The 57,671-nt window shown below is 35.2% G+C and carries 37 protein-coding genes, 4 tRNA genes, 5 rRNA genes and 2 pseudogenes (2 of these 48 only partly in view); 33 read left to right on the top strand and 15 right to left on the bottom strand.

Going from position 1 to position 57,671, the window contains the following annotated elements; genetic code table 11:
* The 10 genes and pseudogenes from ACPWTF_RS10140 to kynU form a co-directional block, all read left to right on the top strand.
* Positions 1-1,961: the 3' portion of a VIT domain-containing protein gene (locus tag ACPWTF_RS10140; RefSeq protein WP_427875343.1), read on the top strand. The gene continues 1,438 nt to the left of window position 1, outside the view; 1,961 of the gene's 3,399 nt are visible here — the last part of the coding sequence; its start codon lies beyond the left edge, outside the window; its stop codon occupies positions 1,959-1,961.
* A 140-nt stretch (positions 1,962-2,101) separates the two neighbouring features.
* Complete coding sequence (rsgA, locus tag ACPWTF_RS10135) at positions 2,102-3,079, top strand: ribosome small subunit-dependent GTPase A (protein WP_427875342.1); 978 nt, start codon at positions 2,102-2,104, stop codon at positions 3,077-3,079.
* A 144-nt stretch (positions 3,080-3,223) separates the two neighbouring features.
* A pseudogene (gene dtd / locus ACPWTF_RS10130) lies at positions 3,224-3,675 on the top strand (D-aminoacyl-tRNA deacylase).
* A gap of 65 nt (positions 3,676-3,740) precedes the next feature.
* The gene (locus ACPWTF_RS10125; protein ID WP_427875341.1) at positions 3,741-5,648 is read left to right on the top strand and encodes a DUF3857 domain-containing protein; all 1,908 of its coding nucleotides are present in this window, start codon (positions 3,741-3,743) and stop codon (positions 5,646-5,648) included.
* 32 nt (positions 5,649-5,680) lie between these two features.
* The gene (locus ACPWTF_RS10120) at positions 5,681-7,690 is read left to right on the top strand and encodes a DUF3857 domain-containing protein (protein ID WP_427875340.1); all 2,010 of its coding nucleotides are present in this window, start codon (positions 5,681-5,683) and stop codon (positions 7,688-7,690) included.
* A 2-nt stretch (positions 7,691-7,692) separates the two neighbouring features.
* Complete coding sequence (locus tag ACPWTF_RS10115) at positions 7,693-9,681, top strand: DUF3857 domain-containing protein (protein WP_427875339.1); 1,989 nt, start codon at positions 7,693-7,695, stop codon at positions 9,679-9,681.
* Between the two features lie 4 nt (positions 9,682-9,685).
* Positions 9,686-10,012 (top strand): nucleotide pyrophosphohydrolase, encoded by a 327-nt coding sequence (locus ACPWTF_RS10110; protein WP_095928239.1) that lies wholly within the window; start codon positions 9,686-9,688, stop codon positions 10,010-10,012.
* Positions 10,013-10,147: 135 nt separating this feature from the next.
* Complete coding sequence (locus ACPWTF_RS10105; RefSeq protein WP_427875338.1) at positions 10,148-11,377, top strand: 3-phosphoshikimate 1-carboxyvinyltransferase; 1,230 nt, start codon at positions 10,148-10,150, stop codon at positions 11,375-11,377.
* 387 nt (positions 11,378-11,764) lie between these two features.
* Positions 11,765-12,814, top strand: a complete 1,050-nt coding sequence (queA, locus tag ACPWTF_RS10100) for a tRNA preQ1(34) S-adenosylmethionine ribosyltransferase-isomerase QueA (protein WP_095928237.1) — start codon at positions 11,765-11,767, stop codon at positions 12,812-12,814.
* 412 nt (positions 12,815-13,226) lie between these two features.
* Positions 13,227-14,501, top strand: a complete 1,275-nt coding sequence (gene kynU / locus ACPWTF_RS10095) for a kynureninase (protein ID WP_427875337.1) — start codon at positions 13,227-13,229, stop codon at positions 14,499-14,501.
* 173 nt (positions 14,502-14,674) lie between these two features.
* Here kynU and ACPWTF_RS10090 read toward each other — a convergent pair.
* Positions 14,675-16,035, bottom strand: a protein-coding gene (locus ACPWTF_RS10090; RefSeq protein ID WP_427872395.1) for an IS3 family transposase whose coding sequence is annotated in 2 segments (ribosomal slippage) — positions 14,675-15,552 and positions 15,552-16,035 — 1,362 coding nt in all. Because the reading frame shifts where the segments join, the coding sequence is not laid out codon by codon here.
* A 295-nt stretch (positions 16,036-16,330) separates the two neighbouring features.
* Between ACPWTF_RS10090 and ACPWTF_RS10085 the strand changes: the two genes are divergently transcribed.
* Complete coding sequence (locus ACPWTF_RS10085) at positions 16,331-16,765, top strand: YMGG-like glycine zipper-containing protein (RefSeq protein WP_379801309.1); 435 nt, start codon at positions 16,331-16,333, stop codon at positions 16,763-16,765.
* Between the two features lie 83 nt (positions 16,766-16,848).
* Here ACPWTF_RS10085 and ACPWTF_RS10080 read toward each other — a convergent pair whose 3' ends face one another.
* The 3 genes from ACPWTF_RS10080 to ACPWTF_RS10070 all read right to left on the bottom strand — a co-directional run bounded on the left by ACPWTF_RS10080 (position 16,849) and on the right by ACPWTF_RS10070 (position 21,316).
* The gene (locus ACPWTF_RS10080; protein ID WP_427875336.1) at positions 16,849-17,421 is read right to left on the bottom strand and encodes a hypothetical protein; all 573 of its coding nucleotides are present in this window, start codon (positions 17,419-17,421) and stop codon (positions 16,849-16,851) included.
* Positions 17,422-17,590: 169 nt separating this feature from the next.
* Positions 17,591-19,387: a hypothetical protein gene (locus ACPWTF_RS10075; RefSeq protein WP_427875335.1), complete on the bottom strand. Its 1,797-nt coding sequence runs from the start codon at positions 19,385-19,387 to the stop codon at positions 17,591-17,593.
* A gap of 372 nt (positions 19,388-19,759) precedes the next feature.
* Positions 19,760-21,316, bottom strand: coding sequence for a hypothetical protein (locus ACPWTF_RS10070; RefSeq protein WP_427875334.1), 1,557 nt, complete (start codon positions 21,314-21,316; stop codon positions 19,760-19,762).
* A gap of 116 nt (positions 21,317-21,432) precedes the next feature.
* Here ACPWTF_RS10070 and ACPWTF_RS10065 point away from each other — a divergent pair, with 116 nt between their 5' ends.
* Positions 21,433-23,823, top strand: a complete 2,391-nt coding sequence (locus ACPWTF_RS10065; protein WP_427875333.1) for a penicillin acylase family protein — start codon at positions 21,433-21,435, stop codon at positions 23,821-23,823.
* A 344-nt stretch (positions 23,824-24,167) separates the two neighbouring features.
* Here ACPWTF_RS10065 and ACPWTF_RS10060 read toward each other — a convergent pair whose 3' ends face one another.
* From ACPWTF_RS10060 to ACPWTF_RS10025, 8 genes are all read right to left on the bottom strand, one after another.
* Complete coding sequence (locus tag ACPWTF_RS10060; RefSeq protein WP_250835036.1) at positions 24,168-24,611, bottom strand: hypothetical protein; 444 nt, start codon at positions 24,609-24,611, stop codon at positions 24,168-24,170.
* A 157-nt stretch (positions 24,612-24,768) separates the two neighbouring features.
* Entirely contained in the window at positions 24,769-26,217 is a 1,449-nt protein-coding gene (locus ACPWTF_RS10055; RefSeq protein WP_427875332.1) for a serine hydrolase, read from the bottom strand.
* A gap of 323 nt (positions 26,218-26,540) precedes the next feature.
* Positions 26,541-28,052 carry a serine hydrolase gene (locus tag ACPWTF_RS10050; RefSeq protein WP_427875331.1) on the bottom strand — a complete coding sequence of 504 codons (1,512 nt, stop codon included), beginning with the start codon at positions 28,050-28,052 and terminating at the stop codon, positions 26,541-26,543.
* Positions 28,053-28,130: 78 nt separating this feature from the next.
* Complete coding sequence (locus ACPWTF_RS10045; RefSeq protein ID WP_427875330.1) at positions 28,131-28,919, bottom strand: helix-turn-helix domain-containing protein; 789 nt, start codon at positions 28,917-28,919, stop codon at positions 28,131-28,133.
* 48 nt (positions 28,920-28,967) lie between these two features.
* Positions 28,968-29,654: a hypothetical protein gene (locus ACPWTF_RS10040; protein ID WP_427875329.1), complete on the bottom strand. Its 687-nt coding sequence runs from the start codon at positions 29,652-29,654 to the stop codon at positions 28,968-28,970.
* 93 nt (positions 29,655-29,747) lie between these two features.
* Complete coding sequence (locus ACPWTF_RS10035) at positions 29,748-30,578, bottom strand: alpha/beta fold hydrolase (RefSeq protein ID WP_427875328.1); 831 nt, start codon at positions 30,576-30,578, stop codon at positions 29,748-29,750.
* Positions 30,579-30,753: 175 nt separating this feature from the next.
* Complete coding sequence (locus ACPWTF_RS10030; protein WP_427875327.1) at positions 30,754-31,848, bottom strand: hypothetical protein; 1,095 nt, start codon at positions 31,846-31,848, stop codon at positions 30,754-30,756.
* 45 nt (positions 31,849-31,893) lie between these two features.
* Positions 31,894-32,499, bottom strand: a complete 606-nt coding sequence (locus tag ACPWTF_RS10025) for a GNAT family N-acetyltransferase (RefSeq protein ID WP_427875326.1) — start codon at positions 32,497-32,499, stop codon at positions 31,894-31,896.
* Positions 32,500-32,717: 218 nt separating this feature from the next.
* On the opposite strand from ACPWTF_RS10025, the gene ACPWTF_RS10020 reads away from it, so the two are divergent.
* Positions 32,718-34,061: an FAD-dependent oxidoreductase gene (locus ACPWTF_RS10020; protein ID WP_427875325.1), complete on the top strand. Its 1,344-nt coding sequence runs from the start codon at positions 32,718-32,720 to the stop codon at positions 34,059-34,061.
* Between the two features lie 107 nt (positions 34,062-34,168).
* On the opposite strand, the pseudogene ACPWTF_RS10015 reads toward ACPWTF_RS10020, so the two are convergent.
* Positions 34,169-35,685: pseudogene (locus tag ACPWTF_RS10015) on the bottom strand (helicase HerA-like domain-containing protein).
* Between the two features lie 381 nt (positions 35,686-36,066).
* Between ACPWTF_RS10015 and ACPWTF_RS10010 the strand changes: the two are divergent.
* The 8 genes from ACPWTF_RS10010 to ACPWTF_RS09975 all read left to right on the top strand — a co-directional run bounded on the left by ACPWTF_RS10010 (position 36,067) and on the right by ACPWTF_RS09975 (position 42,535).
* The gene (locus ACPWTF_RS10010) at positions 36,067-36,891 is read left to right on the top strand and encodes a MotA/TolQ/ExbB proton channel family protein (protein WP_008464979.1); all 825 of its coding nucleotides are present in this window, start codon (positions 36,067-36,069) and stop codon (positions 36,889-36,891) included.
* A 41-nt stretch (positions 36,892-36,932) separates the two neighbouring features.
* Complete coding sequence (locus ACPWTF_RS10005; RefSeq protein WP_095928222.1) at positions 36,933-37,544, top strand: ExbD/TolR family protein; 612 nt, start codon at positions 36,933-36,935, stop codon at positions 37,542-37,544.
* Between the two features lie 19 nt (positions 37,545-37,563).
* Positions 37,564-38,121: an ExbD/TolR family protein gene (locus ACPWTF_RS10000; protein WP_427875324.1), complete on the top strand. Its 558-nt coding sequence runs from the start codon at positions 37,564-37,566 to the stop codon at positions 38,119-38,121.
* A gap of 38 nt (positions 38,122-38,159) precedes the next feature.
* A complete protein-coding gene (locus ACPWTF_RS09995) occupies positions 38,160-38,960 on the top strand; it encodes an energy transducer TonB (protein ID WP_427875323.1) in 801 nt (266 codons plus the stop codon).
* Positions 38,960-39,187: a hypothetical protein gene (locus tag ACPWTF_RS09990; protein ID WP_095928219.1), complete on the top strand. Its 228-nt coding sequence runs from the start codon at positions 38,960-38,962 to the stop codon at positions 39,185-39,187. The genes ACPWTF_RS09995 and ACPWTF_RS09990 overlap by 1 nt, the downstream gene beginning before the upstream one ends.
* A 5-nt stretch (positions 39,188-39,192) precedes the next feature.
* A complete protein-coding gene (locus tag ACPWTF_RS09985) occupies positions 39,193-40,116 on the top strand; it encodes a PstS family phosphate ABC transporter substrate-binding protein (RefSeq protein WP_095928218.1) in 924 nt (307 codons plus the stop codon).
* Positions 40,117-40,132: 16 nt separating this feature from the next.
* Positions 40,133-41,800 carry a tetratricopeptide repeat protein gene (locus tag ACPWTF_RS09980; RefSeq protein WP_427875322.1) on the top strand — a complete coding sequence of 556 codons (1,668 nt, stop codon included), beginning with the start codon at positions 40,133-40,135 and terminating at the stop codon, positions 41,798-41,800.
* A 102-nt stretch (positions 41,801-41,902) separates the two neighbouring features.
* Positions 41,903-42,535: a 7-carboxy-7-deazaguanine synthase QueE gene (locus tag ACPWTF_RS09975; protein WP_248728404.1), complete on the top strand. Its 633-nt coding sequence runs from the start codon at positions 41,903-41,905 to the stop codon at positions 42,533-42,535.
* 76 nt (positions 42,536-42,611) lie between these two features.
* On the opposite strand, the gene ACPWTF_RS09970 is transcribed toward ACPWTF_RS09975, so the two are convergent.
* Both ACPWTF_RS09970 and ACPWTF_RS09965 read right to left on the bottom strand, forming a co-directional pair.
* Positions 42,612-43,157, bottom strand: coding sequence for a YfiT family bacillithiol transferase (locus tag ACPWTF_RS09970; RefSeq protein ID WP_427875321.1), 546 nt, complete (start codon positions 43,155-43,157; stop codon positions 42,612-42,614).
* Between the two features lie 20 nt (positions 43,158-43,177).
* Entirely contained in the window at positions 43,178-43,885 is a 708-nt protein-coding gene (locus ACPWTF_RS09965; RefSeq protein WP_427875320.1) for a class I SAM-dependent methyltransferase, read from the bottom strand.
* A 72-nt stretch (positions 43,886-43,957) separates the two neighbouring features.
* On the opposite strand from ACPWTF_RS09965, the gene ACPWTF_RS09960 reads away from it, so the two are divergent.
* From ACPWTF_RS09960 to ACPWTF_RS09905, 12 genes are all read left to right on the top strand, one after another.
* Entirely contained in the window at positions 43,958-44,452 is a 495-nt protein-coding gene (locus ACPWTF_RS09960; RefSeq protein WP_095928213.1) for a YkgJ family cysteine cluster protein, read from the top strand.
* Between the two features lie 102 nt (positions 44,453-44,554).
* Positions 44,555-45,790, top strand: coding sequence for an ABC transporter permease (locus tag ACPWTF_RS09955; RefSeq protein ID WP_427875318.1), 1,236 nt, complete (start codon positions 44,555-44,557; stop codon positions 45,788-45,790).
* A 514-nt stretch (positions 45,791-46,304) separates the two neighbouring features.
* Positions 46,305-46,559, top strand: coding sequence for a hypothetical protein (locus ACPWTF_RS09950; protein WP_427875317.1), 255 nt, complete (start codon positions 46,305-46,307; stop codon positions 46,557-46,559).
* Positions 46,560-46,804: 245 nt separating this feature from the next.
* A 16S ribosomal RNA gene (locus tag ACPWTF_RS09945) occupies positions 46,805-48,313 on the top strand.
* 126 nt (positions 48,314-48,439) lie between these two features.
* Positions 48,440-48,513: transfer RNA gene (locus tag ACPWTF_RS09940), tRNA-Ile, on the top strand.
* Positions 48,514-48,671: 158 nt separating this feature from the next.
* Positions 48,672-48,745, top strand: a tRNA-Ala gene (locus tag ACPWTF_RS09935).
* A 132-nt stretch (positions 48,746-48,877) separates the two neighbouring features.
* A 23S ribosomal RNA gene (locus ACPWTF_RS09930) occupies positions 48,878-51,760 on the top strand.
* A gap of 180 nt (positions 51,761-51,940) precedes the next feature.
* Positions 51,941-52,050: ribosomal RNA gene (rrf, locus tag ACPWTF_RS09925) — 5S ribosomal RNA — on the top strand.
* The 16S, 23S and 5S rRNA genes sit together here with 2 tRNA genes alongside, the layout of an rRNA operon.
* A 2,129-nt stretch (positions 52,051-54,179) precedes the next feature.
* A 16S ribosomal RNA gene (locus tag ACPWTF_RS09920) occupies positions 54,180-55,687 on the top strand.
* Positions 55,688-55,813: 126 nt separating this feature from the next.
* Positions 55,814-55,887, top strand: a tRNA-Ile gene (locus ACPWTF_RS09915).
* Between the two features lie 158 nt (positions 55,888-56,045).
* Positions 56,046-56,119: transfer RNA gene (locus tag ACPWTF_RS09910), tRNA-Ala, on the top strand.
* 132 nt (positions 56,120-56,251) lie between these two features.
* A 23S ribosomal RNA gene (locus ACPWTF_RS09905) occupies positions 56,252-57,671 on the top strand; it runs 1,464 nt beyond the window's last position.

The raw sequence follows: 57,671 nt of genomic DNA, 5'->3' as shown, positions 1-57,671 counted from the left end.
TAGAAAAGAAAATTATGCTTGATGTAGCGGTTCAAAATTCTAATGACGTAAATGTTGAAAAACTATGGGCGCAGAAAAAAATTGCCAATCTTGAATTGCAATACACTAAAAACGCAGATGAAATTGAGCTTTTTGGGAAGAAATTCGGAATTGTAACCAAAAACACATCATTGATTGTTCTCGAAAATGTTCGGGATTATATTATGTACGATATTTTGCCGCCAGCAGAATTACGTGCTGAATTTGATTTAATCAAAAAACAGGAACATGATGTTACATTGGCACAGCAAAAAAATAATTGGGAGAGTATTGAAAGTTATTTTGCCAGTATAAACGCTTGGTGGAAAAAAGACGTCAAATACGCAGGGCAGAAAATCGCATCTAAATATAAGTACAATAGACAAGTTCCACCGCCACCGCCACCTCCAAATGGTAGAAATAGAGCTAGAAATATGGAAAGAAGAGTAGCCTCTGAAACTATAAAAGGAGATCCTGATGCAGTACTGACAGTTGATGAGCCTATTGGAAAAGGGCCAGTTGCAACAGTAATTGAAGGAGATAATGCTGTATATAATACGCCTCCTCCGTCATCTGCGGTAAAAGTGGATCAGGTAAAATTTGTTTCGCCAGTTGTTGCAAAAGCAGAAGAGGTTACTGATGACGTACCAAAAATTGTTGAATTAAAAGATAAAAAAGTTGGTAGTGAATTAATTAAGGAAGATTCAGATTTTACTAAATTACAAGACACAATAGCTGTAGGATACGCAGCACAAAAAAAATCTGATGTTGTTGATGCTATAGGTGAAGGTACTTCAAAAAACAAAGATCTTTTGCAAGATTTAAATTTCAGTAGAGGTTATTTATCTGGAGATTCAAAAAAGCCTTTAATTATAGTTGATGGTCAGTTTTATGAAGGTGAATTAACCGATTTAAAATCAGAAGATATTGAAGCGGTGGATGTTTTGAAAGATGCCGCGAGAATTGCTACTTATGGCAGCAAAGGAGCAAATGGAGTTATTATTATAACAACAAAAAAGAAGTCTTCAAATAATGGAGTCGTTCAAACAAAAAGTTGGAATCCAGATCGATTATATTTAAAAGCGTTGGCATCGGCGCCAAAAGAGAAACAATACGATTTGTATCTTGATTTGAGAAAAGCGCAAGAGAGAAATCCAAGCTTTTATTTTGATGTGGCGCACTTTTTCTACAATCAAGGAGATGTTAAGAAAGCATTGCAAATCATCAGCAATATTGCCGATTTAGGTTTAGAAAATTATCAGCTTTATAAAACATTGACTTATACTTTGAGACAATGGAAAGATTATCAGGATGCCGTTTTTACTGCAAAACAAGTTGTAAAATGGAGATCTCACGAACCTCAGAGCTTAAGAGATTATGCTTTGGCGCTTGAAGATGCCGGAAAATATCAAGAAGCATTTGATGAATTGGTAAAATCGCTTGAAGTGAATTATTATGGAGAAATGAGCGGACAATACGAAGGTATTGAAGATATTGTTTTGATGGATGTTAATCGTTTAATGTCTGAGCATTCTGGTTTAAAAACGGGAAAACTAGACAAAAAATACCTTGCTAAAATGCCGGTTGATATCAGAATTATTATGAACTGGAACCAAATGGATATTGATTTAGATTTACATGTAATTGAGCCAACAAATGAAGAATGTTATTACAGCCATACTTCAACACAAATTGGAGGAAGATTTTCAAAAGATTTCACAGAAGGTTACGGCCCAGAGCAATATATCATCAGAAATGCGGTGAAAGGGAAATATCAAATCAAGACTAATTATTTTGGGGAAAGCGAATTAACCGAAAGTGGTCCAGCAACAATTATGGTTGAAATTTATACCACAAAAGCGGGCAAAGTATCGAGAACTTTAAAAACAATTCAGCTAGGAAAAGTAAAAGAGAATGAAACTTTAGCCGAAATAGTTTGGTAAAGTCTGCAAATTAAGGATATGTCTTTCAAATTTAAAAGGCGAAATTGCGTTGTTCCATTCTAAAAACGTAATTTTGCCTTTTATTTTTTAGGTTTTAAAGCGTAATCTAAAATCTAAAATTTACAATCTAAAATTAAAGAATGACAGGAACCGTATACAAATCTACAGGAAGCTGGTACACCGTAAAATCTCAAAATGGAGATTTTGTGGAATGCCGTATGAAAGGGAAATTCAGAATAAAAGCTATTAAAAGTACCAATCCTATTGCTGTAGGTGATATTGTTGATTATGAGTTGGATGAAACTTCAGATGCCATAACAGGAACAATTCATACTATTCACGAAAGAAAAAACTATATCGTTCGTAAATCGGTTAACTTATCAAAACAGATTCACATTATTGCTTCTAATATCGATCAGGTTTTTTTATTGATCACAATTGATAATCCGCCAACAACGACAAGTTTTATTGATCGTTTTTTGGTTACTGCAGAAGCATATGGAATCGAAGCCATTCTTGTTTTTAATAAAATTGATACTTTAACAGAGCAGACTTTAGACGATCAGCTTTATCTGCAGCATATTTATGCTGAAATTGGATATAAATGTCTTCGTATTTCTTCGACAGAAAACAAAGGTGTTGACAAGCTAAAAGAAATGATGATTGGTAAAGTAAGTATGTTTTCTGGACATTCTGGTGTTGGAAAATCAACTTTGGTTAACGCACTAGAACCGAGTCTTCATTTAAAAACTTCGGTAATTTCAGAACAAAGCAAGCAAGGGCAACACACCACAACTTTTGCCGAAATGTATGATTTGTCTTTTGATGCTCGAATTATTGATACGCCGGGAATTAAAGGTTTCGGAATTGTTGACATGGAGCCTTCGGAAATCAGTGGTTATTTTCCGGAATTCTTCAAACTGAAAGATCAATGTAAGTTTAACAACTGTTTACACAAAGAAGAACCGCATTGTGCTATAAAAGCAGCGTTAGAAAAAGATGAAATCGCATGGTCACGATATAATAGTTACCTTAAAATTCTTGAAGGTGACGAAGAGCATTACCGCACCGATACGTATGGTGAAGACCGTGCTGCGAGTGATGAAACACGTAAGTAATTAAAATTCCAATTTTAAAATTCCAAATTCCAAAGCAGAATACGAGAATGATTTTATTGTAGAGATGCACTGCAGTGCATCTAACGTATTGATTTTAAAATCTTTTTAATCCGTGTAATCTGTGGCTAAAAATAAAAATAAAGAATGAGAGTAGTTATCCAAAGAGTTTCCCAAGCATCAGTAACTGTTGAAAATCAAATAACAGCCGACATTCAAAAAGGTTTATTGGTTTTAGTCGGAATAGAAGATGCCGATACACAAGAAGATATTGATTGGTTGGCTGGGAAAATCATTAAAATGAGAATTTTTGGAGACGAAAATGATGTTATGAATTGTTCGGTGCAGGATATTGACGGCGATATTATTGTTGTAAGTCAGTTTACACTTCATGCATCCACTAAGAAAGGAAACCGTCCTTCTTATATAAAAGCCTCAAAACCAGATTTTGCAATTCCGACGTATGAGAATTTTGTTCAAGCAATAGAAAAAGAGTTGGGCAAGAAAGTGCAAACAGGAATTTTTGGCGCCGATATGAAAGTCAGTCTTCTCAATGACTGGCCGTTACCATTGTAATGGATAGCAAAAACAGAGAGTAAAAATATTATTAAACATTTGTTAAGGATTTCTGAAAAAAATATATATTTGACGAAAATCCCTACTAATGAAAAACCTTTTTTTTGCTTTATCTTTATTCTTAACAACCCTTAATTCATTCGCCCAAAAGAGCAATTATCCTATTCTTTCTATTCCAGATAGTTTAAAACAGAACGCCAATGCTGTTCTCCGTTTAGACCAAATGGATATTGTTATTGCTTCGCAAAGAAGTATGAATATTAAGACCCAAAGAGTGGTTTCTGTTTTAAATGAAAAAGGTTTAAATAATATTGATGCATTCTGTCATTACGATAAAACAACTTCAATAAAAAATATCGAAGCTGTAGTTTATGATGCATTGGGGAATGAAATTAAAAAAATCAAAAGAAAAGATTTTAAAGATCAGAGCGCTGTAGGTGGAAGTACTCTTTTTTCCGATAATCGAGTGCTTTATTTAAATTATACACCCATTTCATATCCTTTTACAATTGCTTACACCAGCGAAGTCGAAACTTCGAATACTGCATTTATACCAAAATGGTATTTTATTGGAAGTTATTATTTGAGCGTAGAAAAATGCGTTTTGAATGTAACTTTCCCGAAAGGATTGGGCTTTAAGAAAAAAGAGTTCCAATTTGATAACTTCAACATAACCAAAACAGCCGATACAGATACAAATCTGAGTTATACAGCAACAAATATCACGGCTCAGAAACAAGAAGATCTTAGCCCTTCTCCTTCAGATCTTTTTCCTAAAGTCATGATGGGATTAGAAAACTTTCACTTAGAAGGAGTGGACGGAAATGCTACTACTTGGGAAGCATTTGGAAAATGGTATGAAGATAAAATCTTAACCGGTACGACTGTTTTGACAGAAGAGACCAAAGCAAAAATTAAAGCATTGGTTGGAGATGAAAAAGATCCTATCAAGAAAGCTAAAATCATTTACGATTATGTACAAAAAAAATCGCGATATGTAAACATTGCAATTGGCATTGGCGGTTGGAAACCCATGTTAGCCAACGATGTTGATCGTTTAGGATATGGAGATTGCAAAGCATTGTCAAACTATACAAAAGCACTTTTACAGGTTGTAGATGTCCCATCTTATAATACTATTTTATATGGCGATCGTTACAAAGAAAATATTCAATCTGATTTTGTTTCGATGCAAGGGAATCATATGATTTTGGCGATTCCTAATAAAGATAATTATATCTGGTTAGAATGTACGAGTCAAGACGATCCGTTTGGATATCAAGGAACTTTTACTGACGATCGCGATGTTTTGGTTGTAAAACCTGAAGGAGGCCAAATTGTAAGAACTAAAATCTATGATGATAAAGGAAACACGCAAGTAGGTAAAGGAGTTTACACAATTGATCCAACTGGGAATTTTTCTGGCACTTTAAAAATAGCCTCTCAAGGAAGTGTGTATGCTTCTAAATCTCGAGTAGAAACCATGCAACCAAATGAAAAAGAGGAACATTACAAAGAGTATTGGGATAATATCAACAACTTGAAACTAGGTAAAATTACTTTTACGAATGATAAAGAAAATATTCGTTTTACCGAGGATGTTCAGATAAGCGCTGTAAATTATGGAGCTATTACGGCTAACAAAATGATTTTTGTGGTCGATGCTTTCAATCAATATACAGGAAGTGTAAAACGAATTAGAAACCGAAAAAATCCTTTTCAAATTCAACGTGGTTTTTTAGATACCGATGAAATTGAAATCAATCTTCCAGAAGGTTTCAGTATCGAATTCCTGCCTTCCAATTATGAACTAAAAGGCAAATTTGGTGAATACAAAACCGAAATCATTAAAAAAGACAATAATAAACTGACTTATAAAAGATCGATGTTTTTAAATAAAGGAAAATATTCGAACAAAGAATATGACGAGTATCGCCTATTTATGGAACAAGTCTCGAGAAACGATAACGCCAAAATAATATTAACCAAAAACTAACAAGTGTAACCAAAGTAAACCAAAAATTACCAATGAAAATTATTAAATTATTTAGTCTCACTGTGCTTTTATTGATCGCTTCAAAAGCGATGTCGCAGGAATTTAAATTAGGAAAAGTATCCATTGCAGAATTAGAACAAAAGTCGCATCCGAAAGATTCGGCAGCGATAGCCGCTATTTTGTATAAAAAAGGAACAGCAAGAATTGAATATGATGCTAATGATGGTTTTGTTACAGTGACAGATGTAGAAACCAGAATTAAAATTTACAAGAAAGAAGGCCTAGATTGGGCTAATCAGGATGTGTGGTACTATAATTATCCTAGTCTGAGAGAGAAAGTGTCTTTTTCAGATGCTGTAACTTACAACATAGTTGGAGGTAAAATTGAAAAAACGAAGCTTAAAAGTGATGGCGTTTTTGAAGAAGTATTAAATAAATATAAAAGCTTAAAAAAAATAACAATGCCTAATGTAAAAGAAGGTTCTGTTATTGAATTTAAATATAGTATTAAATGTCCACAGGAAATAATAAGAGATTGGGATTTTCAAACGAGTATTCCAGTGAACTATTCTGAATTTTCAACATTCATTCCCGAATATTACACTTTCAGTCCAAGACAAAAAGGTTATTTTTTTCCAAAGGCAACAACAGCAAGGGTTGCCAAAAGTATCACTTTTAATAGCAAGGAAAGATCGGGTGGACGTGTGACATCGACTAATTTCTCTACTGATTACTTAACTTATATGGAAGATCAGGTTACGTACAAAGCGGTAGATTTTCCAGCAATGAAAGATGAGGCATATGTTAACAATATTGATAATTACACATCGTCTGTTGCTCACGAATTGTCAATGACTAAATTTCCAAATCAGGTGCTTAAAGAATATTCTGCAGATTGGGCTTCGGTTGTAAGAACAATTTATGATTATGATGATTTTGGTCCTGAACTTAATAAAACAGGCTATTTTGAAGATGATTTGAAAAAAATACTTTCAGGAATTAATACACCGGAGGAGAAAATCTTAGTGATTTTAAATCACGTAAAATCAAACGTAAAATGGAATAAATATTACGGTTACGGCTGTGATAATGGAGTTAAAAAGGCGTACAAAGAAAAAACGGGAAATATTGCCGATATAAATTTAATGCTTACAGCGATGCTTCGTTATTCAGGATTAACAGCAAATCCAGTTTTGGTAAGTACACGTTCAAACGGAATAGCGTTGTTTCCTAACAGAACGGCATTCAATTATGTAATTGCTGCAGTAGAAACTCCAAACGGATATGTTTTACTAGATGCGTCAGAAAAATTTACGGTTCCGAATGTTTTGCCATTAAGAGTTTTAAATTGGTCAGGAAGATTGATTAGAAAAGACGGTTCATCAGAAGAAATTAATTTAATGCCAGAAAAAACTTCTGTTGATAATGTTTTTATGAATTACAGTATCGATAGCGCTGGAAAAGTTACAGGAAAAACAAGAAGACAATACATGGATTATAACGCCATGATTACGCGTGGCAATATTGAAGGTTTAAAAGAAGAAGAATATTTAGAAAAGCTCGAAAACAAGAATAAAAAAATAGAAATTAGCGATTATTCAAAAACAAACGAAAAGGATATCCTTCTTCCAATTATAGAAACTTATTCTTTTACTGGAAACGATTTGTGCGAAGTTATTGGAGGTAAAATTTATTTGAATCCAATGTTGTTTTTTGCAACAAATAATAATCCGTTTAAGCAGGAAACAAGAGAATATCCAGTAGATTTTAGTTTTCCATTTACAGATAAGTACAGTATTAATATTGAAATTCCAGAAGGCTTTGTGGTTGAAACATTGCCAGCCCCAGCTGCTGTAACAATGGAAGATAATTTGGGCGTTTTTAAATTTAACATTGCGGCAAACGACAATAAACTTCAGTTGTCTATTTTGCATCAAATAAATGAAGCTATCGTATCTGCTGAAAAATATGAGATGCTGAAAGAGTATTATAAAACAATGGTAGAAAAAGAAACGGAAAAAATCGTTCTGAAACGTATTTAATTATGCCAAGATTCCTTCTAATTTGTATTGCCCTTTTGGGAAGTACAATAACTATTCAAGCTCAAAATTATGACTTGGGAAAAGTAACTATTGCAGAGTTAAATGAAAAAGTTCATCCTAAAGATAGCAGCGCACCCGCTGCTATCTTGTTTAAAAAAGGAAGAACTTATTTTGGCTATAATAAAGATGTTGGATTTTATGCGAACCATGTCTGCGAAGTGAAAATCAAAATTTATAAAAAAGAAGGTTTAAGCTGGGCCGACCAGAAAGTGCGTTTTTATATCGGTTATGACAAGTTAAATGAAGACCGTTTGGAATTTTCAGATGCTGTGACCTATAATTTAGAAAATGGCAACATCGTAAAAACTAAATTAAATAATCAAGGTGAGTTTAAAAACAAAATCAATCAATATTGGAAAGAAAAGACGATTACTTTGCCCAATGTAAAAGTAGGTTCTATTATTGAATACAAATATGTTTTAAGATCTGAAAATCTGGTAAAGTTTCCCGACTTTGATGTTCAGTTCAGTATTCCTGTTGACTATTTTTATTACAAAACACAGATTCCAGAATTTTATATCTATAAACCCATTTTAATTGGAGGAATTCCGTTAGAAACAGAATCTAAATTTACAAGCGCTAGTCAGAGTTTTGATAATGCTTACAGTCAGACAAGCTCATTTAATTATAAACAGATTGAAACCTTTTATAAAGGAAAAGATGTTCCGGCATTAAAAGAGGAACCTTACATTAATAATCTTGAAAATTATCGCGGAAGCATTCAGCAAGAATTAGAAAGAGTGCGTCTTCCGGATCAGCCTGTAAAAGATTACAGTTTAACTTGGGAAGGTGTTGCAAAAACTATTTTTAAAGATGACAGCTTTGGGAAACAATTAAATCAAGGCAGTTTGTTTACAGACGATCTGAATAAATTATTGTCTAATGTAGAAGACAAAAAGGAAAGATTAAATCTGATTTTTACGTATGTTAAAAATCGAATGAATTGGAATGAGATTAATAGCTGCTATACAGAAAAAGGAGTCGAAAAAGCTTATAAAGACCAAACTGGTAATGTCGCAGAAATCAATTTTATTCTGATAAATATGCTTCGTGCGGCTGGTATAGAAGCCAATCCTGTTTTGGTAAGCACAATACAAAACGGACTTCCAGTGTATCCAACAAGAACGGGATTTAATTATGTCATAGTTGCGGCCGAAATTGATGGTAAAAAAACTCTTTTGGATGCAAGTCATAAACTCACAGCGCCAAACATTTTACCATTAAACGTTTTAAATTGGAACGGAAGATTAATCAAAAAAGATGGCAATTCTGAAGAAATTCAATTAGATCCAACACAGCAGTCTAAAGAAATTTACAGTCTTATAGTTAAAATAAATCCTGACGGAAAAATGAATGGTCAGGCTCGAGTTCAAAGAACAGATTATGATGCGTACAGTTTTAGAGAAGAAAACAATACTAAAACGGAAGATGCTTATCTTGAAAAATTAGAGAATAGATTGGGAGGTTTAGAGATTTCAAATTATGCAATCGAAAATCAGAAATCAAACTTAGATCAGTCGGTCATAGAAACTTTTTCTTTTGCTTCAAGCAACCGTTCGGATATTATTGATGGGAAGATTTTTGTAAATCCTTTATTATTTTTTACCCAAAGTAAAAATCCGTTCAATCAAGAAAAAAGGCAAATGCCTGTTTATTTTGGATATAAAAACATAGAAAAATTTAATTTGAATATTGAAATTCCGCAGGGATATACTGTAGAATCACTTCCTAAACCATTCAGAATATCTTCAGAGGACAAGCTGATCTCTTTTATTTTAAATTTTTCGGTTTCTGAAAACAAAATTCAAATTGTGAGTCAAAAAGAAATCAACAGTAGTATTTTTGCAGCGGAGGATTACGGAATGATAAAAGAGTTTTTTCAGAAGATGATCGTAAGCCAAAATGAAAAAATAATTCTTAAAAAGATATAAAAAGATGGATTTAAAAAATGCACAATTAGCTGTTGATACTTGGATAAAAGAACATGGTGTTCGCTACTTTAACGAATTGACCAATATGGCACAGCTGACAGAAGAAGTTGGCGAAGTTGCAAGAATCATTGCGCGCCGTTATGGAGAACAATCTGAAAAAGAAAGCGATAAAAACAAAGATTTAGGAGAAGAATTGGCAGATGTTGTTTTTGTCGTGCTGTGTTTAGCCAACCAAACAGGAATTGATTTACAAGCATCTTTCGATAAAAAAATGGATCTAAAATCGGTTAGAGATAAAGATCGTCACAAAAACAATGATAAATTGAAATAATTGTGAAATATCACTCATAAGCTTTGAATTATGAGTTTTGAATTTTGAATTATGAATGTGGAGTGGTAAATTGCGGGGCTGAATTATGTTTCTAAATCATTCCTAATTCATAATGCACAACTTACAATTAAAAAAATGAATTTAAAATTAAGCACGAATTCAATATTCACTATTGATGATTCGCAACTAAATATCACTGGTTCTAAAAGTGAAACGAACCGCTTATTGTTATTAAAAGCATTATTTCCAAATATTACTTTAGCCAATACTTCCAACTCAGACGACAGCGAAGTAATGCAGAAGGCATTAGCAGGAAATGATGAAATTGTAGATATTCATCACGCAGGAACAGCAATGCGTTTTCTTACGGCTTATTTTTCGGTTAACGAAGGTAGAGAAGTGGTTTTGACAGGTTCTAGCAGAATGCAAGAACGTCCGATTAAAATTTTAGTGGAAGCTTTGGCACAATTGGGTGTTGAGATTTCATATGAGAAAGAAGTAGGATATCCGCCAATTCGAATTAAAGGAAAAAAAGTTACAGATTCAAAAGTAACTTTGGCAGCAAATGTAAGCAGCCAATATATTTCGGCACTTTTATTAGTCGCTTCAAAATTAGACAATGGTTTAGAACTGACTTTAGAAGGAGAAATTACTTCGATACCGTATATCAAAATGACTTTGGCTTTGTTAGCTGATTTAGATATTAAAACGAGTTTTGAAGGAAATGTGATTAAGGTATTCCCTAAAGAATCAGTTGAAACTAAAGAAATGGTGGTAGAGTCAGACTGGAGTTCGGCTTCTTATTTCTTTAGCCTTGTGGCTTTGGCCGATGCAGCAAAAATTACTTTAAGTAGTTATAAAGAAAACAGTCTTCAGGGAGATTCTGAATTGGTTTCTCTTTATGAAAAAATGGGGGTGAAAACAACTTTCCAAAACAACAAAATGACTTTGGAAAAGGTTTCTGGATTCAATTACGAAGATGTAAATTTTGAATTGAACAATACGCCAGATATCGCTCAAACTATCGTAGTTACTTGTTTAGGTTTAGGAATTGGATGTCATCTAACAGGACTTCATACTTTAAAAATTAAAGAAACAGACCGACTAGAAGCTTTAAGAATTGAGCTTACAAAATTAGGAGCTAATATTTCTGTTACTAATGATAGCTTGACTTTATTGCGTTCTGGCGATATTAATCATGATGTGCATATTGCAACATACAACGATCACCGTATGGCAATGGCATTTGCACCATTGGCAATAAAAGTCCCGATTATTATTGACGATGCCGAAGTAGTTTCCAAATCTTACCCAGATTTCTGGAACGATTTAAAAGCTTTAAACTTTCAAATAACAGAATTGTAAACTTTTTTGAACCATATAAGTATATCAGTTCAATTAAATTAAAGATCAATAAAACAAGGCCTCTGGTTTTAATCAGAGGTTTTTTTATGCGTATTTAAATAGCTAACCCGACAGGTTTTAAAAATCTGTCGGGTTTATAATGTTGATTTGGCGCTATTTAAAATTTCAGCTAGAATGAACTTATATTTCTTATATGGTTCGAAAAAGTTAAAATTGACTTAAAGAATAGCTTTTTAAGTCAATGTGAAACCTCAGTAAATCAAGGACTTTTGAAAATAAACGTCAAAAGACTTGACAACGCCTATCTCACAATCGTATATTTGCAACCGATTTAAATTTTTAGATAAACAAATCTAAAAGCTACACTCTAAAATCAACAATTCAAATATGAAATTATCACACTTCAATTTCAATTTACCGAAAGAACTTTTGGCTGAATTCCCAGCAGAAAATAGAGATGAATCTCGTTTAATGGTAATTGACCGTAAAAAAAACACTATCGAACATAAAATGTTTAAAGACGTGATCAACTATTTTGATGACGGAGACGTTTTAATTCTTAATAATACAAAAGTTTTCCCTGCACGTTTGTACGGAAACAAAGAAAAAACTGGAGCTAGAATTGAAGTTTTCTTATTAAGAGAATTAAATTCTGAGCAACGCCTCTGGGATGTTTTGGTTGATCCAGCTAGAAAAATCCGTATTGGTAACAAACTTTATTTTGGTGATGACGATTCGTTAGTTGCTGAGGTAATCGACAATACAACTTCTCGTGGTAGAACATTGCGTTTCTTATACGATGGGTCTTACGAAGAATTCCGAAACAAATTGACAGAACTTGGAGAAACTCCAATTCCTAAATACATCAACAGAGAAGTTACTGCTGAAGATGCTGAAAGATACCAAACAATCTACGCAAAAGAAGAAGGAGCTGTAGCGGCACCAACTGCTGGTTTACACTTCTCAAAACACCTTTTGAAAAAATTAGAAATCAAAGGAGTAAATTTTGCTGAGGTAACTTTACACGTTGGTTTAGGGACTTTTAACCCAGTTGAGGTAGAAGATTTATCTAAACACAAAATGGATTCTGAGGAATTGATTATCACTCAAAAAGCGTGTGATATTGTAAACGAAGGAAAAGCAAAGAAAAAACGTATTTGCGCAGTCGGAACAACTTCTATGCGTGCAATTGAAAGTTCTGTTTCTTCTGCTAATACTTTGAATCCTTACGAAGGATGGACAAATAAATTTATTTTCCCTCCTCACGATTTCAGTATTGCAAACTGTATGATTACAAATTTCCACACACCAAAATCGACATTGTTAATGATGATTTCTGCTTTCTGTGGACATGATTTAATGAAAAAAGCATACGATGAAGCGATCAAAGAAGGATACAAATTCTATTCTTACGGAGACGCGATGTTAATTCTTTAATTAGAATTTATATTATAAAGAAGACCCGACAGTTTTTTAGAAGCTGTCGGGTTTTTGTTTTTTAATGGTTTCAAGTTTCAGGTTTCAAGCTTGAGTTTCGTTGTGAAATTTAAACGCAAAGTTCGCAAGGATTTTTATCTAAGCTAACGTTTACAAACGCTAAGTTCGCAAAGCTTTGCGTTCTTTTGCACGTGGCAAACACAAACTGAGTAAAAAAACCTTGTGACCTTTGCGTTTAAAATCGCAAAGTTCGCAAAGCTTTGCGTTCTTTTACATTCGGCAAACACAAACTGAGTAAAGAAAACCTTTGCGAACTTTGCGGTTAAAAGACACACCACCTATTAACTTGAAACCTTAAACCTGAAACAAAACAAACAATTTTTGTTATTTTAGCAGACAAAACAAAAACACAATGACTTTTCAAAATACACGCGAATTTGCACGAGATTTAGATTCGAAAGACACACTAAACCACTATCAGGAACAATTTATTTTTCCAAAAGTAAACGACAAACGAGTAATTTATTTTACAGGAAATTCACTAGGATTACAGCCAAAACGAACCAAAGCTTATGTTGATGAAATAATGGATGATTGGGCAAATTTGGCAGTTGAAGGTCATTTTTATGCTGAAAAACCTTGGTGGGATTATCAAGAAAGATTTGCAGAACCGTTGAGTAAAATTGTGGGTGCGCTTCCATCTGAAGTTACGGTGATGAATACTTTGACTGTAAATCTTCACTTACTGATGGTTTCTTTTTACCAGCCAAAAGGGAAGCGTTATAAAATTATCTGCGAAGAAAAAGCTTTCCCGTCAGATCAATATATGTTTCAAAGTCAGGTCAATTTTCATGGTTATAAACCTGAAGATGCGATTGTAGAAATTAAACGAAGAGAAGGAGAACACAATATTCGCTTAGAAGATGTTTTAGCAAAAATTGAAGAAGTTGGCGATGAGCTGGCATTAGTTTTAATTGGTGGAGTTAATTATTATACCGGACAAGTTTTTGATATTAAAACCATCACCGCCGCAGGACAAAAAGCTGGAGCCAAAGTAGGATGGGATTTGGCGCACGCTGCAGGAAATATCAAATTAGAACTTCATGATTGGAATGTAGATTTTGCTGCTTGGTGCAGTTATAAATATATGAATTCAGGCCCAGGAAATGCTTCGGGTTGTTTTGTTCACGAAAAACATCATAATTCAGACTTGCCAAGATTTGCAGGATGGTGGGGACACAACAAAGAGCGCCGTTTTAAAATGGAACCTAATTTTGATCCGGTTCACGGTGCAGATGGATGGCAGATTAGTAATCTTCCGGTTTTATCTTTAGCGCCATATTTGGCTTCAGTAGAAATGTTTGCTGAGGTTGGAATGGATACTTTAATTGCAAAACGCGATCATATTACTTCTTACTTGGAATTTATTCTTCATGAAATTGATAAAGAAGTAGAAAGTACCTTCGAAATTATCACACCTTCTAACCCAAAAGAAAGAGCCTCGCAATTATCTGTTTTTCTTCACGGAGAAGGAAGAGCATTGTTTGATTATTTAATGAAAAATGGTGTCATTACAGATTGGCGCGAACCAAACGTTATTCGTTTAGCACCAGTTCCGTTATATTGCTCTTATGAAGATATGTATGATTTCGGACAAATTCTGAAAAAAGGAATTTTAGGGAAGTAAAGTCTCGCAAAGTCGCAAAGTCGCAAAGTTTTTTTTAAGCCACAGATTAAAAGGATTAAAAAGATTTTTTTAAATAGCCTCCGGCTTTAGCTGGAGGTGTTAAAGATGAAGTTAAGAGGGCTAGCCAAACAAGTATATTTAGACTGCACCCAAAAGTTTAGACAAATTAATAATTAAGTTTTATAATAATGAGCTCGATATTGTATCGGGCTCATTGCTTTTAGATTAAGTTTTATTCTGTCATTATTATAATAATTAATATACTCAATAATCTCCTGTTTTAATTGACCAATGGAACTGTATTTTTTAAGATAAAACAACTCTGATTTTAATGTTCCAAAGAAGTTTTCAATAATTGCATTGTCAAGACAATTTCCTTTTCTGGACATACTCTGTTTAATTCCTTTTTCTTTTAATAAGCATTGGTACTGTTTCATTTGATACTGCCATCCTTGATCAGAGTGCAGCGTTAAATTAGTATTGTCGGGTATTTTCTTAAATGCTTTTTCAAGCATCACGGCTACCTGATTAAATACAGGTCTTTCAGCCAGTTCATAACTAACTATTTCTCCATTAAACAAATCAATTATTGGTGATAAATATAATTTTTTTCCTGAGACGTTAAATTCAGTTATATCGGTCGCCCATTTTTGATTAGGCACTGATGCTTTAAAGTTTCTGCTCAGAATATTTGGGGCAATCCTGCCTTGTTCTCCTTTATAGGATTTATATTTTTTAACTCTGATCAGGCTTTTTAATCCCAACGATTTCATTAGCCTTAAAACTGTTTTATGATTGATGATTATCCCTTGAAGCTTTAACTCACTAGTGATCCTCCTGTATCCGTAACGCCCCTTATGCTTAGAATAAATTGATTTTATAAGTTCTTTTACTTTTTTGTATTTATCAGCTGTTTTACTCTGTTTTTGATAATAATAAAAACTGCTGCGCGCCACATTACTGCAATTTAAAAGTAATTTTAAATCATAGCGATGCCTTAATTCCATTATGACTTGCGATTTTTGGCTTTTTCTTCGGCTTGAATTAAGGCTTGTAACTTTTTTAGATAATCAATTTCACAGCGTAATGCTTCATTCTCCAACAGAAGTTCTTCTTCCCTGGTTAAAGGTTTTTCAGATTTACTTTTTTTATCTTTAAAATCACTCATAGATTTTGGTCTCCCTTTTGGTTTTAGTTTTAATCCTTCTAAACCAAAATTAGCAAAATCTTTTTTCCATTTAATGATAATTGAATCCGAAGGAATGTTAAATCGCAAACGAGCTTCTCTTAAAGATAATGAATCCCTGCAAATTGACTTTAAAACCTTTAATTTAAAACCAATCGGATAAACCTGATTTTTTCGTGACATTAAACCTGCCCTTCCATATTCCCTGTAAAAACTGACCCATTTGCGTATATTAGATTTGCTGGTTCCTTTCTCGCTAGATGCTAATGCAAATGAATAATGTTTAACAACTACTAATTCTACACACTCAAGTTTGAATTCATAGCTGTGCTTGACTTTTCTTTCCATAAAAATGCCCCCAAATAGCGTCTAACTTTTTGGGGGCAGTGCAATTTTGGTTAAAGCCTTTTTCTTTTGATGACTTTTTCATCCAAGTTTTAGCTGAATGCTATTAAACTTAAAAATAAAAACTTTGCGCCTTCGCGACTTTGCGAGCATCAATCATTCAGCTTGAAAAATAAAAAACAGCGAGAAACAAACATCAAATCTTCAAATCTTATAAACTTTTCAAAAAATTCTGTAATAATTATTATAGCAGATATTAAGTACTTTGTGATGTATAATTTTTTTAAAACTTATAATCATGAAAGGCTTATATATTTTATTGACCGTATTATTTTTAACTTCTTGTCAACAACAAAACAAAGAAGATATAAATAAAGCTAAACAAGCCAGCATTGATTCAATGAAAGTTGAGATTAACAAACAGCGTGTTATCGATTCGATGAAGACTGAAATGGCAAAATTAAACGAGGAAAAGATCGAAGCTCAAAAGGAGAAAGTTGTCGTAGTGCATCAACAAGCCGCTGCTACAACAACAGCTGCTGCACCAGCAAAAAAGAAAGGTTGGAGTGCAACTGCTAAGGGTGCTGTAATTGGTGCTGGAGTAGGAGCAGCAACTGGCGCAATTGTCAGTAAGAAAAAAGGCGAAGGAGCTGTTATTGGTGGTTTAGCTGGAGCAGCATTAGGAACTGGAACAGGAGCTGTTATTGACAGTAAAAACAAAAAGAAAGAATAGTTATCATTTGTATAACTAGATATAAAAAATGGCGAACAATTTATTTGTTTGCCATTTTTAGTTTATTAAAGAATTTTAAAGTTTTAATTTACCGATTCATATTCCCTATTGCAACAATCAACAAAATTAAAAAAAGCTAAATTATTATTGTTATAACACAATTTCATATAAGAGCTGTCAGGGAATTCATAAACATCCCATACCATTCCAAAACCTATTGAGCCTGTATTAGGGCCAATTAAATTTACTACTTTGTTATATGTCATTCCTTCTTTTACTTTACAGAAGTCATTTATAGATATTGTTCTATTTTTTTGGTTTGGTTCACTAGGAAGAATACCTGTTTTTGCAGTAGATGGAATAGAGGTTTGATTCGATTTTAATTGATATTCTCTTTTACAAGGATCAATAAAAAGTATTTTATTCAGTTTGTCGTTTTTATAGATTAGTTTCATTTTGCATTCATAATCTAAATTGTAGATAAAATTTGATTTTGATTTTTCTTGCGGTTTGCCAATAAATTTTTCTATATCGGCACGTTTTGTTCCAATATTAATTTTACAAAAATCTTTAATCTTTAAATTATCTTTAGCAAAACAACTCATCAGAGAGAATAATACAAATGTTAAACTAGCGGTTATAGTTTTTTTAAACATGGTTCTTGATGTTTTATCAATATAATAATTTCAAGTTAAGTTTGTATGTTGGAATTTAAATGACATTTAATTCTGATTTATAAAAAAACGAATTGAATTTTATTTTCTATATTTTTATTGAAAAATGAAAACAAACCCCAAATTAGTATCTAATTTGGGGTTTTCAATTTTAAACCAACTCTGAAACGGGAATTTTAATACCAACTAATTCTGATTTACAAGAATCGAGTTGATCAAGATGACCCTTAAAGACTGACGTCGATTCAAATAAATTTTTATAATACTCAATTCCATCTAACAGATTAGATTTAAAAGAATTCCATTTTTTAAGCTGAGCTGCTGTAAGTTCTCCAGAAATAGATTGAATTTCATTTCTAAAATAAGTAATATACATTTTAAGCTCTTTTATAAACAAGTTTGGGCGCTCAGTTCTAATGATCGATTTTCCTTGATAAATATGCTGAATCATATCTTTTAAAGAAACTTCCTGATCAAAATAAGCTAAGTTTGGTTCAGGGCAAATTACTACCCCTTGTGCCTGACCTTTTATTTTAATGTCATTTTCTAGATAAGAAGCATTGGCCAAACCGACACAAAGACATGATTTTTCGGTGATTTTGATTTTGCTTTTCTTAAATTCATCAATAGATATCGTATCTTTTTTTGCTTCTAATTCTTCCAGTTTAATATCCTGATATTTTTTTGAAGCCGTGCAAATTCCATGTGGGTCGTATTCTTTGCTTAAAGCTAAAAATTTCTTCGGACAAGAACTTCCTGCTTTGTTTTCCTGAATTCGCTTTTGCTTTAAAAATTCATTTGTAGTTCCTTTCAAAGTATTAAAAGGAACTCCCAAAGGAGAAATATTGCTTAAATAAAAATCATCTTCTTTGGCATTCATCAGTAGATTACGAGTTTCTTTATCGACAGATGTCGCTTCTGGAACTAATAAAAATGGCGAACCCCAACCTACAGAATCAACATTATATTCGTCTAATAAAAACTCATGTTCTGCTGCAGTTCCAACGCCGCCTTGAACGGTAATTTTTAATTCTAACGGATTTTCAGGAATAGGTTGATTTTTTGCCTGTAAGGCCTTAATCATTAAATCGTGGGCCGATTGTACCAATTGTTCTTTTTTCTGCTTGAATTCTTCTAAAATCGTGCCCAATAAGAGTCCGTCGGTTGCAAAGGCATGTCCGCCGCAGTTTAATCCCGATTCTATTCGGTATTCTGAAACCCAAAGCCCTTTTTTAGCCAAGAAATTTCCTTGTATCATAGCCGATCTAAAATCACTTACTTTTAAGATAATTTTCTTTTTCAGTTCGTTATTTTCATTTGGAAAAAAATCTTTGAAGTTTTCGAAGTAGCCAAACAATCTCGGATTCATTCCAGCAGAAAGCACTACAGAAGATTCTAGATTACTTTTGGCAAAACCTCTTAAAGCGGCATGTGCGTCATTAAACTCAATTGGAAGCTGTTCGTTTTTGACAAAATTATCTTTGTCCAATTTGGTCATAATGTTAACGTCGATTTCTCCTGGAAAAAGATTGGTTTCAATATAATTTTGGATGTTCTCTTTAAAAGCAATTCCGTCATCCAATAAATTCTGAAATCCTTTTTTAATATCAGAAGTATTCGGCAGCATTGACATAAAGTTTTCTAAAGCCGTTTTACTTTCTGCCAATTCTGTTTTAAAATTTTCGAATTTCTCTTTTACAATTTTATCGACTAAATTTAAATAAGAGGTAATTCTTTCAGCGCGGTAGTCGTGAAATTTTTGAGTGATTTCTTCGTAAGGAATATTGAATTTTGTGCTGTAAAAATTACGCATCTTCTCAATCAGATCATCGTCTGCCAAAGCAACAACAGATGAAATTCCGTACTGCGCTACTCGAATCGGACTGTCTATGGTATAAGCCAATCCCATTACTGGAATATGAAAAGTATGCAGATTATTTTTTGTCATTTGTATTCGGATTAAAATAGGAACAAATGAAGAAAAATAAATTTTCCTAAAACCTGATAATTGTCAGGTTTGAAAGTAAAGTTTTTGCGCCACGACTCTAGCGACAGCTAACAGGCGAAGCAATTCACGGTTTTTATTTAAAATGATTAGATTAAAAATATTTCTACGAATTGTAAAAAAATATAGCCCGCGGTTTCAACCGCGGGGAATGTATTGTGAGAATGTGTTATAGAAATGCGTTGAGGAAAATTTTTGTAGAAATTCGTTGCGTTCCTGCGGTTGAAACTGCAGGCTATGTTGCCAGAAAGATTGAAAAAATAATTAGTGAATTGCTTCGCCTATTCGGTGTCGCTCGAGTCGTGGCATAAAAAACTAAATCAAAATCTTCTTCAAGGATTCTGCAATGCTTCTCCACAAAAGATTGTAGAACGATCGATCTTGAAGGCGTTCAACTTCGACTTCGGCGGTTTTGGGTTTTTCTTTCGAATCGTTTTTGACTAATAAATTAGCAACTGCTGTTTTGAGTTTGGATTCTTTTTCAGGATTTTTCTTTTGGTATAATTTTACTTTCAGATCTTCATAATCCAATGAAGCATTTCCTTTCGATCCGTTGTCGTTTCCGTAGAAATTAAAACGGTATTTATTGAAAGTTCCGGTAAAAGTACTGTTGATGTAGGGTTTAGTGAATCTTGTCATAGCTCCAACATCAAAATTTGAAATCACGCCTTGAATATGAAATCCGTCACTTTTGTCCAGAACATTAAAACGCCAATCGACATCAAGCGGAGAATTCTTCATGAAAATACATTTGACTTTAATTTTTACATCATCCGTTTTTTTCAAACCAAAACCGCTTCGCAAATTTGTTGCTTGTAAATTGAATTTGTCAAAAGTTAGCATTCCTGGCCCTTTGGCAAAATCAAGTTCTTCTTCATAAACCAATTTTGATTTTAAAACCTGCAGTGTATCAATTTGAAGTGGGAATTTTAGATTTCGCAATAAATGATTATAAAGATATTTTTTGCTTGGATCGTCTTTTACCATTTTTCCGCGGTAAATATTAGCATCAAAATGATTAATCACCAGCGAATTGGCTTTAAAATAAAAACGGTCGTTTTTAAAACCCCAATCCATTTTTTCAACCTGCGCCGAGTCAAATTTTAAATTGTAAATATCCTTTTCTTTTTCAAGACGTTTTGTAAATTCTCTTCGGCTAAACTGAGGAAGATTAGAGAAATTATTAATCTTTAAGAAATTCTTTTCGGTACTTATTTTTCCAATGTTGATATGATAGAAACCATTTGGTCTGTAAAATAAACTGTCACAAACCAAAGCATAGCTTTTATATTGAAGCGGAATTTTTTCTTTTAATGTAGCATCAGTAATTAAAATGCCTTCCAGTTTTAAAAGGATTTTTTTAATGCTGAAAATCGGCTTTTCCGTATCTAGAGAAACCACATCGACCGTTCCGTCGTTCAGGTAAATATTGGAAACGGCTATAATTTTACGGAATGGATCTACAATTTCGGTTTTAATACTTTTGCTATTATTTATAAGCTTCTCTCCTTTTTTGTATAAAATAACACGAGGTTTATTGATAATGATACTTTCTGCTTGAATAATATCGCGAAACGCCAAATCCCAGATATTAAAATGTTTGATGGTAATAGATTCAATTTTAGCAAAAAGCCCATTTTTACTGTCTTTAGGTTCGTTCTTCGGACTTACAAGCAAAGTCTGTGCATTAATATTTCTGGAAAAAAGAGAAACTTCAATTTTTTCATAATTAATATTATATGCGGTTTTATTTTTTTCGTGAATAATGATTGGAAGCTGTTTTTTGATCCAGTAATTCAGCCCGATGTTGGCAAGAATTACAAGTGCAAGAAGAGAAATTACGACAATCGCTATTTTTTTATATACAGACATTTATAGGATTAATTTTAAATACATAAATTTAGACTTTTAAAGACTTTTGTCTCTTATAAGATTTTGAAGAAAAGTTATATTATTACGAATTTCATCTTTTTTTACTTTTTTAGAATATGAGAATAATTAAAAAAATCCTGCTGGCATTATTAGTGCTTATTGTAATTCTTGCGATTGGTTTGTGCGCTTATATTTTTCATCTAAAACCAAAATATGAAGGCTCAGTACAATTAAATAATCTGGAAAAGGAAACCACAGTCTATTTTGATGATTTTGGAGTGCCACATATTTATGCAGATTCTGAAAAAGATGCCATGACTGCGCTTGGTTATGTACACGCGCAGGAAAGATTATGGCAGATGGAATTGTTACGCCGAATTGCGCCTGGACGTTTGTCTGAAATCTTTGGAGGTGTTGCGCTTAAAAATGATAAATTTTTTGCTGGAATTGGAATCGAAGAAGCTTCGGCGAAAGCCATTGCCAAATTGGATAAAAACAGCGAAAGTTATAAACTCACTCAAGCTTATCTGGATGGAATTAATCAATATCTGGAGGAGGGCGCTACGCCTATAGAATTTACTTTGGTTGGTGTAAAAAAACAAAAGTTCACCATAAAAGACGTTTATAATATTTTTGGCTACATGTCTTTCAGTTTTGCCATGGCGCAGAAAACAGATCCTTTAGTAACTGATATTAAAAATAAATATGGAGCCACTTATTTGAAAGATTTAGGCATTGAAGGAGAATTCAATAATACGAAAATCAAAATTTCAAAAGAGAAGACTGAAGAATATACCGAGATTTCAAAATCTATAACAGCAATGCTAGATCAGTCTCCGATTCCTCCATTTGTTGGAAGTAACAGTTGGGTTGTTGGGCCACATAAATCGAAAACAGGAAAGGTTATTTTTGCAAATGATCCGCATATCGGATTTTCACAACCGGCAACTTGGTACGAAGCACATATTGTAACGCCACAACAGGAATTATATGGGTGTTATTTGGCTGGAACTCCATTTCCACTTTTGGCACACAATAGAAATTATGCCTATGGTTTAACGATGTTTGAAAATGATGATATCGATTTTTACCAAGAAAAAAATAAAGCAGACGATGCTTCTCAATACCAGACTCCAGCAGGTTTCAGTAAATACGAAATCAGAAAAAAGACAATAAAAGTAAAAGATTCTTCAGATGTTGTCTTGACAGTTAAGATTACACGTCATGGTTCAGTTATGAATGATTTTATAGATCGTTTAGAAAAGAAAAATCCAATTGCAATGTCTTGGACTTATACCAGAGAGCCAATCCAGATTCTAGACGCGGCTTATGGACTTTCGCATGCCAAAAACACTACTGACTTTAAAAAAGCAGTTTCTTTAATTGCAGCGCCAGGATTAAACGTTATGTATGGCGATGCTAAAGGAAATGTGGCTTGGTGGGCGAGCGGGAAATTATACCGACATAATGAAGGCGTTAACACGCATTTAATTTTAGACGGTTCAAGCGGAAAAGATGATATCGCCAAATTTTTAGATTTTGAAGAAAACCCGTCGGCTGAAAATCCAGAATGGGGATATGTGTATTCTGCCAATAATCAGCCAGAAGCTATAGATAATGATTATTTATATCCTGGATATTATTTGCCAGAAGATCGCGCCAAAAGAATTTCTGGGATTTTAGATGCAAAATCAGATTGGGATAAAGAAGCTATCAGTAAAATGATTTATGATAATACTTCGGATGTTGCAGTTGAAGTTTCGAAAAATTTAATAGCAAGTTTAAATAATAAGTCACTTTCTAATAATGAAAAAGAAGTTTTAAACGTTTTAAAATCTTGGAAAGGAACAACAAATATTGAAGATGTTGCGCCAACTATTTACAACAAATGGATTTATTTGTATTTGAAAAATACGTTTGAAGACGAAATGGGCAAGGATAACTTCAATTTGTTTTTGGGAATTTCTTTAGGAAAACAAGTTATTGCCAATCAGATAAAAAATGAAAATTCGGTTTGGTGGGATAATATCAAAACAAAAAATGTAAAAGAAACCAGAACAGACGTTGTTTCAAAATCTTTTCATGATGCTGTTGTTGCCTTGCAGAATCAGTTAGGAGAAAATGTGTCAGAATGGAATTGGGGAAAAGTACATACGGTAGAACACGAGCATCCATTAGGAAAAGTCAAAGCGCTTCGCGGATTGTTTAATGTTGGGCCTTTTAATTCTCCAGGTTCAAATGAAGTAATCAATAATTTATTCTTCGGATTTAATGATGAAGGAAAGTATTACACGAAAGGCGAACCTTCAACAAGAAGAATTGTCGATTTTGCAGATATAGAAAACAGCTGGAGTATTTTGCCAACAGGACAATCTGGAAATCCTTTCAGTAAACATTACGACGATCAAGCCGAAATGTACAACGCAGGAAAGTTCAGAAAAATGAAATTGAACAAAGAAGAGATTATAAAGACTTCGACGAAACTGATTTTGAAACCTAAGAAGTAGCTTTTTTGTTTTAGGTTTTAAGTTTCAAGTTTCAGGTTTCAAGTTGCACCTTTGTCAAAGTATAGAGCTTAAGTGTAAGGAACTTTGATAAAAAAAATATAATGAAGTTGGTTTGTGCATTTTTGTGATTTGAGAAATGACAAACGATAAGTTAATTTAATTCCTATCTTCAAATAGAGCCAGTGGTTTCAACCACGGGAACACAATACGAAGCATGATAATATTGCATCCCCGTGGTTGAAACCACGGGCTATGTTTAATTAATTTGCATGTAAAAAATGAAAAAGATGTTGTGAATCAAAACACTTTGAACCTTTGTCCCTTTGTAACTTTAACTCTGCACCTTACTTAGAAATATACTTCCCAAGCACAATATCATTTGCAAAAATGTTCAAATTATTAATTAGAACTTTATTGTTGGTCATCACATTTTGGGTTTGATAAGCTGGGTCTTTTTCATAGGCTTTTAATAAAGTTTCTAGTTCAACTTCGTCAAATACAACAAAACTGTTATAAATCGCATCTCTAAAATTTTTGTAATTAATGGTTTGAGTAATTTCCATTGCCTTTTGGTCATTCCAACCTTCTTTTGCAGAAGCCTCATTTATTTTTGAAAGGCAAAAATCGATAACATAATTTTTATACCGAGTTGCTTCAACAATTTTATCGATTATGATTTTGTTCTGCTGACTTGGCATCAACGGCTGATTGCTTTGAGATAAAGATTTAGAAGAAATAAAAAGACACAGGAACGCAACCAGAAAATGGTGTTGGTTTAAATTTTTCATAGGTTATTCAATTTTTGGGTAAGGCTAAAATACTATTTTTAAAAAATAATTTCCCAATTTTGAATGTCCCAAGTTGTAACAAAAAACTCCGATAAAACAACTGCTAGAGCTATTGTATCGGAGCCATTTTAAGAATTTAATCTAGAATATGCTGACTTTATTTTTTAGAAAGTTCTTCTAAAACTTTTTTTCCACCTTCATTTGTAGGATCCAATTCCACCGATTTCTTGTAGTTCGCAATGGCCAGTTTTTTATCTCCATCAGCCAAATAAGCTTCACCTAAACTATCATAAACATTTCCAGATTTTGGAAAAGTCTCAACGTTGATTTTGAAAACTTCGATAGCTTCTTTCTTTTTTCCAGTTTGAAGCAATTGATATCCAACTCTGTTCATATCGCCTTCTTTAATGGCATAAGTTGGATCGTTTTTTAGCTTTTTGTAAGTTTCTGTTCCTGCTACTGCACCTTTTTCGTTATAGACATCCAATAGATCAAGAGCTAGGGATTTCTTTGGCTGATTAAAAGGCTGATTGTATAATATTGAACGTATTGCAGTATTCATTTCTCCCAAAACAGTTCCTCCAGTATTATTCAATAAAACCACAAGATTTTTGTCTTTCGGAATACGAGAAATAATAGTATTAAATCCGTTGATACCGCCGCCATGTTCAATAACAGTTAGTTTATCATTTCCGTTTGGCACTTCGTAAGTTGACCATCCGTATCCATAAAAACCATTCCATGCTTTAATGTAAGGTTTGAACAAAGATTCCATAGATTTTTCAGAAAGCAATTTATTGGTATAAAGCGCCTGATCCCACAAATACAAATCTTCTACAGTAGAATACAAAGATCCTGCAGCGTAAGGAATACTCATATCAATATAGGCCGCATTTACAATTTTCTTCCCTTGTTTTTCATAACCAGCAGCTCTGTTTTTTAGAATTATGTCACTGTGATCGTAACCAGAGTTAACCATTTTTAAAGGAGTGAAAATAGTTTCTTGTAAATTCTGCTCATATGTTTTGCCTGTAATTTTTTCGATAATATACCCCAATAAAAAATAACCCGAATTACTGTAGTTGAATTTTTCGCCTGGAGTAAATTCAAGTGGCAAACTAGAAAATGTCTTTACAAAAGCTTCTGGAGCATAAGGATTTCTTGCTTTATCTTTAAAGAAGTTTGGCGCGCTGGTATAATTTGGAATTCCAGAAGTATGAGTCAATAAATGATGAATGGTGATTTTATCACCGTTTTCTTTTGGATAGTCAGGAAGATAAGTGGTAATAGGCACATCTAGTTTTATTTTTCCCTCTTCTGCCAATTTTACGATCAAAAGAGCAGTAAACTGTTTGCTGATAGAACCCAATCTGAATTTGGTATCAGGTTGATTATGAATATTCCATTCCATGTTGGCAGAACCAAAACCTTTTTTGAAAATTACTTTTCCGTTTTCCGCCACCAAAGCCGAACCGTTAAATTGTCCGTATTCGTTGTATTTGTTTAAAAGCTGTTCGATTTGCTGTGCTTTATCTTGAGCAAATGTGCTAAATGACGAAAGCTGAAAAGCGACAAAAAGCACAATAAGTTTGATTGATTTTTTCATAGTGGATTGATTATGGTTTAGATTAATGAAATTTGTTTTTGATTGATGATTGAAACTTCTTGAATGAAATAAACAGATGTTCTAAAAGGTTAGACGATTGATTTACGATTTGGTTTCAAGATTAATCCAAAATTTTTATTTTTTTTCGGATATAAAAAAGTAGAGCACAGACCTTTTACTTAAAAAGTAGGCCTATGCTCATAACTAACAAATATTTTTAGTGCTATTAAGCAGTTAAAATTTTACTTATGTATACTAATAAAAGGATAAATAATTTGAACATGTTACTCAGATTAAAGTTAATATCTGATGGGTGATAGCAATTATTTGGTTTCGATATCGACTATTTTTCTGCCGTTTTCTCCTAGATAATGAACAACTATATTTTCATAAACTTTGTAGCCATCGTCAACATTGGTAAAAATGATTAAACCTTGTTTCGTTTTTGGAAGCAGAATAAAAATAGTCTGAACACCTTTATCCGCTCCGCCGTGCGAAAGCGCATAATTTTCGTTTCCTAAATCATAGATTTCAAAACCCAAGCCAAAATATTTGTTTTTTTTCGTCTGGACTTGATGCGAAATCATATCGTCAAAAACCTTTTTGCTTAATCCTTCGCTGTTCATTACAATAGATAAAAATTTGCCGTAATCTTCAACTGTAGTCAAAAGATCGTCTGCAGCGCTTGCGGTTTTATTTTTAGTTGGGTCATAAGCATTTCCGTCTTTGTCATAATTAACGGCATATCTCGAAAGATCAACTTTGTCATTCCATATAAATTGAGAATCGTTCATCTTTAAAGGATCAAAAACTAATTCTGAAGCCAATTGATCTAATGTTTTGTGAAATTTTTTCTCTAGTGCTTTTCGTAGATATTCAAAACCTTCTCCAGAATATTGGTATTGCGTTCCAGGTTTAAATTTGAAATCTAATTTTTTAGATTCATTAAAATCCCTCCAATTCGGAAAGCCAGTTTGATGGCTTAAAATAATTCTAGTCGTCAATAATTTATGATTTGGATCTTTAGCAATATCTGGATCAATCCAATATTGATCAAGCGGTTCGTCTAAATTCCATTTTCCTTGCGAAACCAATTTCAAAGCAACAATTGCAGTTACTGGTTTGGTTAGCGAAGCAACATTCCAAATCGTGTTATAAGGCGCGGGAACATCGCGTTTCAGATTACCAAAAGTTTTTATTTGCTTGAGTTTTCCATCCGAAATAATTCCTATTCCTAAAGTAGGAACATTATTTTCTTTTAGCCATTTTTCTGTTACTTGATCATTGTCAAAAAGATCAGATAAGCCCGCCGTAGAACTAGTCATTTGATGATTATAGCTTAACGATCTTGCCAATTTCCACTCTTTATTTTTTAAGAGCCAAAGATGCGTGAATTTAGCGAAGCTTCCTGCTTGTTCAGCATTGCCAGCAGAAGTTTCATAAAAGCGATGCGTTCCCATTTGAATTGCGCCGTATAAAATGCCATTTTTAAATAACGGATAAATTTCTGTACTTCCAGAAATTAATTCTCTGCGATAATTATATTTTCTAGTTGGAGAACAAATGCCACTTTTAAAAGTCTTCAGAAATCTCGCTTTATCCGAAACACTGTCTTTGTCATGATAAAACTCAAAATCTTCAGTATATAAATTTTCGAATTGTTTCACATCGCAAGTATTAAAACCTATATCAAATAAAAGACTGTCTTTTGACATAATAGTTTTATACAAAGTAGAGGTTTTTTCTTCTTGAGAAAAAACCATTTGTATTTGAAAGAGTAAAATTCCAACTAAAATAGTTTTTAATTGAAACAAAAGGGGATTGATGATTTTCATTTTGATGATTGATTGATGATTATTGATTCTGCAAGAATACTTCAATCAAAAGTACCAAAATTGTATAAAAGCGAAATTTTATCTTTTTTGCGAAAGAAAATACAAATCAGGATTGAACATTTTTGGAGTTGTTTTGGTCACATCTTTAAACTTTCTGATAAAATGCGATTGATCGAAATATTTATTATAAAGTGCAATTTCGGTTAAACTCATTTTCTCTAAATCGGCGTTCAGCATTTGATCGACCGATTTTCTGAATTTTAAAATCTGAATGTATTTTTTAATCGTAAGTCCAGTCGCGGTTTTAAATTTTATTTGAAGTAAACGCTGCGAAGAATGCAGCAACTTTCCTATTTCAGAAACCGAAATTTCATCTTCGCGAAGTCTTATAATCTCGCAGATTTTTTCAATTATATTTTGATGCGAATCTGCTAATGCTTCAAAGTAAGTATTAATTGTTTTTAATAGTATTTCAATATCAAATTGAATCTCTACTTTAAAAGGCAATTCGGCTGAATTAATTTTAATAATCGAATCTGTAAAATTGCTCAAATCGTATTTTGGTAACAGAGAAAGCGTCCAGGTATGAAGCTGGATTATGGTAACTTTTGCTTTCGGCTGAATATTAACGAGCACTTTATTAGTCATTTGAGAGCAGAAATAAATACCTTCGTTCATTTCGTATTTGTTTTTACTCGTATGAACTTCGATTGCATTTCCGCTCACAATTGCCAGATTAAAACAGCCATTTGGCAAAACCAGTTTATTTTCAATCAGGCTTTCGCCGATGCTATTATCGAGACACCAAATTTTATTGACAAACCTTTCGGATTTTTGGCTGACGTAATGTTCGGAGTAAAGATTCATCGATTAAATTAATTATGTTGTTTTTTTAAAGAATTTGAAAGATCGAAATTATTCCTCTTTAAATGTCAAATTTGCTGCATTTATCTTTAAAGAGTTTACTAATTCTTTAAAAGAATCGAGATATTGTTTAAATTCAGTATTATCTTTTGCAGACAAAACAGCTGTTATAATGGTCGTTTTAGATTCAATAACGAGCAAAACTTCTTCTTTAGAATCTGGATATACATAACTTACAGCTTTATAGCGTCCAGTTAGAAAATTATCTTTTTTTAAATTTTCGAATTTAAGTTCTAATTCGCTAATTTTTATTTCTGGAATCTCACTTTTTAGACTTCCATTATTCCCTTCAATCCATAAATTTAAATCAGGAGAAGTTTCGTAATCCAATCCGTAAACATACATATACGTATTGTCGCTGACATTTTTTTCATCAGGTTTTATTAAAAATGGAATTTCATTGGTTTCTACCTGAAGCCAGTTTTTAGGAATATTGAGAATTACTAAATGTTTATAACCGGTCAACATTTTTGTTTGTGCAGAAATATTGAAAGAAGTTAGAATAAAGAATAGAATTATGTAGATTTTGCCTTTCATGATTTTTAAACGAATGATAGATTTAGTGTAAGCGAATGTATTATTTTTTCTATTAAACAGTTTAATTAGATTTAAAAGAAAATCGAAATATGATGCTTTTTTGTAAGCTTCAAAATGTAATGTCAATAAAAGGTTTTTCATTTTATAAAGTAAAACCTAATTAGAACTGCCAAAAGAATAGAAAAGGTTAATTAATTCAACAAGAAACCCAGCTTTTATGGCTGGGTTTTTAGTTTATTTCTTTCCTGTAAATATATTAACCGTTGATGTTTTCTTAAACGGGTCATTAAAAAAACTCGTAACAATTAAATTGAATAATTCTGGTTTTTCATAAGCTCCAAAATGTGTTGCGCCTGGCATTACAAAAAAGTTCGAATTTGGAATATTATCAAATATTTCTATAGAATGTTCTAGTCTAATAGCATCTCGATCTCCTGACATTATCAACACAGGGCATGTTATTTTCTGTAGATCCTTCTTAGAAATATTAGGCTGTTTTGCCAATAAAGTATATAAGTTTTTTGTGTGAGGATCTTTCGTGGCTTTTAAGGTGTCTAAAACCAATTGATCAATTTCGCTGTAAACTGCTTTTTTTCCAGGATATAAATTAGCTCCAAAAACAGCAACTTTTTCTGTTTTGTCCGGATGATGGATAGCAAGTAATAAACCTAAGATTCCACCATCGCTTTGTCCCCAGATGTAAGCATTTTTTATTTTTAACGAATCAAGTAAAGCGCTCACATCATCTGCCATTTCGTTATAATTCAATTGCTTGTTAGAAGGATCAATAGATTTTCCGTGCCCTCTGCTGTCAATAGCAATAACCTGAAATTGCTTTTTAAAATATTCAATTCTTTTGCTGTGGCCTTTAATAGAACCGCCATTGCCATGAAGTAAAACCAAAGGTTTTCCGGTTCCATAAATTTCGTAGTACATTTTAAAGCCGTTAATTTCTTTATAATTTCCAGCTTCCTTGCTGTTGCCATATTTTATTGGTTCTGTTTGAGCATAAATAGCTGCTGCAGATAAAAAGGCCATTAATAGTAAAAGAATTGATTTTTTCATGGTTTTGATTGATTAGTGTGAAATGGATTAAAAAGTAAGACGCGCAATTGTTCAATTTGTTTCATTTTAATACAATCTAATTGGAAAGAGAATGATGATTAGTAAAAGTTCAATTCAATTAAAAACCCCAGCTTTATGGCTGGGGTATGTTTTTTATTCTTTAAATAATCGTGTGCTACTTTAATAATGTAATGGTGTAATTGTCTTTATTGTATTTGTCGCTAACAATTAATTTTGTGTCTAACTCAGAAATCGTTATTTGTAAACTATTTGTAGTTACGTTTACTTCGTTTAAAATTTTATTAGTGCTGACCGATTTACTGTTTTTTAAAACTAGTTTAGTACCTTCATTAGAAAAATTTAGTATTAGATTTTTATTCTTAAAATCTAATTTAATTTCAATCGAATTAACTGGAAATGAATGTTCTTCATTTAGAATATTTAGATATTGATTAGGCACTTTTAGAAAGCAACTTTTGTTTGTATTGATAAGAATTTTTTGTTGCAAAACGTCATCAACAGATTCTGTAATATTTTTAGAAAATAATTTACTTAAATTTTCAAAAGTCTTTTTGTCATCAGTTTTCTCTAGTACAAAAGTATTAAAGAGCACTTGGTGAAACTCTTCGTCAAATTGGTCTTTTAAAGATTCAGTTATTTTTTCAATTTTTTCATCAGTATTTAGTTCTTCCTCTTCTCCAAAAACCTCTTTAGGCGAAGGATTATCAAGTTTATATTTACCGTTTATTTTTTTTAGAAAGAGCGAAAATCTTTTTTCAAAAGAAGGCTCAACAAATAAATTAGTCAAAATCTGCTTTACGATTTCCTTATCCGAATACTCATTGATTTCAGTCGCTAGATTAAAATAAGAGAAAGCAGAAAAGGTATTTTTGTCTAAAATAAACTCAGGTTTATATTTTAAATAATCAAAAGAATAATCAACATATAATGTGTGCTCTTTTAAAGTTTTTTTAGTTTTAAAATCTAGAAAATAAAGCGATAATCCATTTGTATATGGCAATTCATAATTTAAATCTGATGTAGACTTTAATTTAAATTGATAATTCGAACTGTAAGTATTATTGCCGCCAACAATCAAATCATAAATAAGGATGTCAGAACATAATTTGTCAATAAACATTTTAGCTCTTTTCATCTCCGCAGGAAAATTGTCTTCTATATCATATACGCTTTTGAGCGTGTTTTGAGAGTTTATAGAAATGGAAAAAAAGAATATGAATAATCCAAGCATTAATTTTCTAAAAGTCATTGGGATTTAGTTATGTTAAAAGTCAAAAATAGTGATTTTAGTTTCCTAAAATATATTTTTACTATATTCTATAAAATAATCCTGTTTAGTATTTTCCCATTCTTCAGAAATAATACTAAAATAAACGTCATCTTTACTTTTTCCTTCAGAATCCACATAATTATTTCTGAAAACGCCTTCTTTTACAGCGCCTAGTTTTTCAATAGCTTTTTGCGATCTTATATTTTCAAGATCTGCACTAAATTGTATTCTTCTAAATTGAATTTGTTCGAAACCAAAATTTAGCAATTCAAATTTACAAGCTTGATTTAATCCTGTTCCTTGAAAAGCTTTTCCGTACCAAGTCCAGCCAATTTCGCATTTTTGACTTGCGTGATTTAAGTAACCGTAGCGCGTACTTCCAGCAACTTTGTTAGTTGCTTTGTCAATTATTAAAAAAGGATAACAAATCCCGTCTGCTTTCTGTTTTAATGTACTTTTTATATAGTTTTCGAAATCTTGATCGTTTCGAACATACATTCCCATATATTTCCAGATTTCATCGTCAAATATGATTTCTTTGAGTTCTATATTTCTTTCGTTTTCAAAAGGAATCAAAAGCACTTTCTCGTTTTCTAAAATAATCTCCGATTGGATAATTTCGCTGTTCATGAATTTTGTTTTTTATGGAATGAATTAAATCGAAAGCAAAATTAGTTGTTTAATTTCTGCGAATAAACCAAATAAAATAACAATTTGTTGTATTTTTAAAACATCAAAAAACAGGATAATCTTTGTGAATCACTATTTACAAACAATTTGTTCATTTATTTTAAGGCTCATGTACAATTATTAGTTATTTTTACGACCCAATATTAGATTTTCCCTCGATGCAAACATCTTTAAAAATTGCTGTTGTTGGTTCTGGACTTGTAGGATCGTTACTGGCAATTTATCTTAAAAAAGCTGGTCACTCTGTTCATGTCTATGACCGTAGTCCAGATATCCGAAAAATAAATTTTTCTGGACGTTCTATTAATTTAGCAATGTCCAACCGTGGCTGGAAAGCTTTGGATGCAGTTGGTGTTGGCGATTCGGTTCGAGAAATTGCAATTCCGATGGATAAACGTGCCATTCACTTGGTAGACAAACTAAATTTTCAGAATTACGGTCAAGAAGGAGAATCGATATATTCTATTTCAAGAGGAAAACTAAACAGAAAAATGATCGATCTTGCCGAAGAAGCTGGAGCTGAATTTCATTTTGAACAGAAAGTTTGGGACGTTACGTTGAACGATGCTACGCTTCATATTGGCGAAAGCGAAAGAGGCGAGTGGGAAGAAAGAAAGTTCGATATGGTTTTTGGTGCCGATGGTGCCTTTTCTAGAATCCGTCACAGAATGCAGCGCCAGAGCATGTTCAATTATTCTCAAGAATTTTTGAATATGGGATATAAAGAACTAAATATTCCAGCAAATCCAGACGGGACACATAAATTAGATAAAAACTCATTTCATATTTGGCCTAGAGGCGAGTACATGTTAATTGCACTTCCTAATCTTGACGGAAGTTTTACTTGTACTTTATTTATGCCTTTTGAAGGCGAAAACTCATTTGAATCATTGACAGACCGTAAAATGGTCGAAGATTTCTTCGAGAAAAATTTCCCAGACTCGATTGAAGTTATTCCAGAATTGGCAAATGATTTCTTTAAAAATCCAACCAGTACTTTGGTTACCATGAAATGTTTTCCGTGGACTTACGAAAATAAAATTGCCTTAATTGGTGACGCTTGCCATGCCATAGTTCCATTTTACGGACAAGGTATGAATGCTGGTTTTGAAGATATCACCGTTTTGAGCGAAATGATTGAAAAGTACCAAGACGATTGGAAAAAAATATTTTCAGAATATCAGATCTCAAGAAAACCAAATGCAGATGCTATTGCAGAACTTTCGTATCGAAATTTCTTAGAAATGAGTACCAAAACAGCAGATGAAAAGTTCCTACTGCAAAAGAAAATAGAAAAAGTCTTTTCAGACAAACATCCAGACAAATGGATTCCGCTTTATAGCCGCGTTACTTTCAGTGATCGACCGTATGCTGAAGCTTTGGCAATTGGAGATTATCAAAACGGAATTATGGAAGAGGTTCTTAGAATGCAAAATATAGAAAACATCTGGGACAGCCCAGAAGTTGAAAACAAGATTTTAGCATTATTAGAGCAGGCTTAAGTTTTATACCTATTTATATAAGTAAATATAATCTTTACACATAATAATAAACCCGACAGATTTTCAAGAATTTGTCGGGTTTTATATTTTAGGTTGGTTAAGTTCTTTTATTTTTTAAAGATTTTAGTCAAAACTCCAAACACACCTCTTATAAAAGTAGCGCTAGTTACGACTTTTAAAACAGACTTTGTAACAACTTCTGTAGTGCTTGGTCTGTTTTTGAAGATTTAGTAGGAGCTTGTGCTTCTTGTTGTGCTGCAGCTTCTGTCGCTTCTGCCAGTTTTTTGTTTAAAATTTCAAAAGCACTTTCGCGGTCAATTTCTTCGGCATATTTTTTAACTAGTTTCGATTTGCCGTTTATTTCATCAATTTCAGATTGAGATAAAACATCCATTCTGCTCATTGGCGCACGCATCATGGTCGCAACAAGCGGAGTCGGAATACCTTTTTCGTTAAGCGCCGTAACTAAAGCCTCTCCAATTCCTAAACTCGTTAACAATTCATCAGTCTTATAATAAGGAGAAGTAGGGTAGTTGTCGGCTGTTTTTTTAATCGCCTGACGGTCATTTGCTGTAAAAGCTCTTAGCGCATGCTGAATCTTTAATCCTAATTGAGCCAAAACCCCGCTCGGAACATCCATGGGGTTTTGGGTAACAAAATAAATTCCAACACCTTTAGAACGAATTAATTTTACGATTGTTTCGATTTGCTCTAATAGTGCTTTACTCGCCTCATTAAAAATTAAATGCGCTTCGTCAATAAAGATGACTAATTCTGGTTGCTCTGCATCTCCTTTTTCGGGCATTTTCTGATAAATTTCAGCCAAAAGACTTAACATGAAAGTCGAAAACAATTTTGGTTTATCTTGAATATCCGTCAAGCGGATGATATTAACGTAGCCTTTTCCATTTTCATCAATTCGCATTAAATCATCGGTTTCAAAAGACAATTCTCCAAAAAATAAATCACCGCCTTGCTGTTCCAGTTCTATAATTTTCCGAAGAATGGTTCCTGTTGTAGCAGTTGAGATTTTACCGTAACTAGCAGCAATTTCGTCTTTGCCTTCCTCAGTAATATAATTAATTACTTTCTTGATATCCTTCAAATCCAATAAAGGCATTTGATTATCATCGCAATATTTGAAGATAACCGCTACAACTCCAGCCTGTGTATCATTTAGGTCTAAAATTCGAGAAAACAGTACAGGGCCAAATTCAGAAACTGTAGCACGTAGACGAACTCCATTCTGTTTAGACAAAGACATTAATTCAACAGGAAATGCAGCTACATTATAAGGTACATTTATTTTAGCATGGCGTTCTGTAATAAAACCCTCTTCTTTGCCTTCTTTGGCTATACCGCTAAAATCTCCTTTAATGTCCATCATTAATACAGGAATTCCGGCATTAGAAAGTTGCTCCGAAAAAACCTGGATTGTTTTGGTTTTTCCTGTTCCAGTTGCACCAGCAATTAATCCATGGCGATTTAAAGTTTTAAGCGGAATTTTGACATGTGCTTCCGCAATTGGTTCACCGTCAAGCATTGCGCCTCCAAGTATGATGCTGTCTCCCTTTGAAGAATACCCCGTATTTATATCTGCAATAAAATTCTCTTTTTTATTCATGTTTTTATTTGTAATTTAGATTGTTATATGAGTATTGCTTTGTTTTTGGATACTTTTTATATGGTTTTTTTTAGTAAGAAAAAGCTTTTTTTGATTGAAAAATTAATAAAAAAAAAATTCGCAGCTTTTTAAGAAGATATCAAAGGAATCTTTGAATATTTACTAAAACGTTGTAATTTTTCTAATTATCGTCCTTTTTTTTGTTTTATTTAAAAAATGACGCCGCCAATTTAATGAGATATTTTTTAAATCGAAGTTAAATTTCGGTCAATTAAATTAAAAAAAGTTTTTTTATTTAAACTAAACGTATAAATTTGCTCCTCTACAAGTTAAATATAACTAAAAAATAAAAATTATTTAAAACTATTAAAATTAAAAAAAATGGCAAACGTTAAAGTTAAAAAAGAAAGCACTTCAAATGGCGGAGGAATGATCACAGGAATCATTATTGTAGCGTGTATCTTAGTAGGGGTGTTTATTTGGAAAGTAATCATGGGGGATTCTGCTAACTTCGAAGGAGGTAATCCAGAAACAGGACATCCAATCAATACATTAGGACAAGTATATAAAGGAGGTTTCATCGTACCAGTATTATTAGGTATGTTTTTAATGGTTGTTGTTTTTTCTATCGAAAGATTTATTGTTATTGGTAAAGCTGCTGGAAAAACTAACCTTGACAAATTCATGAAAAGCGTTCAAGGAAGTATTAAAGAAGGAAACATCGAAGCTGCTATCGCTTCTTGCGATAAACAACAAGGTTCAGTTGCAAACGCAATTAAATCTGCTTTGGTAAAATATCAAGATGTTAAAAAAGAAGGATTCAACAGTGAAGAAGCTTCTGAAGTAATCCACAAAGAAATTGAAGAGGCAACTTCATTAGAAATGCCAATGTTAGAGAAAAACATGACTATTATCTCTACTTTAGTATCTTTAGGTACATTAGGAGGATTATTAGGAACTGTATCTGGTATGATTAAAGCGTTTGGTGCGTTAGCTTCTGCTGGTACTCCTGACCAAGCTGCTCTTGCAACAGGTATTTCTGAGGCACTTATCAACACTGCTACAGGTATCTCTACTTCTATCTTAGCAATTGTTTCTTACAACTTCTTTACTGCTAAAATTGACGATTTAACTTACTCTATCGATGAGGCTGGTACTACAATCGTTAATACTTACAGAAAATTCAGAGGAAGTTTAAGACAATAATTAATTTTTGATTTTATATCAAAAAAATAAAATAAAAGATAATGGCTAAAATAAAAATGAAAAAAAAGTCTACATCGACAGATATGACTGCGATGTGTGATGTAGCGTTCCTTTTGCTAACGTTCTTTATTTTGACCGCTACTGCTAAAGTGCCTGAGGCATTGCCTGTGGATATGCCTGCTTCTGTTGCAATAAGTAAACTGCCAGATACTGATTTGGCTATTATTACAATAGGAAAAGGGAAAGTATTTTTTGACATCAAAGGAAGAGAAGTTCGTAAAAGAACTCTTGAAGGAATGGGTGCAAAATATGGTATTGAATTTTCAGAAGAAGATAAAACCAAATTTGCTCTTATGGATGATTTTGGTGTGCCAATTACAGGTTTGAAGCAAATCATTGATATGAAAGCGGCTGACAGAACCAAAGCAAACCAGCCTGGAATTCCTTTGGACTCATTAGATAATCAATTGAAAGAATGGCTTCTAATTTCTAGAAGAGCGACAATTGATTTGGATGACAAAGAATTGCAGATTGCGATTAAAGGAGATGCTAAAGAAGAATATCCAAGAATTAGAAAAATTATGGATATTTTGCAAGATCAGAAAATCAATTCCTTTAACTTAGTTACTGGTAAGAGAGGAAGAGACTTTTAATTAAAAAATATACACTAAGATGGCTGAATTAAATACCGGCGACGGCGGTGGTGGTAAAGGTGGTAAAGTAAGAAGTAAAAAGCAGAATTCGAAAGTCGATTTAACAGCGATGGTGGATTTGGCATTCTTATTGATTACATTCTTTATGTTAACTACTTCGTTGTCAAAACCTCAATCAATGGATTTGTCATTGCCTAATAAAGAGCCAGATGATAAACCAACAGATAATACTAAGGTAGACGAGAATCGAACTATGACAGTAATGTTAGGTGGCGATAATAAAATGGTTTACTATATGGGGTTATTGGCATCACCAAAAGTGGGGCCAAAAGATATTGCATATGGTAAAGATGGAATCCGTAGAGAATTGTTGAAACAAAAGAAAAATGTTTTAGCATATTCTGCAGCTTTAGGGAAACCTAAAAACGGAATCATTGTGATCATTAAACCAACAAAAAAATCAAATTACCGCAATTTGGTTGATATCTTGGATGAAATGGCTATCACTGGAGTTGAGACGTATGCAATTGTTCCTGAGTTTACACCAGAAGAAACAAAAGTGATAGATAAAAAATAAGAGCAATCTTAGTTTTATCGACTTAAAAATCAAGAAGTATGAAATTAGATATTATAAAAAATCAGTGGCTTGATATCGTATTCGAAGGACGTAATAAGATATATGGAGCATACGAGCTGAGAAAATCAAACGGAAAAACAACTGTGAAAGCACTTGTTATTGGTTCTCTTATCTTTAGTGCTGCTATTGCTGCTCCTCTTATTGCGAGTTTGTTGCCAGACTCAACAGAAGAAGAAGAGGTAAAAGAGGTTAAGATGGCTGCGGTAAAATTACCTCCTAAAAAAGAGGAAGTTAAGCCTAACATGCCACCGCCACCGCCGCCACCACCAAAAGTGGATCAGGTTAAATTCGTTAAACCTGTGGTTGCAAAAGCGGAAGAGGTAACTGAAGACCCACCAAAAATTGTTGAGTTAAAAGACAAAAAAGTTGGTGCTGAGACTATCAAAGGAGATCCAGATGCAGTTTTAACTGTTGATGAACCAGTTGGAAAAGGACCAGTAGCAGAGGTGGTACAAGAAGATAACACTGTATATAACACAGCTGGTATCGAAGTAAAACCAGACTTCCCAGGAGGTATTGAGAAATTCTACAAATTCGTAGGAAACAACTACAAAACTCCAGAAGAAGAAGGCTTAAAAGGTAAAGTTTACGTTACGTTTGTAGTTGAAAAAGACGGGTCATTAACAGATATTAAAGTTTTAAGAGATATCGGTTATGGTACAGGAGCAGAAGCAATTCGTGTTCTTAAGAAATGTCCAAAATGGACTCCCGGCGAGCAAAATGGTAAAAAAGTTAGGGTATTATACTCTCTTCCTATTACTATTCAATCTGCAGAATAATGTTAAAAGATATGCTTAATAATATTCAGAAGAAATCGCTCAAAGAGCGATTTCTTCTTGTTTTAGGAATACTGTTTTTTTTAATTTATCTTGTGCTCGGTTTAATGATTATGTTTTGGGAAAAACTCCCACTTAACATGGAACCAAAATACAGATATGCTTTTGGTGGATTACTAATTGTGTACTCTGCAATAAGATTTTTAAGATTAATTAATTCAAAAGAATAATAATTATGTTGAAATATAGTAAGCCTTTAGGTTTGGTTGTTTTTGTCTTTTTGTTTGCCATGTGCAACCAAAAAAGCAAGAATGAAACTGAAAAAGAGACCATTTTGAAAGGGTCACTTGATCTTGCGGTTGACGAAACAGTAAAACAAATTGTGGACGATCAGGTTGCTGTTTTTGAAGGTACTTACTATGATGCAAAAATTAAGGTAAAACCAGAATCAGAAGCTGAAGTAATTAATGATTTGTTAAATCAAAAGGCTAAGGTCGCAATTACAACTCGCGATCTAACTGTAGAAGAAAAAGCTCGTTTTGACAAAAGTAAAATTAATCCAAGAGTAACTCCTTTTGCTCATGACGCTATTGCTTTTATTTCAAGCAAAAGCAATAATGATACATTAATCGCGTTGAAAACTGTGATTGATTTCATGCAGGGCAAAACAGATGGCAAAATTAAAGGCCTTGTTTTCGATAATCCTAATTCAAGTACGGTTCGTTACATGAAAGAATTAGCAAAAGTGAATGAAATACCTAAATCGGGAGTTTTCTCATTTAAAACAAATAATGAGGTAATCAAATTTGTTTCAGAAAATGAAGGAATGATTGGTGTTATTGGTATTAATTGGTTTTATCAGCCAACTCCTGACATGACAGAGACTATTAATAAAATTAATGTTCTTTATGTTAAAGGTTTGAACAGTAATGAATATTATAGTCCAACTCAAAATGACTTGGAAATTGGAAAATATCCTTTGGCACGTGATTTGTTTATTATCAATTGTCAAGGTTATTCTGGGCTAGGAATGGGGTTTGCTTCATTCATAGCAGGTGACATCGGCCAAAGAATAGTTTTAAAATCGGGACTGTTACCATACAAAACTCCAGGGCGAAAGCTAAAAATTAGAAATGAAATTATAAAAGATAAAGAATAAATTAATTACAATAAAGATGAATAAATTTAAAATTTTAAGTCTTGCATTAGTTGCCTCGGCTACCGCGGCAAGTGCGCAAGATATCAACCAAGCAAAGAAGGCAATTGATGCTGAACAATTTGATAAAGCAAAAACGATCCTTAAATCAATCATCAAAGCTAAACCTTCAGACGGGGAAGCAAATTTTGTTTTAGGAAATGTTTATTTAAATCAATCAGTTGTCGATTCTGCAAAAATCTATTACAATAATGGATTACAAGCTTCAGATAAGAAAAATTTAAGCTACATTGGTTTAGGACAATTAGATCTTGATGCAAAGAATACTGCTGCTGCTCAAGCTAATTTTACCTTAGCAACCAAAGACATGAAGAAAAAAGATGTAAATGAATTTATTTACATCGCTAGAGCTTACATGAATTCTGAGAATCCAGATTATAAAAGCGCTACTGACGTCTTGAAAAGAGCTTTATTAGTAGATCCACAAAATGCACAAGCACTTTTGGCAATTGGAGATGCTTACTACGGAGCAAACAACCAAAACGATGCTTACAAAGCATATCGTGATGCTTTTACAGCTGATAATACTTTGTTAAGAGCGAAAATGCAATTAGGAGTTTTATTAAAAGGTGCTAAATCTTACGATGAAGCAATTAAATCTTTTAATGAAGTTATCGCGTTAGATGCTAATTACGGACCAGTTTACAGAGAACTTGCTGAAACATACTACAAATGGGCAAGAAACAAACCTTCTACTGCTAAAGTTAACTTGCAAAATGCAATTACAAACTATGAAAAGTACTTAAGTTTGACAGATTACTCTCTTGATTCTAAAATGCGTCATGCAGATTTCTTAATCTTGGTTAAAGATTACAAACAATTAGAGACTGTTGCAAACAAAATGATTGCTCAGGATAAAGTAAATCCTAGAATTTACAGATATTTAGGATATGCTGCTTACGAAAATGGAAATGTTGATGTAGCTATTAAATCTATTGAAGATTATATCAAAGCTCCAGGAAACAAAGTTATCGGTAGAGATTACTACTATTTAGGTCTAGCTAAAATTAAAAAAGGAACTGCAGCTGATGGGACAGTAGATCAAGCAGCTTTTGATGCAGGTTTAGCTGACATCAAAAAAGCAGTTGAATTAGAGCCTTTAGTAGTAGAAGAATTCGCTGATTTCGGAAAAGAGTTATTTGGTAAAAAACAATATGCACAAGCTGCTGCTATTTTTGAACTTGGAGCAGCTAATTCTGAGTCTAAAAATTACTTAGATGACAGCGTTTATTATGGAATTTCTTTGTACTATGGTAATGCTAGTAAACCAAAAGAAAGCCGTGATGCTGTTGCTTTAGGGAAAGCTGATGCAGCTTTTGATAAAATTTTAGTAACTGCTCCGAGCTATGATGAAGCGTACTTGTACAAAGCAAGAATTAATTCTTTATTAGATAAAGATGATTTGATCATTAAAAACTACGAAGAATACGTTACTAAAATTTCAGCAAAAGGAGCAGAAGAAGTGGCTAAGCCAGCTGTAGCTAAGAAATTTATTGAAGCTTACAATGGTATTGGTGCGGCTTATGCTAATACAGATAAAGCTAAAGCTATTGAATATTTTAATAAAACTTTAGTTTTAGATCCTGCAAATTCATATGCTACACAATCTATAAAAGCTTTAAAATAATTATAAGTTTAAAGAGAATATAAAAAACCGATAGTTCAAATAACTATCGGTTTTTTTTGTTCCGTATATTATTGACTATCTTTGCACTCTTAAAATATTAAAATGTTACCAAAAGAAATACAATTAGAAGTAAATAAAGGAGCAATGCTTCCTTTGATGGAAGAATTTTATACCATCCAAGGAGAAGGTTCACATACAGGACGAGCTGCTTATTTTATTAGAATTGGTGGATGCGATGTAGGATGTCATTGGTGTGATGTGAAAGAAAGTTGGAACGCCGAGCTTCATCCGCCAACAAGTGTGGATTTAATTGTTGAAAATGCTGCAAAATATGCTGATACAGTTGTAGTGACTGGTGGAGAGCCTTTATCTTGGGATATGACATTTTTAACAAAACGATTAAAAGAAAAGAATCTAAAAGTTCATATTGAAACTTCTGGAGCTTTTCCATTATCAGGAACTTGGGATTGGATTTGTCTTTCGCCAAAAAAGAACAAATTGCCAACACAAACCGTGTATGATAATGCTCATGAGTTAAAAGTGATTATTTATAATAAACACGATTTTATTTTTGCAGAAGAGCAGGCAGAATTAGTAAACGATAATGCAATTTTATTCCTTCAGCCAGAATGGAGCAAAAAAGAAGAAATGACTCCGCTTATTGTTGATTATGTTATGAACAATCCAAAATGGAGAGTTTCATTACAGACACATAAGTATCTTAATATTCCATAAAACAAAAAATCTCTTCAGTAGAAGAGACTTTTTGTTTTATACAAGTATACAGTTTGTGTAAAAAGTAAACAACTCCTTATTTCCACTTTTTATAATTTTTCAAGGCAGTAATGTGTGCAAGATGATGGTTTCCATGCCAGGCATACATTCCGATAATTTTTTTGAGTTTGTTTTCTGAATTATCTGAAGGATGTATAAATGTTTTTTCTAAATCAGATTCAGATAATTTTCTCATAAGATAACCTAGTCTGAAATGAAGTCCTTTCAATAATTCCAAAGTTGGTTGAATAGGCATTGTTAAACTATCATTTAATTCAGACCAAAGAACTTCGTCGTAAGCTTTGATAACTGGATTGTTCTCTGTTAATGCCCATTTAATTCTGATAAAACAATGCATATGGCTTTCGGCGCAATGATGAATGACTTGTCTTACAGTCCATCCGTCAGGACGATAGGGCGTGTCTAATTGTTCATCTGTTAAATGAATTGTTTCTTTTGCTAATCTTTCTGGAAGAGTTTCAATTTCTTTAATTTTTTCAGAAAGATATTCTGCTGAAAAAATTTCTGGAGCAATAAATTTTCCAATAGGATATTTTAATTTCTCTAAATCTAGTTCTTTCATAGGTTTTTTATGGTTTGTTTTTAAATGGTAAGTCTAGCTAAATAATCATAATGCTCGCCCTCTAGAACAAGTTCGCAATTTAAATTATTGGCAATCGCTGCATTTTGAAGCGTGTTATAATCCAAATACAACCAATCAAAAGGTTCTTCTTTTTCTCCTTTATAGCTAATATTAAAAACGAGCTCTCCATAGTAATCATTTTCAGACGGAATCCATTTTCCGCCATCTTCATCCTCATCAAACATATAAATGATATCCGAACTGTCAATTAAAATTTGTCCGCCAGGATTTAAAAGAGATTTTAGTTTAGTTAGATAGGAATTGCAGTTTTTTAACTGGCCAAAAATCCCTGTTCCGTTCATTAGAAGTAAAATTGTATCGAATTTTTCTCCATCAAAATCGAGAATATTTTCAACTTTAGCGTTTTTTATTCCTCGAAGACGGCAAGTCTCAATTGCTTTTTCAGAAATATCAATAGCGGTTACATTTAAACTGCGTTCATTTTGCAGGGATAAAGCATGACTTCCAGCTCCGCACCCTACATCCAATATTTTTCCTTTTGCCAATTGCAAAGCCTTTTGCTCAATTTTCGGCATTTCGTTATAAGAGCGGAAAAGATATTCGACACTCATTTCATCTTCTTCAGAAATAGAAGTTTCAGTAATAATGTCTTCAGGTGAATTTTTGGTGTAAAAATCAAATATTGCTTTCCCAAAAAGATCTTTCATTGTTTTAGTTCAAAGTTTAAGGTTTCAAGTTCAAAGTTGTTTAATTTTGCAAATCAACTTTAAATACTAAACTTGAAACAGATTTTAAATAATTTAAGTAAGTTAGCCAAAGATAAGCATAACGAGAATAAAAAGTATTTCGATAAGCTTAAAAAGAAACCGCCAAAGAATTTAGATTACATTATGCAGGATTTGCATAATGCCGAATTCAAAAGGACGGATTGCTTGAAGTGTGCTAATTGCTGTAAAACGACTGGGCCATTGTTTACTTTGGCAGATATAGAACGAATTTCTAAACACTTTAGACAAAAGCCTCAGCAATTTATTGATCAGTACTTGCGAATTGATGAAGACAAAGATTATGTTTTGCAAAGCGTTCCATGTACGTTTTTAGATAATGAAAATTATTGTATGATTTATGATGTTCGTCCGAAAGCCTGTAGAGAGTTTCCTCATACAGATCGAAACAAATTTTATCAGATTTCTAATTTAACTTTGAAAAACGTCGAAATTTGTCCAGCAGCATTCAACATCGTCGAGGAAATGAAAAAGAAGCTGCCGTTATGATTGAATATACAGGCAATTGTTTCTAAGAATATCTTGATTTCCTTTTTTAAGATGTATTTTTGAGAAAGGAAATAATTAAACAACATAAAGAAAACTCATAATTTGAATTTAGAATATTTCATAGCCAAAAGACTTATTACTGCAAAAGATTATAAAAGCAGTATCTCGGCGCCCATTATAAAAATTGCGATTTCTGCAATTGCAATCGGAATAATCATGATGATGGTTTCTGTTGCCACAGGAATAGGCTTGCAGAAAAAAATTCGCGATAAAGTTTCTGCTTTTAATGGCCAAATCATAATTTCTAATTATGACAATAATAATTCAGAAGTTACAACAGTTCCAATTTCAAAGGAACAAGATTTTTATCCTAATTTTAAATCGGTTCCAGAAGTAAGCCATATCCAAGCAGTGGCCAGTAAAGCTGGAATAATTAGAACAGAAAATGCTTTTGAAGGAATTATATTTAAAGGCGTAGGAGCAGATTACGATTGGAATAATATTAAAGAATATATTGTTGAAGGGAAAATTCCAGATTTTGCAAAAGCATTGAATGAAGATGTTATTATTTCAAGATTTCTTGCAGATCGTTTAAATTTAAAAATTGGAGACCAATTCAATACTTTTTTTATAAAAGAAGAGCAAGGTAAACTTCCAAATAGCCGTAGATTTAAGATTGTCGGAATATTTAATTCCGGATTCCAAGATTTTGATGCAACATATATTATCGGAGATATCCGCCATATTCAAAGAATCAATAAGTGGACAGAGAGTCAAGTTGGAGCATTTGAGGTTTTTGTAAAGGATTTTAATGAAATTAAATCCACAGGAAATAAAATTTACGAAAAAACCTCTTCTAATCTAGATACACAAACCATTGTAGAAAAATACAGTTATATTTTTGACTGGCTTAAGCTCTTTGATTTTAATATAGTAATCATTTTAGGGGTCATGATTCTCGTGGCAACAATTAACATGGTAGTGGCATTGCTGGTTCTCATTTTGGAAAGAACTCAAATGATTGGAATTTTAAAATCTATGGGCGCAAATAACTGGTCAGTACGTAAGATATTTTTATATAATGCCTTTTACTTAATTCTACGTGGACTATTCTGGGGAAATTTGATCGGAATTTCAATTCTATTAATACAGCAGCAATTCGGCATAATTAAGCTCAATCCAGAAAACTATTATGTAAATCAAGCGCCAGTTTATCTAAATTGGATGTATATACTATTATTAAACCTGCTTACGGTTGGTGTTTGTTTCTTGGTGCTATTAATTCCTTCTTATATAATAACAAAAATATCACCTGTAAAAGCGATCCGTTTCGACTAAGTAAAAAGTAAAGCACAATATCTAACCCGACAGTTTTCCAAAACCTGTCGGGTTTATTGTTTATACATATATATAAGGGGAAAATCTCGATTGTCCGTCTGAGCGAATCCGAAGCCCTTTTAGCGGCAGCATTTGGAATTTGAAAATTGAAATTTTGTTATTTATTAGAAGCTGTTTCCCGCTATCCGCTCCAATCTTTTGTGCCGAACCCCGGCACAAAAGGATTTCCGCTTCTATCGGGGCTAGTACACCGGTTTTCAGAGGCGGCTTAAAGGGGAAAAGGGCTGGTTTTGGAAGCAAGAGAGGGAAAAGCTTGGCGCCTCAGCGCCTTTTCGGGATAAAAAAGGGAAGAGAGCGCCTTTTGAAAATATGGAATCTCTTCAAAAAATGGGCTTAAAGGCTGAAAACTCCGTAAAAAGGGAATGCCGAAAGGAGCGGAAAATGCCAAAACATTGAAGGTGTGCAGAAAAAACTCACAATTATTCAAAAAAGTTTAAAATGTAAACAGGCTGTTATGAGTGAGTTAAGAAATAAAGCAAAAAAAGATGGGAAAAATGTAAAAGAAAGTGTTGGAAATGTAAATAAAGGTTCTACTTTTGCACCCGCAACAGCGAAGGCGTTCATCGAAATACTGGCAGGAAAGGAGAATCTGGCGAAAAGAAATTTTCAAAAAAAAGATTCGAAAAAGCTTGCGAGATTTGAAAATGCTTTCTACATTTGCACCCCGCAAAACACGGAAAGTTCATTGAGATACTGGGAGGAAAAATAAAGAAAAGGAAACGAAAAAAAAGTTTCAAAATTTTTTAAATTTTTCTTGCAGGAAACAAAAAGAAGTTTTAGTTTTGCACCCGCTTTGAAACACAGGCGAAACACAAAAAGAAGACACGTTCGTAGACATATTGAATTGACAGCCGTTTTAAGAGAGATCTTAAAACAAAAAGAATAAGAGCAGTAGAATCGGAAGATTCGAAAAGAACCGATAGGAAAAGCATCGACTATATAATATTAAAATATACGATGAAGAGTTTGATCCTGGCTCAGGATGAACGCTAGCGGCAGGCTTAACACATGCAAGTCGAGGGGTAGAGGCTTTGGGCCTTGAGACCGGCGCACGGGTGCGTAACGCGTATGCAATCTGCCTTTCACAGAGGGATAGCCCAGAGAAATTTGGATTAATACCTCATAGCATTATAGGATGGCATCATTTTGTAATTAAAGTCACAACGGTGAAAGATGAGCATGCGTCCCATTAGCTAGTTGGTAAGGTAACGGCTTACCAAGGCGACGATGGGTAGGGCCTGAGAGGGAGATCCCCCACACTGGTACTGAGACACGGACCAGACTCCTACGGGAGGCAGCAGTGAGGAATATTGGTCAATGGGCGCAAGCCTGAACCAGCCATGCCGCGTGCAGGATGACGGTCCTATGGATTGTAAACTGCTTTTGCACAGGAAGAAACACTCCGACGTGTCGGAGCTTGACGGTACTGTGAGAATAAGGATCGGCTAACTCCGTGCCAGCAGCCGCGGTAATACGGAGGATCCAAGCGTTATCCGGAATCATTGGGTTTAAAGGTGCCCGTAGGCGGTCTTGTAAGTCAGTGGTGAAAGCCCATCGCTCAACGGTGGAACGGCCATTGATACTGCAGGACTTGAATTATTGGGAAGTAACTAGAATATGTAGTGTAGCGGTGAAATGCTTAGAGATTACATGGAATACCAATTGCGAAGGCAGGTTACTACCAATGGATTGACGCTGATGGACGAAAGCGTGGGTAGCGAACAGGATTAGATACCCTGGTAGTCCACGCCGTAAACGATGGATACTAGCTGTTGGGAGCAATCTCAGTGGCTAAGCGAAAGTGATAAGTATCCCACCTGGGGAGTACGAACGCAAGTTTGAAACTCAAAGGAATTGACGGGCTGCACAAGCGGTGGAGCATGTGGTTTAATTCGATGATACGCGAGGAACCTTACCAAGGCTTAAATGCAGACTGACCGATTTGGAAACAGATCTTTCGCAAGACAGTTTACAAGGTGCTGCATGGTTGTCGTCAGCTCGTGCCGTGAGGTGTCAGGTTAAGTCCTATAACGAGCGCAACCCCTGTTGTTAGTTGCCAGCGAGTCAAGTCGGGAACTCTAACAAGACTGCCAGTGCAAACTGTGAGGAAGGTGGGGATGACGTCAAATCATCACGGCCCTTACGCCTTGGGCTACACACGTGCTACAATGGCCGGTACAGAGAGCAGCCACCTCGCGAGGGGGAGCGAATCTATAAAGCCGGTCACAGTTCGGATCGGAGTCTGCAACTCGACTCCGTGAAGCTGGAATCGCTAGTAATCGGATATCAGCCATGATCCGGTGAATACGTTCCCGGGCCTTGTACACACCGCCCGTCAAGCCATGGAAGCTGGGGGTGCCTGAAGTCGGTGACCGCAAGGAGCTGCCTAGGGTAAAACTGGTAACTAGGGCTAAGTCGTAACAAGGTAGCCGTACCGGAAGGTGCGGCTGGAACACCTCCTTTCTAGAGCCCCAAGTGTTAGCTGAAAAGCACGCTGGGGAAATAAGATGCCGGACTAGAGGTTTGGAATCTGAGATTGTATTGCTCTTGCTGTTAATTTAAAAAAATGATAAAAATTAAGTAAAACAGAGTCTCGTAGCTCAGCTGGTTAGAGTACTACACTGATAATGTAGGGGTCGGCAGTTCGAGTCTGCCCGGGACTACTAAAACTTCAGATTTAAGATTGTAGATTTTAGATTTAAGAAGTGAAACTGAAAAGCTTGATTTTAAAGGAAATTCTGGAAGCTGGGATTCACCAAAGGAAATTAGAGAAGAATTAAGAAATCTAAAATCTGAATTCTAAAATCTAAGATTTAAAAATGGGGGATTAGCTCAGCTGGCTAGAGCGCCTGCCTTGCACGCAGGAGGTCAACGGTTCGACTCCGTTATTCTCCACAATCCCGATGAATCGGGAAAAAGTTCATTGACATATTGAGATAAGAAAATAATAAGAAAGTAGAAAGCGTTTTTTGCAATTTATTGCAAAAGACAAAACAAAACGGTCTTGTTTTAATTGGCAAGATTGGTGCAATAAGCAAAATAAGGGCGCATGGGGAATGCCTAGGCTCTCAGAGGCGATGAAGGACGTGATAAGCTGCGAAAAGCTGCGGGGACTGGCACACACAGATTGATCCGCAGATATCCGAATGGGGCAACCCGCTATGTTGAAGACATAGCACACCGATAGGTGGGCAAACCCGCTGAACTGAAACATCTAAGTAGGCGGAGGAGAAGAAAACAAAAGTGATTCCGTAAGTAGTGGCGAGCGAACGCGGATTAGCCCAAACCATTTATGTTACGGCATAGGTGGGGTTGTACGACCGCGACATTTCATGTGCAAGGAACCGGAAGCTTCTGGAAAGGAGCGCCATAGAGGGTGACAGCCCCGTATGGGTAACGAGCATAATGGATAGCGGTATCCTGAGTAGGGCGGGGCACGTGAAACCCTGTCTGAATTTGGCGGGACCATCCGCTAAGGCTAAATACTCCTGAGAGACCGATAGTGAACCAGTACCGTGAGGGAAAGGTGAAAAGAACCGTGAATAACGGAGTGAAATAGATCCTGAAACCATGCGCTTACAAGCGGTCGGAGCCCTTTCGTGGGGTGACGGCGTGCCTTTTGCATAATGAGCCTACGAGTTAACGCTGCTGGCAAGGATAAGTGGTTAAGCCATGGATCCGCAGCGAAAGCGAGTCTGAATAGGGCGCTTTAGTCAGTAGTGTTAGACGCGAAACCGTGTGATCTACCCATGGGCAGGTTGAAGCTGTGGTAACACACAGTGGATGAGCCGAACCGGTTGACGTTGAAAAGTCTTCGGATGACCTGTGGGTAGGGGTGAAAGGCCAATCAAACTCGGAAATAGCTCGTACTCCCCGAAATGCATTTAGGTGCAGCGTTATTTTAGTTATATAGAGGTAGAGCTACTGATTGGATGCGGGGGCTTCACCGCCTACCAATTCCTGACAAACTCCGAATGCTATATAATGATTGATAACAGTGAGGGCTTGGGTGCTAAGCTGCAAGTCCGAGAGGGAAAGAACCCAGACCATCAGCTAAGGTCCCCAAATATATGCTAAGTTGAAAGAACGAGGTTTGTCTGCCCAGACAGCTAGGATGTTGGCTTGGAAGCAGCCATTCATTTAAAGAGTGCGTAACAGCTCACTAGTCGAGCGGACGAGCATGGATAATAATCGGGCATAAGCATATTACCGAAGCTATGGATTTGTATGTAAATACAAGTGGTAGGGGAGCATTCTGACAGGGCTGAAGGTGTATCGTAAGGTATGCTGGACCGGTCAGAAAAGAAAATGTAGGCATAAGTAACGATAATGCGGGCGAGAAACCCGCACACCGAAAAACTAAGGTTTCCACAGCTATGCTAATCAGCTGTGGGTTAGTCTGTAACCTAAGGCGAACCCGAAAGGGACAGTCGATGGCCAACGGGTTAATATTCCCGTACTTCTTATTGCTGTGATGGGGTGACGGAGTGATGAAAGCGCCGCGAACTGACGGAATAGTTCGTTAAAGCACCTAGCTATAGGGTCTCTAGGCAAATCCGGAGATCTTGGTGAAATGCGATAGTACTCGGAGTCTTCGGACAAAGAGATAGTGCGCCTAAGGGCTTCCAAGAAAAACCTCTAAACTTCAGGCAGTAAGAACCAGTACCGTAAACCGACACAGGTAGTTGAGGAGAGAATCCTAAGGTGCTCGAGAGATTCATGGCTAAGGAATTAGGCAAAATAGACCTGTAACTTCGGGAGAAAGGTCGCCCCGAGCAATCGGGCCGCAGTGAAGAGGTCCAGGCGACTGTTTATCAAAAACACAGGGCTCTGCAAAATCGTAAGATGAAGTATAGGGCCTGACACCTGCCCGGTGCTGGAAGGTTAAGAGGAGATGTTATCTTCGGAGAAGCATTGAATTGAAGCCCCAGTAAACGGCGGCCGTAACTATAACGGTCCTAAGGTAGCGAAATTCCTTGTCGGGTAAGTTCCGACCTGCACGAATGGTGTAACGATCTGGACACTGTCTCAGCCATGAGCTCGGTGAAATTGTAGTAACGGTGAAGATGCCGTTTACCCGCAGTGGGACGAAAAGACCCTGTGCACCTTTACTATAGCTTAGTATTGACCTTGGATAAATGATGTGTAGGATAGGTTGGAGACTATGAAGCGGCGTCGCCAGGCGTTGTGGAGTCATTGTTGAAATACAACCCTTTGTTTATCTGAGGCCTAACCCCGCAATGTGGGGGACAGTGCTTGGTGGGTAGTTTGACTGGGGTGGTCGCCTCCAAAAGAGTAACGGAGGCTTCTAAAGGTTCCCTCAGTACGCTTGGTAACCGTGCGTAGAGTGCAATGGCATAAGGGAGCTTGACTGAGAGACATACAGGTCGATCAGGTACGAAAGTAGAGCATAGTGATCCGGTGGTTCCGCATGGAAGGGCCATCGCTCAAAGGATAAAAGGTACGCCGGGGATAACAGGCTGATCTCCCCCAAGAGCTCATATCGACGGGGGGGTTTGGCACCTCGATGTCGGCTCGTCACATCCTGGGGCTGGAGAAGGTCCCAAGGGTTGGGCTGTTCGCCCATTAAAGTGGCACGCGAGCTGGGTTCAGAACGTCGTGAGACAGTTCGGTCTCTATCTACTGCGGGCGTTAGAAATTTGAGTGGATCTGATTCTAGTACGAGAGGACCGAATTGGACAAACCTCTAGTGTATCTGTTGTCCCGCCAGGGGCACCGCAGAGTAGCTACGTTTGGAAGGGATAAGCGCTGAAAGCATATAAGCGCGAAACCCACCACAAGATGAGATTTCTTTTAAGGATCGTGGAAGATGACCACGTTGATAGGCTACAGATGTAAAGGCAGTAATGTCATAGTCGAGTAGTACTAATAATCCGTAAGCTTATGCACAAACTTTTCCCCCCGAGCAATCGGGAGGAAACTTTCTAAAAAAAGCTTGTTTGTTTCTTTATCTCAGTATGTTAAAATATTATTTTAATTATTAATTGCAGATTTCCACCCGAGGCGATAGCCGAACGGAGCGAAGCTAATTATTAATTGGAAAGATTGCCCAAAGCAATTGTAACTTCTTAAGGTGGTTATTGCGGCGGGGCTCACCTCTTCCCATCCCGAACAGAGAAGTTAAGCCCGCCTGCGCAGATGGTACTGCAGTTTTGTGGGAGAGTATGTCGTCGCCTTTCTTTTGAAAACCCTATCCAAATCGGATAGGGTTTTCTGTTTTTAGGAAAATAGGGAAACTGTGCGGGACTCCCATGCTTATCGGGAGCTGCCGCCTTTCCTTTAAGAATCCCTCCCAATCCCTCGGCAGGGATTTTCTGCTTTTTAAAGGGTTTTTCTTTAGTGAATTTAGCTGTAAAGAACGGAATGATTCTGCTTGCGATTATGAAGAATGTAAAGCTGTCTTGAGATGTGTATTGGGATTTAGCAACAAAGAGCATAGTGAATTTTATTTTATTGTCTTTGCGAAGTATAAAGTTTGCAAAGTTTTTAATCTTTGGAGTTTGAAATTTTATCCTTAAGTTTTAGAATTGGAATTTCCTTTGAAAAGAGATGTCTTATTTACTCGGGATCGTGCAAGGGATAGAAGCGGTGTCATTTTGCGAAATGCTAAACTTTTGGTCGAGCCTTGCTCTAAAACCTTTTTCACAAAAAAAAAATAACGCGCAGCTCGGCCTGAAAGGAAATCCTCAAATTATTATCCTCAATATTTACTATTTGTTGTTTTTTGAAAACAATGTGTATCCGATTTTTTGAATTGTTAGGATTTTATTTCGATATTTCTAGGTTGAATTTGTTTTGGTTAATAGTCTTTTATTTATGCGGTATTCTTCTAAATGGAGGGAGTGTACTTTTTGTGTGCTTATATTTCCGAAAAACCTGGGTAAACTTTTCTAGAAAAAAAACTTATGGTCTGATCAGGTGTGAAGTTTTCAAATTAATTCTGTTTAATTTTTGCAATCAATTTTTGACGAAGATCTTCCTGCATTGTTCATCTTTGCTTTTTAGATTTAATTATGAAGTGAAAAAGTTAGTCTTTTTATTTCTGTAAAGATGTTTTGGATATTGGGTAGCTACTTGTATTTTGGTCTGAAAAAAATATACAAGTAATTTCTTTATAGGTAGATGTTAATTTAAATTTTTGGATAGAAATGTGTTTTAGTTTGGATATGTTTTAATGTTTGAAATAGGTGAGTATTTTTTATGGACTAGACATTGCGAAGCGTAGTTTGTTAATGTGCATTAAAATAATAGAGATTGAGGAGGTTGTTGTGTGTGAAATAAAAGGCTCAGGTAGTAAATTTTTTATTGGGATAAATTTTATGGAGCGATTGATTTTTTATAATTCTTTGTCGAAAGTTTAATTATTGCTTTTATACTAGGATTTTAAGTTGAATGTTTTTTATTTCTGCTTTCAAGTCTTTGTGTTTAGTTCTGGCTAATAGAGTTTTCTTTTAGAGGGATTAGTTAAATTCTTTTTATACGATTTTATCTTTTTGAATGCTGATAAGAGTTTTTTTTTGTTTTTGTTGAGTTTGTGTAAAGTTGGATAATAGAGTAAATGCTTGCATTTAGTGGCTTTTTGATTTCATGTAAAATATTAAAAGCGGTTTAAACATTGCTTTTTTAGAAGTTTGTTATTTAGTAAAAGTTTAAATGTTTATTAGAAAGTAATTTTTAAAGTCTGAAAAAATATGCGAAGTCTCTAAAACTTGGGGTTTTTCAGCGGGACTTATTATGAAAAGAATAACACTACTAAGAAAAAACTTATAAACCGATAAAAAAGTTCGGTCTGTAAACGGCGAGTTATTAGAATGTTAAGAAAAACATGGAAAAAATATCAAAAAAACTCTGTGAAAAAGCTTGCGCAAGCGGAAAAAGGTTCTACTTTTGCACCCGCAACAGCGAAGGCGTTCATCGAAATACTGGCAGGAAAGTAGAATCAGACGGAAAGAAATTTTCAAAAAAAAAGATTCGAAAAAGCTTGCGAGATTTGAAAATGCTTTCTACATTTGCACCCCGCAAAACACGGAAAGTTCATTGAGAGACTGGAAGGGAAATTAGAGAAAACTGGATTGAAAAAATCTCAAAAAAAAAACTTTAAATTTTTCTTGCAGGAAACAAAAAGAAGTTTTAGTTTTGCACCCGCTTTGAAACACAGGCGAAACACAAAAAGAAGACACGTTCGTAGACATATTGAATTGACAGCCGTTTTAAGAGAGATCTTAAAACAAAAAGAATAAGAGCAGTAGAATCGGAAGATTCGAAAAGAACCGATAGGAAAAGCATCGACTATATAATATTAAAATATACGATGAAGAGTTTGATCCTGGCTCAGGATGAACGCTAGCGGCAGGCTTAACACATGCAAGTCGAGGGGTAGAGGCTTTCGGCCTTGAGACCGGCGCACGGGTGCGTAACGCGTATGCAATCTGCCTTTCACAGAGGGATAGCCCAGAGAAATTTGGATTAATACCTCATAGCATTATAGGATGGCATCATTTTGTAATTAAAGTCACAACGGTGAAAGATGAGCATGCGTCCCATTAGCTAGTTGGTAAGGTAACGGCTTACCAAGGCGACGATGGGTAGGGCCTGAGAGGGAGATCCCCCACACTGGTACTGAGACACGGACCAGACTCCTACGGGAGGCAGCAGTGAGGAATATTGGTCAATGGGCGCAAGCCTGAACCAGCCATGCCGCGTGCAGGATGACGGTCCTATGGATTGTAAACTGCTTTTGCACAGGAAGAAACACTCCGACGTGTCGGAGCTTGACGGTACTGTGAGAATAAGGATCGGCTAACTCCGTGCCAGCAGCCGCGGTAATACGGAGGATCCAAGCGTTATCCGGAATCATTGGGTTTAAAGGTGCCCGTAGGCGGTCTTGTAAGTCAGTGGTGAAAGCCCATCGCTCAACGGTGGAACGGCCATTGATACTGCAGGACTTGAATTATTGGGAAGTAACTAGAATATGTAGTGTAGCGGTGAAATGCTTAGAGATTACATGGAATACCAATTGCGAAGGCAGGTTACTACCAATGGATTGACGCTGATGGACGAAAGCGTGGGTAGCGAACAGGATTAGATACCCTGGTAGTCCACGCCGTAAACGATGGATACTAGCTGTTGGGAGCAATCTCAGTGGCTAAGCGAAAGTGATAAGTATCCCACCTGGGGAGTACGAACGCAAGTTTGAAACTCAAAGGAATTGACGGCGGCACAAGCGGTGGAGCATGTGGTTTAATTCGATGATACGCGAGGAACCTTACCAAGGCTTAAATGCAGACTGACCGATTTGGAAACAGATCTTTCGCAAGACAGTTTACAAGGTGCTGCATGGTTGTCGTCAGCTCGTGCCGTGAGGTGTCAGGTTAAGTCCTATAACGAGCGCAACCCCTGTTGTTAGTTGCCAGCGAGTCAAGTCGGGAACTCTAACAAGACTGCCAGTGCAAACTGTGAGGAAGGTGGGGATGACGTCAAATCATCACGGCCCTTACGCCTTGGGCTACACACGTGCTACAATGGCCGGTACAGAGAGCAGCCACTGGGCGACCAGGAGCGAATCTATAAAGCCGGTCACAGTTCGGATCGGAGTCTGCAACTCGACTCCGTGAAGCTGGAATCGCTAGTAATCGGATATCAGCCATGATCCGGTGAATACGTTCCCGGGCCTTGTACACACCGCCCGTCAAGCCATGGAAGCTGGGGGTGCCTGAAGTCGGTGACCGCAAGGAGCTGCCTAGGGTAAAACTGGTAACTAGGGCTAAGTCGTAACAAGGTAGCCGTACCGGAAGGTGCGGCTGGAACACCTCCTTTCTAGAGCCTCAAGTGTTAGCGGAAACGCACGCTGGGGAAATAAGATGCCGGACTAGAGGTTTGGAATCTGAGATTGTATTGCTCTTGCTGTTAATTTAAAAAAATGATAAAAATTAAGTAAAACAGAGTCTCGTAGCTCAGCTGGTTAGAGTACTACACTGATAATGTAGGGGTCGGCAGTTCGAGTCTGCCCGGGACTACTAAAACTTCAGATTTAAGATTGTAGATTTTAGATTTAAGAAGTGAAACTGAAAAGCTTGATTTTAAAGGAAATTCTGGAAGCTGGGATTCACCAAAGGAAATTAGAGAAGAATTAAGAAATCTAAAATCTGAATTCTAAAATCTAAGATTTAAAAATGGGGGATTAGCTCAGCTGGCTAGAGCGCCTGCCTTGCACGCAGGAGGTCAACGGTTCGACTCCGTTATTCTCCACAATCCCGATGAATCGGGAAAAAGTTCATTGACATATTGAGATAAGAAAATAATAAGAAAGTAGAAAGCGTTTTTTGCAATTTATTGCAAAAGACAAAACAAAACGGTCTTGTTTTAATTGACAAGATTGGTGCAATAAGCAAAATAAGGGCGCATGGGGAATGCCTAGGCTCTCAGAGGCGATGAAGGACGTGATAAGCTGCGAAAAGCTGCGGGGACGGGCACACACCGATTGATCCGCAGATATCCGAATGGGGCAACCCGCTATGTTGAAGACATAGCACACCGATAGGTGGGCAAACCCGCTGAACTGAAACATCTAAGTAGGCGGAGGAGAAGAAAACAAAAGTGATTCCGTAAGTAGTGGCGAGCGAACGCGGATTAGCCCAAACCATTTATGTTACGGCATAGGTGGGGTTGTAGCAGCCGCGACATTTCATGTGCAAGGAACCGGAAGCTTCTGGAAAGGAGCGCCATAGAGGGTGACAGCCCCGTATGGGTAACGAGCATAATGGATAGCGGTATCCTGAGTAGGGCGGGGCACGTGAAACCCTGTCTGAATTTGGCGGGACCATCCGCTAAGGCTAAATACTCCTGAGAGACCGATAGTGAACCAGTACCGTGAGGGAAAGGTGAAAAGAACCGTGAATAACGGAGTGAAATAGATCCTGAAACCATGCGCTTACAAGCGGTCGGAGCCCTTTCGTGGGGTGACGGCGTGCCTTTTGCATAATGAGCCTACGAGTTAACGCTGCTGGCAAGGATAAGTGGTTAAGCCATGGATCCGCAGCGAAAGCGAGTCTGAATAGGGCGCTTTAGTCAGTAGTGTTAGACGCGAAACCGTGTGATCTACCCATGGGCAGGTTGAAGCTGTGGTAACACACAGTGGATGAGCCGAACCGGTTGACGTTGAAAAGTCTTCGGATGACCTGTGGGTAGGGGTGAAAGGCCAATCAAACTCGGAAATAGCTCGTACTCCCCGAAATGCATTTAGGTGCAGCGTTATTTTAGTTATATAGAGGTAGAGCTACTGATTGGATGCGGGGGCTTCACCGCCTACCAATTCCTGACAAACTCCGAATGCTATATAATGATTGATAACAGTGAGGGCTTGGGTGCTAAGCTGCCAAGTCCGAGAGGGAAAGAACCCAGACCATCAGCTAAGGTCCCCAAATATATGCTAAGTTGAAAGAACGAGGTTTGTCTGCCCAGACAGCTAGGATGTTGGCTTGGAAGCAGCCATTCATTTAAAGAGTGCGTAACAGCTCACTAGTCGAGCGGACGAGCATGGATAATAATCGGGCATAAGCATATTACCGAAGCTATGGATTTGTATGTAAATACAAGTGGTAGGGGAGCATTCTGACAGGGCTGAAGGTGTATCGTAAGGTATGCTGGACCGGTCAGAAAAGAAAATGTAGGCATAAGTAACGATAATGCGGGCGAGAAACCCGCACACCGAAAAACTAAGGTTTCCACAGCTATGCTAATCAGCTGTGGGTTAGTCTGAACCTAAGGCGAACCCGAAAGGGACAGTCGATGGCCAACGGGT

It is taken from the genome of Flavobacterium sp. MMS24-S5, from assembly GCF_050320125.1.
In the GTDB taxonomy this organism is placed as follows: Bacteria; Bacteroidota; Bacteroidia; order Flavobacteriales; family Flavobacteriaceae; genus Flavobacterium; species Flavobacterium tyrosinilyticum.
Note: the sequence above shows the minus strand (reverse complement) of the source record. Positions and strands in the feature narration are given on the sequence as shown.

Bases quoted from the DNA above. Each gene is read 5' to 3' on its own strand.
- ACPWTF_RS09975 (WP_248728404.1), top strand. From the start codon at position 41,903: ATGTTACCAAAAGAAATACAATTAGAAGTAAATAAAGGAGCAATGCTT.
- ACPWTF_RS10050 (WP_427875331.1), bottom strand. From the start codon at position 28,052: ATGAAAATCATCAATCCCCTTTTGTTTCAATTAAAAACTATTTTAGTT.
- ACPWTF_RS10010 (WP_008464979.1), top strand. From the start codon at position 36,067: ATGGCAAACGTTAAAGTTAAAAAAGAAAGCACTTCAAATGGCGGAGGA.
- ACPWTF_RS10025 (WP_427875326.1), bottom strand. From the start codon at position 32,499: ATGAACAGCGAAATTATCCAATCGGAGATTATTTTAGAAAACGAGAAA.
- ACPWTF_RS09950 (WP_427875317.1), top strand. From the start codon at position 46,305: ATGAGTGAGTTAAGAAATAAAGCAAAAAAAGATGGGAAAAATGTAAAA.
- ACPWTF_RS10075 (WP_427875335.1), bottom strand. From the start codon at position 19,387: ATGACAAAAAATAATCTGCATACTTTTCATATTCCAGTAATGGGATTG.
- ACPWTF_RS10000 (WP_427875324.1), top strand. From the start codon at position 37,564: ATGGCTGAATTAAATACCGGCGACGGCGGTGGTGGTAAAGGTGGTAAA.
- ACPWTF_RS10120 (WP_427875340.1), top strand. From the start codon at position 5,681: ATGAAAATTATTAAATTATTTAGTCTCACTGTGCTTTTATTGATCGCT.
- ACPWTF_RS09980 (WP_427875322.1), top strand. From the start codon at position 40,133: ATGAATAAATTTAAAATTTTAAGTCTTGCATTAGTTGCCTCGGCTACC.
- ACPWTF_RS09995 (WP_427875323.1), top strand. From the start codon at position 38,160: ATGAAATTAGATATTATAAAAAATCAGTGGCTTGATATCGTATTCGAA.
- queA (WP_095928237.1), top strand. From the start codon at position 11,765: ATGAAATTATCACACTTCAATTTCAATTTACCGAAAGAACTTTTGGCT.
- ACPWTF_RS10055 (WP_427875332.1), bottom strand. From the start codon at position 26,217: ATGAAAAAATCAATCAAACTTATTGTGCTTTTTGTCGCTTTTCAGCTT.
- ACPWTF_RS10045 (WP_427875330.1), bottom strand. From the start codon at position 28,919: ATGAATCTTTACTCCGAACATTACGTCAGCCAAAAATCCGAAAGGTTT.
- ACPWTF_RS10040 (WP_427875329.1), bottom strand. From the start codon at position 29,654: ATGAAAAACCTTTTATTGACATTACATTTTGAAGCTTACAAAAAAGCA.
- ACPWTF_RS10065 (WP_427875333.1), top strand. From the start codon at position 21,433: ATGAGAATAATTAAAAAAATCCTGCTGGCATTATTAGTGCTTATTGTA.
- ACPWTF_RS09985 (WP_095928218.1), top strand. From the start codon at position 39,193: ATGTTGAAATATAGTAAGCCTTTAGGTTTGGTTGTTTTTGTCTTTTTG.
- ACPWTF_RS09990 (WP_095928219.1), top strand. From the start codon at position 38,960: ATGTTAAAAGATATGCTTAATAATATTCAGAAGAAATCGCTCAAAGAG.
- ACPWTF_RS10080 (WP_427875336.1), bottom strand. From the start codon at position 17,421: ATGTTTAAAAAAACTATAACCGCTAGTTTAACATTTGTATTATTCTCT.
- ACPWTF_RS09970 (WP_427875321.1), bottom strand. From the start codon at position 43,157: ATGAAAGAACTAGATTTAGAGAAATTAAAATATCCTATTGGAAAATTT.
- ACPWTF_RS10115 (WP_427875339.1), top strand. From the start codon at position 7,693: ATGCCAAGATTCCTTCTAATTTGTATTGCCCTTTTGGGAAGTACAATA.
- ACPWTF_RS09965 (WP_427875320.1), bottom strand. From the start codon at position 43,885: ATGAAAGATCTTTTTGGGAAAGCAATATTTGATTTTTACACCAAAAAT.
- ACPWTF_RS10035 (WP_427875328.1), bottom strand. From the start codon at position 30,578: ATGAAAAAATCAATTCTTTTACTATTAATGGCCTTTTTATCTGCAGCA.
- rsgA (WP_427875342.1), top strand. From the start codon at position 2,102: ATGACAGGAACCGTATACAAATCTACAGGAAGCTGGTACACCGTAAAA.
- ACPWTF_RS10020 (WP_427875325.1), top strand. From the start codon at position 32,718: ATGCAAACATCTTTAAAAATTGCTGTTGTTGGTTCTGGACTTGTAGGA.
- ACPWTF_RS10030 (WP_427875327.1), bottom strand. From the start codon at position 31,848: ATGACTTTTAGAAAATTAATGCTTGGATTATTCATATTCTTTTTTTCC.
- ACPWTF_RS10005 (WP_095928222.1), top strand. From the start codon at position 36,933: ATGGCTAAAATAAAAATGAAAAAAAAGTCTACATCGACAGATATGACT.
- ACPWTF_RS10105 (WP_427875338.1), top strand. From the start codon at position 10,148: ATGAATTTAAAATTAAGCACGAATTCAATATTCACTATTGATGATTCG.
- ACPWTF_RS10060 (WP_250835036.1), bottom strand. From the start codon at position 24,611: ATGAAAAATTTAAACCAACACCATTTTCTGGTTGCGTTCCTGTGTCTT.
- ACPWTF_RS10110 (WP_095928239.1), top strand. From the start codon at position 9,686: ATGGATTTAAAAAATGCACAATTAGCTGTTGATACTTGGATAAAAGAA.
- ACPWTF_RS10125 (WP_427875341.1), top strand. From the start codon at position 3,741: ATGAAAAACCTTTTTTTTGCTTTATCTTTATTCTTAACAACCCTTAAT.
- kynU (WP_427875337.1), top strand. From the start codon at position 13,227: ATGACTTTTCAAAATACACGCGAATTTGCACGAGATTTAGATTCGAAA.
- ACPWTF_RS10070 (WP_427875334.1), bottom strand. From the start codon at position 21,316: ATGTCTGTATATAAAAAAATAGCGATTGTCGTAATTTCTCTTCTTGCA.
- ACPWTF_RS10085 (WP_379801309.1), top strand. From the start codon at position 16,331: ATGAAAGGCTTATATATTTTATTGACCGTATTATTTTTAACTTCTTGT.